38 protein-coding genes and 1 pseudogene are annotated in these 44985 nt (G+C 72.9%); 15 read left to right on the top strand and 24 right to left on the bottom strand.

The window, feature by feature from the left end; translation table 11 throughout:
- Positions 1–1256, bottom strand: a 1256-nt coding sequence (locus tag AXW62_RS46035; RefSeq protein ID WP_252368707.1) for a protein kinase domain-containing protein, incomplete at its 3' end; no start/stop codon positions are given.
- Positions 1257–1422: 166 nt separating this feature from the next.
- Positions 1423–3357: a serine/threonine-protein kinase gene (locus tag AXW62_RS24375; protein WP_060946384.1), complete on the bottom strand. Its 1935-nt coding sequence runs from the start codon at positions 3355–3357 to the stop codon at positions 1423–1425.
- Between the two features lie 200 nt (positions 3358–3557).
- Here AXW62_RS24375 and AXW62_RS24370 point away from each other — a divergent pair, with 200 nt between their 5' ends.
- Positions 3558–4730, top strand: coding sequence for a serine hydrolase domain-containing protein (locus AXW62_RS24370; RefSeq protein ID WP_252368706.1), 1173 nt, complete (start codon positions 3558–3560; stop codon positions 4728–4730).
- 318 nt (positions 4731–5048) lie between these two features.
- On the opposite strand, the gene AXW62_RS24365 is transcribed toward AXW62_RS24370, so the two are convergent.
- Positions 5049–6755, bottom strand: a complete 1707-nt coding sequence (locus AXW62_RS24365) for a glycerol-3-phosphate dehydrogenase/oxidase (RefSeq protein ID WP_060946382.1) — start codon at positions 6753–6755, stop codon at positions 5049–5051.
- 209 nt (positions 6756–6964) lie between these two features.
- On the opposite strand from AXW62_RS24365, the gene AXW62_RS24360 reads away from it, so the two are divergent.
- On the top strand, positions 6965–8236 hold the full coding sequence (locus AXW62_RS24360) for a nucleotide sugar dehydrogenase (RefSeq protein ID WP_060946381.1): 1272 nt from the start codon (positions 6965–6967) through the stop codon (positions 8234–8236).
- A 253-nt stretch (positions 8237–8489) separates the two neighbouring features.
- Here the strand turns inward: AXW62_RS24360 and AXW62_RS44090 are convergent, their stop codons facing one another.
- Both AXW62_RS44090 and AXW62_RS24350 read right to left on the bottom strand, forming a co-directional pair.
- Positions 8490–10907 carry a DUF6049 family protein gene (locus AXW62_RS44090; protein WP_060946380.1) on the bottom strand — a complete coding sequence of 806 codons (2418 nt, stop codon included), beginning with the start codon at positions 10905–10907 and terminating at the stop codon, positions 8490–8492.
- Between the two features lie 324 nt (positions 10908–11231).
- A complete protein-coding gene (locus tag AXW62_RS24350; RefSeq protein WP_060946379.1) occupies positions 11232–12389 on the bottom strand; it encodes a rod shape-determining protein in 1158 nt (385 codons plus the stop codon).
- Positions 12390–12895: 506 nt separating this feature from the next.
- Between AXW62_RS24350 and AXW62_RS24345 the strand changes: the two genes are divergently transcribed.
- Entirely contained in the window at positions 12896–13552 is a 657-nt protein-coding gene (locus AXW62_RS24345; protein WP_060946378.1) for a hypothetical protein, read from the top strand.
- A gap of 93 nt (positions 13553–13645) precedes the next feature.
- Here the strand turns inward: AXW62_RS24345 and AXW62_RS24340 are convergent, their stop codons facing one another.
- The 4 genes from AXW62_RS24340 to AXW62_RS24325 all read right to left on the bottom strand — a co-directional run bounded on the left by AXW62_RS24340 (position 13646) and on the right by AXW62_RS24325 (position 18029).
- Positions 13646–14773, bottom strand: coding sequence for a GuaB3 family IMP dehydrogenase-related protein (locus AXW62_RS24340; protein ID WP_030837426.1), 1128 nt, complete (start codon positions 14771–14773; stop codon positions 13646–13648).
- Between the two features lie 93 nt (positions 14774–14866).
- Positions 14867–16369: an IMP dehydrogenase gene (gene guaB, locus AXW62_RS24335; protein ID WP_030837420.1), complete on the bottom strand. Its 1503-nt coding sequence runs from the start codon at positions 16367–16369 to the stop codon at positions 14867–14869.
- A gap of 146 nt (positions 16370–16515) precedes the next feature.
- Positions 16516–17127: a sigma-70 family RNA polymerase sigma factor gene (locus AXW62_RS24330; RefSeq protein ID WP_030837418.1), complete on the bottom strand. Its 612-nt coding sequence runs from the start codon at positions 17125–17127 to the stop codon at positions 16516–16518.
- 290 nt (positions 17128–17417) lie between these two features.
- Positions 17418–18029 (bottom strand): response regulator transcription factor, encoded by a 612-nt coding sequence (locus tag AXW62_RS24325; RefSeq protein WP_003948568.1) that lies wholly within the window; start codon positions 18027–18029, stop codon positions 17418–17420.
- A 408-nt stretch (positions 18030–18437) separates the two neighbouring features.
- Here AXW62_RS24325 and AXW62_RS24320 point away from each other — a divergent pair, with 408 nt between their 5' ends.
- Positions 18438–18752, top strand: coding sequence for a WhiB family transcriptional regulator (locus AXW62_RS24320; protein ID WP_030837415.1), 315 nt, complete (start codon positions 18438–18440; stop codon positions 18750–18752).
- Between the two features lie 169 nt (positions 18753–18921).
- Here AXW62_RS24320 and AXW62_RS24315 read toward each other — a convergent pair whose 3' ends face one another.
- Entirely contained in the window at positions 18922–19839 is a 918-nt protein-coding gene (locus AXW62_RS24315; protein ID WP_060946377.1) for a LysR family transcriptional regulator, read from the bottom strand.
- 80 nt (positions 19840–19919) lie between these two features.
- Here AXW62_RS24315 and AXW62_RS24310 point away from each other — a divergent pair, with 80 nt between their 5' ends.
- Together AXW62_RS24310 and AXW62_RS24305 are read left to right on the top strand one after the other, a co-directional pair.
- A complete protein-coding gene (locus AXW62_RS24310; RefSeq protein WP_060946376.1) occupies positions 19920–20630 on the top strand; it encodes an MOSC domain-containing protein in 711 nt (236 codons plus the stop codon).
- Between the two features lie 345 nt (positions 20631–20975).
- The gene (locus AXW62_RS24305; protein ID WP_030837408.1) at positions 20976–21749 is read left to right on the top strand and encodes an SDR family NAD(P)-dependent oxidoreductase; all 774 of its coding nucleotides are present in this window, start codon (positions 20976–20978) and stop codon (positions 21747–21749) included.
- A 147-nt stretch (positions 21750–21896) separates the two neighbouring features.
- Here AXW62_RS24305 and groL read toward each other — a convergent pair whose 3' ends face one another.
- The 3 genes from groL to AXW62_RS24290 all read right to left on the bottom strand — a co-directional run bounded on the left by groL (position 21897) and on the right by AXW62_RS24290 (position 25340).
- Positions 21897–23522: a chaperonin GroEL gene (groL, locus tag AXW62_RS24300; RefSeq protein ID WP_060946375.1), complete on the bottom strand. Its 1626-nt coding sequence runs from the start codon at positions 23520–23522 to the stop codon at positions 21897–21899.
- A 98-nt stretch (positions 23523–23620) separates the two neighbouring features.
- Entirely contained in the window at positions 23621–23929 is a 309-nt protein-coding gene (gene groES, locus AXW62_RS24295; RefSeq protein WP_014054228.1) for a co-chaperone GroES, read from the bottom strand.
- Between the two features lie 517 nt (positions 23930–24446).
- Positions 24447–25340, bottom strand: a complete 894-nt coding sequence (locus AXW62_RS24290) for a polysaccharide deacetylase family protein (protein ID WP_242437938.1) — start codon at positions 25338–25340, stop codon at positions 24447–24449.
- Positions 25341–25457: 117 nt separating this feature from the next.
- Between AXW62_RS24290 and AXW62_RS24285 the strand changes: the two genes are divergently transcribed.
- Positions 25458–26639 carry a class I SAM-dependent methyltransferase gene (locus AXW62_RS24285; protein ID WP_060946387.1) on the top strand — a complete coding sequence of 394 codons (1182 nt, stop codon included), beginning with the start codon at positions 25458–25460 and terminating at the stop codon, positions 26637–26639.
- A 358-nt stretch (positions 26640–26997) separates the two neighbouring features.
- Here the strand turns inward: AXW62_RS24285 and AXW62_RS24280 are convergent, their stop codons facing one another.
- Entirely contained in the window at positions 26998–27468 is a 471-nt protein-coding gene (locus AXW62_RS24280; protein ID WP_060946374.1) for an ATP-binding protein, read from the bottom strand.
- Positions 27469–27626: 158 nt separating this feature from the next.
- Here AXW62_RS24280 and AXW62_RS24275 point away from each other — a divergent pair, with 158 nt between their 5' ends.
- From AXW62_RS24275 to AXW62_RS24265, 3 genes are all read left to right on the top strand, one after another.
- The gene (locus AXW62_RS24275; protein WP_030837396.1) at positions 27627–28478 is read left to right on the top strand and encodes a helix-turn-helix domain-containing protein; all 852 of its coding nucleotides are present in this window, start codon (positions 27627–27629) and stop codon (positions 28476–28478) included.
- Between the two features lie 10 nt (positions 28479–28488).
- Positions 28489–28701, top strand: coding sequence for a DUF397 domain-containing protein (locus AXW62_RS24270; protein WP_060946386.1), 213 nt, complete (start codon positions 28489–28491; stop codon positions 28699–28701).
- Positions 28702–28883: 182 nt separating this feature from the next.
- Entirely contained in the window at positions 28884–29201 is a 318-nt protein-coding gene (locus tag AXW62_RS24265) for a hypothetical protein (protein ID WP_060946385.1), read from the top strand.
- On the opposite strand, the gene AXW62_RS24260 is transcribed toward AXW62_RS24265, so the two are convergent.
- The gene (locus tag AXW62_RS24260; RefSeq protein WP_252368705.1) at positions 29174–29959 is read right to left on the bottom strand and encodes a hypothetical protein; all 786 of its coding nucleotides are present in this window, start codon (positions 29957–29959) and stop codon (positions 29174–29176) included. The two genes, AXW62_RS24265 and AXW62_RS24260, sit on opposite strands and share 28 nt — an antisense overlap.
- Positions 29960–30203: 244 nt before the next feature.
- Here AXW62_RS24260 and AXW62_RS24255 point away from each other — a divergent pair, with 244 nt between their 5' ends.
- Positions 30204–31073: a polysaccharide deacetylase family protein gene (locus AXW62_RS24255; protein WP_060946373.1), complete on the top strand. Its 870-nt coding sequence runs from the start codon at positions 30204–30206 to the stop codon at positions 31071–31073.
- Positions 31074–31165: 92 nt separating this feature from the next.
- On the opposite strand, the gene AXW62_RS24250 is transcribed toward AXW62_RS24255, so the two are convergent.
- The gene (locus AXW62_RS24250; protein WP_060946372.1) at positions 31166–32050 is read right to left on the bottom strand and encodes an alpha/beta fold hydrolase; all 885 of its coding nucleotides are present in this window, start codon (positions 32048–32050) and stop codon (positions 31166–31168) included.
- A 127-nt stretch (positions 32051–32177) separates the two neighbouring features.
- Between AXW62_RS24250 and AXW62_RS24245 the strand changes: the two genes are divergently transcribed.
- Positions 32178–34139 (top strand): AfsR/SARP family transcriptional regulator, encoded by a 1962-nt coding sequence (locus tag AXW62_RS24245; RefSeq protein ID WP_060946371.1) that lies wholly within the window; start codon positions 32178–32180, stop codon positions 34137–34139.
- Positions 34140–34478: 339 nt separating this feature from the next.
- Here AXW62_RS24245 and AXW62_RS24240 read toward each other — a convergent pair whose 3' ends face one another.
- The 4 genes and pseudogenes from AXW62_RS24240 to tsaB all read right to left on the bottom strand — a co-directional run bounded on the left by AXW62_RS24240 (position 34479) and on the right by tsaB (position 37312).
- The gene (locus AXW62_RS24240) at positions 34479–34742 is read right to left on the bottom strand and encodes a hypothetical protein (RefSeq protein ID WP_030837383.1); all 264 of its coding nucleotides are present in this window, start codon (positions 34740–34742) and stop codon (positions 34479–34481) included.
- Positions 34739–35875, bottom strand: a complete 1137-nt coding sequence (gene tsaD / locus AXW62_RS24235; RefSeq protein WP_060946370.1) for a tRNA (adenosine(37)-N6)-threonylcarbamoyltransferase complex transferase subunit TsaD — start codon at positions 35873–35875, stop codon at positions 34739–34741. Before tsaD ends, AXW62_RS24240 begins: the two co-directional genes overlap by 4 nt.
- A gap of 277 nt (positions 35876–36152) precedes the next feature.
- Positions 36153–36617, bottom strand: a pseudogene (rimI, locus tag AXW62_RS24230) (ribosomal protein S18-alanine N-acetyltransferase); the annotation flags it as partial.
- Between the two features lie 26 nt (positions 36618–36643).
- Entirely contained in the window at positions 36644–37312 is a 669-nt protein-coding gene (tsaB, locus tag AXW62_RS24225) for a tRNA (adenosine(37)-N6)-threonylcarbamoyltransferase complex dimerization subunit type 1 TsaB (RefSeq protein WP_060946369.1), read from the bottom strand.
- A gap of 193 nt (positions 37313–37505) precedes the next feature.
- On the opposite strand from tsaB, the gene AXW62_RS24220 reads away from it, so the two are divergent.
- A complete protein-coding gene (locus AXW62_RS24220) occupies positions 37506–38045 on the top strand; it encodes a hypothetical protein (RefSeq protein ID WP_244503191.1) in 540 nt (179 codons plus the stop codon).
- 417 nt (positions 38046–38462) lie between these two features.
- Here the strand turns inward: AXW62_RS24220 and AXW62_RS24215 are convergent, their stop codons facing one another.
- The 4 genes from AXW62_RS24215 to alr all read right to left on the bottom strand — a co-directional run bounded on the left by AXW62_RS24215 (position 38463) and on the right by alr (position 42310).
- Positions 38463–38648, bottom strand: a complete 186-nt coding sequence (locus AXW62_RS24215) for a hypothetical protein (protein ID WP_060946368.1) — start codon at positions 38646–38648, stop codon at positions 38463–38465.
- 397 nt (positions 38649–39045) lie between these two features.
- Positions 39046–39564: a tRNA (adenosine(37)-N6)-threonylcarbamoyltransferase complex ATPase subunit type 1 TsaE gene (gene tsaE / locus AXW62_RS24210; protein ID WP_060946367.1), complete on the bottom strand. Its 519-nt coding sequence runs from the start codon at positions 39562–39564 to the stop codon at positions 39046–39048.
- A gap of 374 nt (positions 39565–39938) precedes the next feature.
- A complete protein-coding gene (locus tag AXW62_RS24205; protein ID WP_060946366.1) occupies positions 39939–41153 on the bottom strand; it encodes an alpha/beta fold hydrolase in 1215 nt (404 codons plus the stop codon).
- A 2-nt stretch (positions 41154–41155) separates the two neighbouring features.
- Entirely contained in the window at positions 41156–42310 is a 1155-nt protein-coding gene (alr, locus tag AXW62_RS24200; RefSeq protein ID WP_060946365.1) for an alanine racemase, read from the bottom strand.
- A 112-nt stretch (positions 42311–42422) separates the two neighbouring features.
- Between alr and AXW62_RS24195 the strand changes: the two genes are divergently transcribed.
- Both AXW62_RS24195 and AXW62_RS24190 read left to right on the top strand, forming a co-directional pair.
- Positions 42423–43868: a bifunctional ADP-dependent NAD(P)H-hydrate dehydratase/NAD(P)H-hydrate epimerase gene (locus AXW62_RS24195; protein ID WP_060946364.1), complete on the top strand. Its 1446-nt coding sequence runs from the start codon at positions 42423–42425 to the stop codon at positions 43866–43868.
- A gap of 494 nt (positions 43869–44362) precedes the next feature.
- A complete protein-coding gene (locus AXW62_RS24190) occupies positions 44363–44728 on the top strand; it encodes a hypothetical protein (RefSeq protein WP_060946363.1) in 366 nt (121 codons plus the stop codon).
- Positions 44729–44985: the final 257 nt, after the last annotated feature.

The following is a 44985-nucleotide window of genomic DNA, read 5'->3' as shown; positions in this document are numbered from 1 at the left end:
GCCGCCCGCGAGGCCGCGGCCGGGACATCGGCACCGGCGCCGCCGCGCTCGCCCTCCCGGTCCCCGGGCAGCCCCGGCAGCCCCGCCCGTCGCGGTCCGGGCAGCCCGCCGACGGCCTCTTGGCCGCGGTACGGGGCCGCCTCTTGGCCGCGGTACGGGGCCGCATGCCCGCGGGCGCCCGCCCCGGACTCCGTCTGCTCCTGGTGGCCCGGACCGCCGGCGCCGGGCTCCGAACTCGCCTCCGCCGCGCCGTGGTCGCCGTAAGGCGCCCGCGGCTCCGGCAGGCCCCGCAACGTGCCCTGGTCGCGGTGGGCCCGGCCCTCGGCGTCGGGCCGGGCACCGGCCCCCGGTTCGTGGCCACCGGCCCCCGGTTCGTGGCCACCGTAAGGAGCGCCCGGCGGCCGGAAACCCCCCGCGGCGCCCTGGTCGCGGTAGCGCGGGCCGGTGTGCGGCAGCGCCTCGCCGCCCTCGCCCGCACGGGCCCCCGGGATGGCGGCCCCCGTCGGGCCGTGGGCCGGCTCCGGTTGATCGCCGGAATCCGCCGGGCCATGCGGCGCGGAGGCCGGGTCGTCAGCCGCCGGGAGTTCCCCGGCGTCCGGGACGGGCTCGTCGACGGCCGGGGCGGCGGCCGAGGGCGCCGGAACGGGGTCGTAGCCGCACAGCGCCTCCTCCGCCGCGCCCGCCGCCAGCCCCGTGAGCATCGCGCGGCCGTCGTCGCACAACAGCACCGTGCGGGTGGTGATGTTGCGGTGGACCCACCCATGGGCGTGCAGGGCGCCCAGCGCCGTGAGGATGTCGTTGGCGACCTCGGCGGCACGGTGCGGGGACAGTGTGCCCTCCGCGAGCAGCGCGGCGAGCGGACGGCCGGCGACCAGTTCGCTGACGATCCACAGGCTTCCGGCCTCCGCGAAGACGTGGAAGACCTGGCCGAGCCGAGGGTGGTCGGGGATCTGCGCGGCGGCCGTCGCCGCCACGATGGCGCGCTGGACGGCCGGATCACCGCCGCCGCCCCGGGCCGTACGCCCGGCTCCGGCGAACGTGCCGTTCCGTCCCGCCGGGCGGCCACCGCCGCCCCACCGCGCGTCCTCGTCGACGACCTCGGCCTCGACCACCTCCGGCAGCGGTATCTGCCGCAGATGGACTTCCTGCCCGCTGTAGGTGTCGAAGGCGCGGGTCTCGACGAATTCGTACTCGTCGGCGGGCGGCAGGGGCAGGCGATAGCGGTCGGCCAGCACCCGGCCCGCGTACTCCTCCACGACGCCTCCCCAAGCGCGCGATCAACGCCGCCCTTATCAGCGATCAGCGCAGCGCCAAACCGTCAAATGTGGTCGTTTTGGCGGGTTCCTGCGGCTGCGCACAGTCTAGGGCCTCTCACGATACGTGCCCGAACGACGCTTCGCCGACAGGAGCCGACAGGAGTGTTCAGTCCGTAATCTTGAAGGTCCTGAAGGCGGTCTGCCGGAGCGTGGTGCACTCCTTCTCGTCCCACTTGTCCGCCTCGCAGGTGATCAGGATGGCGAAGCCGTGGCTGTCGTCCGCCTTGAAACCGCGGTTGACCGCCCGCACCCGCTTGCCGTCCTGATCGCGCTCGAACCGCCAGTCCGCGACGGTCGGGTAGCCCTTCCAGTCGACCGACGTGATGCCCAGTCCCTTGTAGCCGGACATGGTCCGCCGGGCGTTCTCCTGGCCCTTCTTCCAGTCCGCCACGGCGTCCGACCTCGGCGAGTCGGTGAAGTCGACCTGAATACGCGGAATACGGGACCCGCCGTAGTACTTACGGCTGCCGGAATAGCTCCCGGGGTGGACCGACCAGCCCTCCGGCATGGCCATGCTGAAGGGGAAGTCGGAGCTCTTGACGGTCTTGTAGCCGTCCGGCAGACCGCCCTTACCGCCGCCGCCCTCGCCCTTGCCCTTGTCCTTGCCCTTGTCCGAGGCGTCGTCCGCACCGTCGGAGGTGCTCGCGCTCGTCTGCCGGCCGGAGCTCCCCGCCTTCGGCGACTCGCCCGCCGACTGGCCCGACGTGTCGGTGCCCTGGCCCTCCCGGGAACTGCCCGAGGCCCCGGCGGAGGCGGACGTGTCGCCCCCGGAGGCGCCCTTGGCGTTGTCGTCGCCGTCCCCGCCGCTGCTCAGCACGACGGCGAGCACGGTGCCCACGATGGCGAGCACCACGACCACCACGATGATGATCAGCGTGCGCCTGGGGATCACATCGGTGATCGGCGCACGCGGCGGCACGGGCGGCTGCGGGGCGGGCGCCGCCTCGGGGGTCGCGGCGGCCGGCCCGGCCTTCCGCGCCGCCCCGGACACCGCCGCCGGAGGCTTGTCCACGCCCTCCGCCGCGCTCCCGGTCTCCGTCTTCTTCGCGGCCGCCGCGGCGTTGCGCACGGACCTCAGCGCACCGCGCCTGCGCTCGGAGACGGCCGCCTCCTTGGCCTTGGCGGCGGTCTCGTCCTCCGGCGAGGGCGCGAGCGGCAGGCTCATCGTGCGGGTCGCGTCGGCGGGGGCCTTGGCCTCCTCGGGGGCGCTCAGCGCGTGTTCGAGCAGCGCCCGCGCCCCCGCGTCGTCGAGCCGCCGCTCCGGGTCCTTGGCCAGCAGACCGTAGATGACCTCCTCCAGCGGGCCCGCGTTCTTCGGCGGCTCCACCGGCTCGGTCATCACGGCGGTCAGTGTCGCTATGGCCGTGCTCTTGTCGTACGGCGGTACGCCCTCCACGGCCGCGTACAGCAGGCCGCCCAGCGACCACAGGTCGGACGGCGGGCCGGGCTTGTGGCCGCGGGCCCGCTCCGGGGAGATGTACGAGGGCGCGCCGACGAGCATGCCGGTGGAGGTCACCGACGGGTCGCCCTCGACCTGCGCGATGCCGAAGTCGGTGAGGACGACCCGGCCGTCGTCCGAGATCAGCACGTTGGAGGGCTTCACATCGCGGTGCAGGATGCCCGCCTGGTGGGCGGCGCGCAGCACGTCGAGGACGGCGAGCCCGACCTCGGCGGCGCGCTTGGGGGTCAGCGGGCCGTCGTCGCGGACGACGTCGGCGAGCGAGCGGCCCTCGATGAGCTCCATGACGATCCACGGGCGGTCGTCCTCGTCGACCACGTCGTAGACGGTGACGGCACCGTTGCTGCGGATCCGGGCGATCGCCTTCGCCTCGCGCAGCGTACGGGTGATGAGCCGTCTCTTCTCGTCCTCCTCCACGCTGGACGGGAAGCGCAGCTCCTTGACCGCGACCGTACGGCCGAGAGTCTGGTCCTTCGCACGCCAGACCGTGCCCATGCCACCCTGACCGAGAATCTCCCCGAGCCGGTATCGCCCGGCGAGGAGGCGCCCAGTCGAGCCCTGCGTCTTCTCAGCCTCCGACATGCGACCCCTCTGCGAATCTGCCCGCCCTGAACCCACCCTGGGAGAGCGTCCATTGTCTCTCATCCACGGACCCGGAACCGCCCCGGGTCCGGGGCGCGGCGTGGCGGCCACCGCGGTACCTGCGACCATCTGGCGGTACGCAGGAAACGGAGGTCCGTGTCATGCCCATCTCCGCCTTACGATGGCACAGGCGGACCCGGATGCCGACCGTTCTGGCGCTCACCGCCGCCCTCGGTCTCGCGTTCTGCGGCTGCGGTGCGACGGCGGAAACGGGACGGGGCGCGGACGCGCGGGCGAGTGCGCACGCGGACGCCGGAACGGGCGCCGAGAGCCGCCGGAACACCGCCGTGCGCGCCGCCTTACGCCGGTTGGCGGAGCGGGCCGACGCGCCGGGGGCCGCGGTGCTCGTCCGCCGGATGGACGGGGACACGCGGTTCATCGCCTCGGGGGTCGCCGACATCCGCACCGGGCGCCGCGTCCACCGCGACGACCATTTCCGGGCGGGCAGCCTGACCAAGACCGTCATCGCGGCGGTGACCCTGCGGCTGGCCGCCCAGGGGCGGCTCGGCCTCGACGACACGGTGGAGGAACACCTTCCGGGGCTGGTGCGCGGACAGGGCAACAATGGCCGAAACATCACTCTTCGTCAGCTTCTGAACCACACCAGCGGGCTGTTCGACTACACCGCCGACCCGGTACTGGCGCGTCAGCTGGCCGAAGCGGCCGACCGCACCCACACCCCCGCGTCCCTGGTGCGCACCGCCCTCGCCCACCGCCCGCACTCCGCGCCCGGGGCCGCCTGGCACTACTCCAACACCAACTACGTCCTGCTGGGCATGGTGATCGAACGGGCCACCGGCCGCTCCTACGCCGCCGAGGCCCGGCGCGAGGTACTGGCCCCCCTGGGGCTGCGCGGAACCTCCTTCCCGGGCGCCCGCACCGCCCTCCCGGCCCCGCACGGCCGCGGGTACACGCGGGACGGTGGGACGCGGTCCGGCGGCGCCCGACGCGACGTCACCGAGCTCAACCCCTCCTCGGCGGGGGCCGCGGGGGAGCTGATCTCCACCCTCGACGATCTGGCCCGCCTCGTCTCCGGGCTGCTGCGCGGCGAGGCCGCGCCCCGGGCCGAGCTGCGGCGGATGCGGGACACCTCCGCCTCCGGCGGCCACTACGGCATGGGGCTGTTCCCGGTGCGGCTGCCGTGCGGGGTGACGCTGTGGGGTCACAACGGCGAGATCAACGGCTCCTACGTGCTGGCCGTGGCCACCTCCGACGGCCGCCACACCCTCGTCTACCGGCTCAACAGCACGGCCGGTTCCGTTCCGGCCGACGAAACGACGCTCCTCGAGGCCGAGTTCTGCGCTCGACCGTAAGGACTCATGAGGCCCGTGGGGCCTCATGGGACCTCGCGGACTCCATGGGACCCCATGGGACGTCACGGGACCCCATGGGACGTCATGGGACGTCACGGGGCCACATGGGATCCCGTGGGGTCTTGAAGGACCTCACGATCACGGGGCCCCGCAGAGCCCCAAGGGGCCTCACGGTCATGGGACCCCGCGGGGCTCCGAGAGGTCTCACGGCATCCATGGCGGCCATGGATGCCATAGCCTCCATAGAGGCCATGGCGTCCATAGGGCACCACCGGACGCCCCCCCCGGCACCCACGGGCGCTCCCGGGCACGGGCCTCCTACAGCGGGACGATGTCCGGCGCGCCCAGCCGGGCCGCGTCCGCCGTCAGGTCGTCCAGCTGCCGCTGGGACTCGCGCTCCGCCTCCACCCGCTTCTCGTAGTGCTGGACCTCCCGGTCGATCTGGTCCTCGCCCCAGCCCAGGACGGCCGCCATCAGCCCGGCGGCCTCGCGGGCGCAGCGCGTACCGCGGTCGAAGGTCTCGATCGAGATGCGGGTGCGGCGGGTGAGGACGTCGTCCAGATGACGGGCCCCCTCGTGCGAGGCGCCGTAGACCACCTCGGCGCGCAGGTAGTCGTCCGCCCCGGCGAGCGGCTCCCCCAGCGACGAGTCGCCGGAGATCAGTTCCAGGACCTCCTGTGCCGCCGAGCCGTACCGGTTCAGCAGGTGCTCGACCCGCGCCACGTGCAGCCCGGCCCGCCGGCCGATCCGCGCCCGCGCGTTCCACAGGGCCTTGTAGCCCACGGCGCCGACGAGCGGGATCTCCTCGGTGACGCAAGGGCCGACCCGGCGGTCGAGGCCGTGCACCGCCTCGTCCACGGCGTCCTTGGCCATCACCCGGTACGTGGTGTACTTGCCGCCCGCGACCACCACCAGGCCCGGCACCGGATGGGCGACCGTGTGCTCGCGCGAGAGCTTGCTGGTGGCCTCCGACTCCCCGGCCAGCAGCGGGCGCAGCCCGGCGTAGACGCCCTCCACGTCGTCGCGGGTCAGCGGCACCGCGAGGACCTCGTTGACATGTTCCAGCAGATAGTCGATATCGGCGCTGGAGGCGGCCGGATGCGCCTTGTCCAGGTCCCAGTCGGTGTCCGTGGTGCCGACGATCCAGTGCCTGCCCCAGGGGATGACGAACAGCACGCTCTTCTCGGTGCGCAGGATCAGACCGGTCGTGGAGTGGATGCGGTCCTTGGGGACGACCAGGTGGATGCCCTTGGAGGCCCGGACGTGGAACTGGCCGCGCTCCCCGATCAGCGCCTGCGTATCGTCCGTCCACACCCCGCTGGCGTTCACCACCTGCCGGGCGCGGACCTCGAACTCGCCGCCCTGTTCCAGGTCCCGCACCCGGGCGCCGACCACGCGCTCGCCCTCCCGCAGGAAACCGACCACCCGCGCGCGGTTGGCGACGTGCGCGCCGTACTCAGCCGCCGTGCGCACCAGCGTGGTGACGTAGCGTGCGTCGTCCACCTGGGCGTCGTAGTACTGCAACGCGCCGACCAGCGCGTCCTTCCTCAGGCAGGGCGCGACCCGCAGCGCCCGCCCGCGGGTCAGATGGCGGTGGGCGGGCAGCCCCCGGCCGTGCCCGGAGGAGATCGACATGGCGTCGTAGAGCGCGACGCCCGACCCCGCGTAGAACCGCTCCCAGATCCGGTGCTTCAGCGGATAGAGGAACGGCACCGGCTTGACCAGGTGCGGCGCGATCCGTTCCAGCAGCAGCCCGCGCTCCTTCAGGGCCTCGCGCACCAGTGCGAAATCGAGCATCTCCAGATAGCGCAGTCCGCCGTGGATCAGCTTGCTGGACCGGCTCGAGGTGCCGGAGGCCCAGTCCCGCGCCTCCACCAGGCCGGTTTCCAGGCCCCGCGTCGCGGCGTCCAGCGCGGTGCCCGCGCCGACCACTCCGCCGCCCACGACCAGCACGTCCAGCTCCCGGTCCGCCATCCGGGCCAGCGCCTCGCCGCGCTCGTTCGGCCCCAGTGCCGGTGTTTTCACCGCTGCCTCCCGCTGTGATCGACGTCACGCCGCCCTGCCGATTTTCCTGGCTTTCTCCCCTCCGTGCCATGCCGCTGCCGTGCGCACCGGCGCGACACCACGTCAACACCCTCCGTCAATACTGAATACGAGTCATATTTCCGCTTAGTCTTCCTTTGGGGGGTTTGCGCCGCCATCCGACATCGTCCCGGGAAGGACGACACGACGTCATGCCCGCAGATCTCGCCGTCATCGGACTCGGTCATCTCGGTATTCCTCTCGCCCAGGCCGCCACCGCCGCCGGCGTCCGCACCGTCGGCTACGACCCCGATCCGGGTGCCGCCGACGACCTCCGGGCCGGACGGCTGCCCTCCGGATCGGGCGAGGGCCGGCTGTCCGCCGCCGAGCTGCGCCGGATGGCCTCCCAGGGCTTCCGGATCACCGCCGACCCCGCCGAGCTCGGCCGCGTCCGCACCGCCGTGATCTGCGCCCCGACCCCGCTCGGGGACGACCGCAGACTGGATCTGTCGGCGGTCGGCGAGGCGGCCCGTACGCTCGCGGCGCGGCTGCGTCCGCACACCACCGTTCTGCTGGAATCCACCGTGTACCCAGGCACCACCGAGGAATTCCTCCGTCCGCTTCTCGAGGAGGGATCCGGGCTGCGGGCCGGGCGCGACTTCCACCTCGCCTACTCCCCCTGCCGCCACGACCCCGGGAACCGCGCCCACGGCCCCGCCAACACCCCCAAGGTGATCGGCGGGCTCACCCCCGCCTGCACCGAGGCGGCCGCCGCCTTCTACGGCCGCTTCACCGAGAAGGTCGTCCGGGCGCGCGGCACCCGCGAGGCCGAGACCGTCAAGGTCCTGGAGACCAATTACCGGCACGTCAACATCGCCCTGGTCAACGAGCTGGCGGTGTACTGCCATGACCTCGGCGTCGATGTGTGGGACGTGGTCCGCTGCGCCGAGACCAAGCCGTTCGGCTTCCAGTCCTTCCGGCCCGGCCCCGGCGTCGGCGGCCACGGCGTACCGGTCGACCACGACCACATGGCGGACCAGCAGCTCGGCCTCGGCCTCCCCCTGCGCATGGTGGAGCTCGCGCAGCAGGTCAACGGGCGGATGCCGGGCTATGTCACCCGCCGCTGCACCGCCCTGCTCAACGAGTACGGCAAGTCGGCGCGCGGCGCCCGGGTCCTGCTGCTGGGCGTCGGCTACAAGCCCGACGTCGCCGACGCGGAGGGCTCGCCCGCGCGGGAGATCGCCTCCCGGCTGATGGAGCTGGGCGCCCGGATCGGCTACCACGATCCGTACGTCGCGTGCTGGCGGGTGCTGGGGCGCGAGGTGGAGCGCGCGGACTCGGTGTACGAGGCGGCGGCCGACGCCGACCTGACCGTGCTGCTCCAGCACCACCGCACCTACGACCTGCAGGGACTGGCGGTGAAGGCCCAGCTGCTGCTGGACACCCGGGGCGCCGGACCGGCGGGGGCCGCGCACCGGCTGTGAGACCCGCCGGTTGAGTCCTGCTGGCTCAGGCCCACTGACTGAGTCGCACCTGACTGAGTCACATTGGCCGAGGCCCACTGACTGAGTCGCACTGGCTGAGGTACTTGCTGAGGCCCACTGGCTGAGGCCCGTTTGGTTCAGCCCACCGGTTGAGTCCTGTCGGCTGAGTCCATCGGTCGAGCCCACCGCCCCCGCTCCGGCCCCGCCCCGCCGTCACCGGCCCCGCCGCCCCCGCTCCGGCCCGCGTCGCCCGTCACCGGCCCCGCGTACGCCGCAGCCGGAACGCGGCCGTCAGTACGATCAGCGCCGTCCCGCCCAGGACGAAGATCACCGCCCCCGAGGGCACCGACCGCACATCCGCCCGGAACGTCATCGGGGCGCCCCAGGGCCTTCCGTCGGCGGTGGTGTAGAGCTGGGCGGTCAGCCGGACCGGACCGTTGGCGTACGCCTTCACCCGCACCCGAACCGTACGGCTCACCGCCCGCGACGCCCGGACCGGCACCGCGCGTTCCCGGGCGTCCAGCCGCTCGGGACGGCTGGAGAGGACCCGGAGCTCCACCCCGGTGAGGTCCTGCTGAAGACCGTTGTCCACGGTGACCGGAATGGTCGCCGAGCCCCCGGCCACCACCACCGTGGACTTCGGCACCAGCCGCACCGACGTGATCGAGGCGGTCAGATAGCGGGACACCCCGCGCTGGTACGAGGCGGCCCCCGCCGGGTCACCGCGCCAGCCGGTCGCGACGGAGCGGGCCAGCGCGGCCCGTACGGACGCGGCGGTGACCCGCGCGTCCGACAGCACCTTGGTCAGGGCGCGCAGCCGCCGCCGGTCCCGGTCCACCGCCGCGAGCCGGGCGGGCGGCAGCTCGGAGGCGTGCCGCGCCGGCGGATGGCCGTCGGAGCCCCGCAGCCGCCCCGCCGTGGGCTTGCGCAGCGCCGCCGCGAACCGGGCCGGCTCCAGCCACCCCGCCTTCCGGCCCTCGGCCACCACCGTGAGCAACACCCGGGCGGTCCCGAGCGGCATCCGGCGCGGGGGCACCACCACCAGGTCACGGCGGGCGTTCGGCAGCTCCCGCGCGGCCGTCAGGGTCTCGGCGAGCAGCCGTTGCCGCAGCAGCAGCCGGGCGGGCGCACCGGCGGCGCCTTCGGCCGGATGGGCGGCGAGGAGCAGGGAGGCGATCGCCGCGTCATAGCGCAGCGCGGTCGTCCCGCCGTCGAGCGCGACGGCGCCGTCGTCGGTGGCTCCCTCACTGACCAGCTGACCGGACGAGGTCACCCCGGCGCCGGAGGCGAGCACCGTGCCCAGGCCGAGCAGCTTGGCGTACCGGGCGATCCCGTCGTCCAGCTCACCGCCCGCGGGCCAGCCCACACCGGCGCGGGTCCGGATGCCCAGCGCCCGGTCGACGACGCTCCTGCCCGCACGGGAGGCACTCCGCAGCAGACCGGCGAGCGGGACGCCGCCGCCCCGGGCGAGCGAGACCAGATCCGGGTCCGCGTACGGCAGCGCGATCACCTCCCGGCCCCGGACCGCCTTGCGGAGCGCGGCGAGCCACTCCGCCGCCGCCTCGCCGCCCGTCCCCTCGGTGGCCTCCCGCGGATGGCTCCCACCGGGCGTACGGGCCACCCGGTAGCCGGCGGCCATGGCCCGTGCGTGCACGATCAGATCCGGGTCGAGGACCCAGGTGACCGGCTGCTTCGTACCCATCTCGACCAGCCGCCGCAGCCGGCCGCCGGGCCCGAAGGCGGCGGTCAGCTCGTCATCGCGGAAGACCGGCAGCACGCTGTCCGGGGTGCGCAGGGTCAGCGCCTCCATCCGGGGGGTGTCGACAACCGGCCACAGCACGGTGGTGCGCAGCGGCTCCAGCCGGGTGGCGTCGGGAAACGCGGACAGCTGCGTACGGGTCAGCCCGAGCACGCCGCCGGTGCCGGTGCCAGTGCCGGTCCCGGCCCCAGTTCCGGTGCCGGTGCCGGTCCCAGCCCCAGCCCCAGTTCCGGTGCCGGTGCCGGTGCCGGTGCCGTCCGAGCGGATGACGCTCACGGTGAGCGCGTACGCCCCGGCGCCGTCCAGTTCGAGGTCGGGGACGGGCACGGTGAGCCGGAAGCCGCGCTCGGCGCCGGTCGGCAGCGCGGCGAGGCGGACCGGGCGGCCGGGCACCTCGGGGCCGTCGGACCGGGTCAGGGACGTGCGATGGGTCACGGCGGCGAGTCCGCCGCGGGTGTCGATCGCACCGGCGGCGCCGATCCGCACCCCGATGCGCGCGGGGCCCACGCGCCGTGCGGAGGTGTTGGTGACCCGCCCGCTGATCCTCAGCTCACCGCCCTGGCGGATTACCGCGGGGCTCAGGGAGGCCAGTTCGACGGACACCGGATATCGCTGCGCCGAGCCCGGCGCCGTGGCGGCGCCGGGGAGCCCATGGCTGTGCGCCGGGCTCCGCGCCGCAGTGCTGCCCCGGGGCCCGCCGCTGGCCGCCAGACCCCGCGCCACGGCACCACCACCGGCCCCGTGGCCATGCCCCAGACCCCGCGCCACGGCACCACCGCCGGACCCGTGGCGGTGCGCCGGGCTCGCGGTCGCGGCGGGCCCGGCCGGCGCCGACAGTACGGAAGTGATCGCGACCAGGATCGTGGTGACGGTCGCGACGACCGTCCGCCCGTACGTCCCGCCGCGCCCCACGACCACCACCTCGACGCCCGCGCCTGCCGTCCGCCCGCGCCGTACGGAGCCGACGCGGGGTCACCAGCCCAGCCCACCACGCCGCATGCGGTGCCGCACGCTCACGGCACCCGTCCGGGAACCGCGCTCACGGCACCCCGCCGCGGAAAGCGACGCCCACGACACCCCGCCCCGGAGAGCCACGCCCACGACACCGCCCCGAAGAACCTTACGCGGCACCCCGTCCGAGGAACTCCCCGCACGGCACCCCGCCCCCAAGAGCCACGCTCACGACACCCATGGCACCCCGCCCCGAAGAGTCCCCGCCGGGCCCGCCCCGGGGCGTCACACCCGTACGGCGTCCGGCCTGCGGGGCCGCGCGTCCATCGCGGTGCGCAACGAGGCGAAGTCCTCCACGCAGCGGCCGGTGCCGATGGCCACGCAGTCCAGCGGGTCGTCGGCCACCAGCACCGGGATGTCCAGCTCGCGCGCCAGCCGTGTGTCCAGGCCGCGCAGCAGGGCTCCGCCGCCGGTCAGCACGATGCCGCGGTCCATGATGTCGCCCGCCAGCTCCGGCGGGGTCTCGTCGAGCGTGGACCGCACCGCCGCGACGATGGCGTCCACCGGCTCCGTGAGCGCGTGCCGCACCTCGTCCGCGGTCAGTTCGAGCACCTTGGGCAGCCCGGTCGCCTGGTCCCGGCCGCGGATGGTGCAGCGGTCCGGCGGCAGCAGCGCCTGGGTATCCTCGGGGTCGTCGCTCTGCCCCGGGATGAACACCTCGACATTCCGCTCGGGCCGCCGGACGGACTCCGACACTCGCGGTACGGGCAGCGGCCCGGAGGGCGCGGCGGATCCGATGGACACCTTGATCTCCTCGGCGGTCCGCTCACCGATCGCCAGCGCGTACTGCTTCTTCACGTACGAGCTGATCGCCACGTCCATGGCGTCGCCCGCCGTCCGCACCGACTGGGCGGCGACGATGCCGCCCAGTGAGACCACGGCGACCTCCGTCGTACCGCCGCCGATGTCGACGACCATGCAGCCGGTCGGCTCGCTCACCGGCAGCCCCGCGCCGATCGCCGCCGCGATGGGCTCCTCGACCAGATGCACCTGACGCGCCCCGGCGCGGGTGGCGGCCTCCGTCACCGCACGCCGCTCAACACCGGTGATCCCGGAGGGCACACAGACGACGACGCGGGGGCGGCCGAGCCGACGGCTGCCCATGACCTTCTTGATGAAGTACCGCAGCATCCGCTCGGCGATCTCGAAATCGGCGATCACACCATCGCGCAGCGGCCGCACGGCGACGATGTTGGTCGGTGTCCGCCCCATGGTCTCCTTGGCCGCCGCGCCCACCGACAGCACACTGCCGTCGACTGTGTTGACCGCCACAACCGACGGCTCGTTGAGCACGATTCCCCTGCCCCGGACGTACACCAGTGTGTTGGCGGTGCCGAGGTCGATACCCATGTCACGCCCATTGAACGACTTGTTCTGCGCCATAAGTTGACATTATTGCTTATGCCGGATTCAGTCCGGACACTGATACCATTCGCACCACCGTGCGGGCCCACCACTGCCGCCTTTGCCACCGCGCGACCATGATCGCGTCCACCCCCTCCGCGACTCAGGCCCCTCACCCCGCCCGTGGCCTCACGGCGGGCACCGCGGCGGCCCTGCACCAGGCATTTCAGCCAGGTGACGGACTACGGGCGCGACCACATCCCGGGACGCGACGACCTCACCTTCCACACCGTGGCGGGAGCGGAAAGCCATCCGGCGGCGAAGCGGATCGCCGAATAGACACCGATGTCCCTATATGCCCGGGGCAGCGTGTCTCCGTCCGGTCCCAGCCATGTCACGGACGTCAGACACGACTTGTCTGATTGTCATGCCCGCCTGTTACTTTTATGGCTCGAAACATACCTCCGCGTTCCCAGCCGCAGCCGCTCATCAGCACGGCTGTCCCCGGAACGCGGTTTCCACACCTTCATCCCCGGGGGAATTCCATGAGCCAGAACTGGCAGCAGCCACAGCAGCCTGGCGGTTATCCGCAGCAACCCGCCCAGCCCCAGCAGGCCGGAGGGTACGGCTCCCCGCAGCCCGGCTACGGCTATCCGCAGGGCCAGCCGCAGCCGCCCCAGCCGCAGTTCGGCGGCGGCTTCCCGCCGCCCGCTCCGCAGGTCGGGCGTCCGGGCAACCCGCTGCTGGCAGTCGGCGCCGCCATCGTGGCCACGGTCGTCGGCGCGTTCCTCTACGCGTTCCTGCTGAGCGCGATGGCGGACACGGACAAGACCCCGCCGGAGGTCACGCAGTTCGCCTACGCCGGTGTGGTCGTCGGTGCGCTCATCGGTCTGGTGGTCGCCAAGCTCGGCGGCCGTAACCCGGGGCTGTGGGTGGTCGGCGCGGTTCTGGCCCTGGCCGCGGTATTCCTCGGTGAGCTCTACGGCTACGCCATGATCCTCCACGATGTGATGAGCAACTACGCCGACAAGATCGGTGGCGGCGCCAGCAGCCAGGTGCTCTCCTCGAACGAGATCTTCTTCGACCACTTCAGCGACCTGTGGAAGTCGTGGAAGGAAGACTCCGACGCGCTGACCTACGTCTTCATGGCGCTCGCGCCGGTCGCCGCGGTCAGCACCGCCTACCGGATCGGCAACCGCTGACCCGGACGGCACGCACGGCGACACCAGGGGAAGGCCCCGACGGGGAAGGCCCCGACCGCGATGCGGTCGGGGCCTTCCCCTTGTACTGAACGCTCAGCTCTTGTCGCGGGCCGACGGGGCGACCGTGACCTCCACCCGCTGGAACTCCTTCAGCTCCGAGTAGCCGGTCGTGGCCATGGCGCGGCGCAGCGCACCGAAGAAGTTCATCGAACCGTCGGGGGTGTGCGAGGGGCCGAGGAGGATCTCCTCGGTGGTGCCCACCGTGCCCAGGTTCATCCGCTTGCCGCGCGGCACCTCGTCGTGCACCGCCTCCATGCCCCAGTGGTGACCGCGGCCCGGCGCGTCCGTGGCCCGCGCCAGCGGGGAGCCCATCATCACCGCGTCCGCGCCGCAGGCGACGGCCTTCGGCAGATCGCCGCTCCAGCCGACGCCGCCATCGGCGATCACATGCACATAGCGGCCGCCGGACTCGTCCAGGTAGTCCCGCCGGGCGGCGGCGACATCGGCGACCGCCGTCGCCATCGGCACCTGGATGCCCAGCACATTGCGGGTGGTGTGCGCGGCACCGCCGCCGAAGCCCACCAGCACACCGGCCGCGCCGGTGCGCATCAGGTGCAGCGCGGCGGTGTAGGTGGCGCAGCCGCCCACGATCACCGGAACGTCCAGCTCGTAGATGAACTGCTTGAGGTTGAGCGGCTCGGCGGCGCTGGAGACGTGCTCGGCGGAGACCGTGGTCCCGCGGATCACGAAGATGTCGACCCCCGCGTCCACCACGGCCTTGGAGAACTGCGCCGTGCGCTGCGGGGACAGGGCGGCGGCGGTCACCACGCCGGCGTCCCGCACCTCCTTCAGGCGCTGGCCGATCAGCTCCTCCTTGATCGGCTCGGCGTAGATCTCCTGCATCCGGGTGGTCGCGGTGCGCTCGTCCAGCTCGGCGATCTCCGCCAGCAGCGGCTCCGGGTCCTCGTAACGGGTCCACAGCCCCTCGAGGTTGAGCACCCCGAGGCCGCCGAGCTCACCGATGCGGATCGCGGTCCGCGGCGAGACCACCGAGTCCATCGGGGCGGCCAGGAACGGCAGCTCGAAGCGGTAGGCATCGATCTGCCAGGCGATCGAGACCTCCTTCGGGTCCCGGGTACGACGACTCGGCACGACGGCGATGTCGTCGAACGCGTACGCCCTGCGGCCGCGCTTGCCGCGCCCGATCTCGATCTCAGTCACGTGGGTGCCTTTCCCTGTTCACGAACAGCCGTCCCAGTATCCCTGTATCCCTGCCCGCGCCCGCGCAGGGCCGCCCGGGTGACCCGGCGTGGGTCAGCGGCCGGAGTAGTTCGGCGCCTCGGTGGTCATCTGGATGTCGTGCGGGTGGCTCTCCTTGAGGCCCGCCGCGGTGATCCGGACGAAGCGGCCCTTCTCCTTCAGCTCCGCCACGTTGGCCGAGCCGACGTAGCCCATCGACGCCCGCAGGCCGCCCACCAGCTGGTGTGCGACCGAGGCCAGCGGGCCGCGGTAGGGCACCTGGCCCTCGATGCCCTCGGGGACCAGCTTGTCCTCGGAGAGCACGTTGTCCTGGAAGTAGCGGTCCTTGGAGTACGAACGGGCCTGGCCCCGCGTCTGCATCGCGCCCAGCGAGCCCATGCCCCGGTAGGACTTGAACTGCTTGCCGTTGATGAAGACCATCTCGCCCGGCGACTCCTCGCAGCCGGCCAGCAGACTGCCCAGCATCACCGTGTCCGCACCGGCCGCGATCGCCTTGGCGATGTCGCCCGAGTACTGCAGCCCGCCGTCGCCGATCAGCGGCACCCCGGCCGCGTGGCATGCCTGCGCGGCCTCGTAGATCGCCGTGACCTGCGGTACGCCGATGCCCGCGACCACACGGGTGGTGCAGATGGAGCCCGGACCGACGCCGACCTTCACGCCGTCCACACCCGCGTCGATCAGCGCCTGGGCGCCGTCCCGGGTGGCGACATTGCCGCCCACCACATCGACCGCGATATTGGACTTGACCTTGGCGATCATGTCGAGGATGCCCCGGCTGTGGCCGTGCGCGCTGTCCACCACCAGGAAGTCGGCCCCGGCCTCGACCAGCGCCTGCGCCCGCTCGTACGCCTCGTCACCGACGCCGACGGCCGCGCCGACGACCAGCCGGCCGCCCGCGTCCTTCGCCGCGTTCGGATACTGCTCGGCCTTCACGAAGTCCTTGACCGTGATCAGGCCCTTGAGCACCCCGGCGTCATCGACCAGCGGCAGCTTCTCGATCTTGTGGCGGCGCAGCAGCTGCATCGCGTCGTCACCGGAGATCCCCACCTTGCCGGTGACCAGCGGCATCGGGGTCATGACCTCGCGGACCTGACGGCCCCGGTCCACCTCGAAGGCCATGTCACGGTTGGTGACGATGCCGAGCAGCTTGCCCGCCGCGTCCGTGACCGGCACACCGCTGATGCGGAACTTCGCGCACAGCGCGTCCGCCTCGTGCAGGGTGGCGTCCGGCCGGACCGTGATCGGGTCGGTGACCATCCCGGACTCGGAGCGCTTGACCAGGTCGACCTGGTTGACCTGGTCCTCGATGGACAGATTGCGGTGCAGCACGCCCGCGCCGCCCTGCCGGGCCATGGCGATGGCCATCCGGGACTCGGTGACCTTGTCCATGGCGGCGGACAGCAGGGGCACGTTCACCCGGACGTTCCGGGAGACCCTGGACGAGGTGTCGACCGCGTTCGGCAGCACCTCGGAGGCGCCCGGCAGCAGCAGCACATCGTCGTACGTCAACCCGAGCATGGCGAATTTCTCAGGCACTCCGTAGACGTTGTCAGTCATGACACCCTTCCAATGGTCTTGCCCAGCGCGGACTCCCATGCTAACGGGCTCCCGGAGTGCCCCCATTCCGCCTGTGGACAACTGCGCGGCGGGCCGCGGACAAGGGAAGGGCGAGGGCGCCGATCAAGGCCCCCAATCGCCCCGGCCTACTGCTCGGCGAGTGCCCGCAGCCGGCTCAGGGCCCGGTGCTGGGCGACCCGCACCGCTCCGGGGGACATCCCGAGCATCTGCCCGGTCTCCTCCGCCGTCAGCCCGACCGCGACCCTCAGCAGCACCAGCTCGCGCTGGTTCTCCGGGAGGTTGGCCAGGAGCTTCTTGGCCCACTCCGCGTCGCTGCTGAGCAGCGCCCGCTCCTCGGGCCCCAGCGAATCGTCCGGCTGCTCCGGCATCTCGTCCGAGGGGACGGCCGTGGAGCCCGGGTGGCGCATGGCGGCCCGCTGGAGATCGGCGACCTTGTGGGAGGCGATGGCCACGACGAACGCCTCGAAGGGCTTTCCGGTGTCGCGGTAGCGCGGCAGCGCGCACAGCACCGCGAGACAGACCTCCTGCGCCAGGTCGTCCACAAAATGACGGGCGTCACCGGGAAGTCGGGACAGCCTCGTCCGGCAGTAGCGCAGGGCGAGCGGATGGACCAGGGCCAGCAGGTCGTGAGTGGCCTGTTCGTCCCCCTGGACGGCGCGCCCGACGAGGGCGCCGATCGCCCCGGTGCCCCCGGGGGCTCCCTTCGGGGCCCCTGGACTCTCCTCGTCGCGCGGCATCCGTCCATGGTGCCTTGGGCCCGCGGGCTCCGTGCCACCGCGTCCGTAGTTGTGCGCTGAAGCGTTATGAGCAGGTGCGCCGGCTCTCGTCACGTCCTGCGCTCTCCCCTCACGCCCGACCGACTCGTCCCCGAGGAACTCCACACCTTCAAGGATGCGGCATAGCGCGGGGAACTGACACAGGCCACCGCCACAACGCCCGCCGCGCACGCTCTCGCCCCGCCCGCCACCCGGCGGGCGGGGACCGTCGCGCCCCCGCTGCGCAGCACGTCAGAACGGTCTCGGCCGGGTCAGCGGACCAGACCCCAGCGGAACCCGAGGGCCACCGCATGGGCCCGGTCGGAGGCGCCGAGCTTCTTGAACAGCCGGCGTGCGTGCGTCTTGACCGTGTCCTCGGAGAGGAACAGCTCACGGCCGATCTCCGCGTTGGACCGGCCGTGGCTCATGCCCTCGAGCACCTGGATCTCCCGCGCGGTGAGCGTGGGCGCGGCGCCCATCTCCGCCGAGCGCAGCCGGCGCGGGGCCAGCCGCCAAGTGGGGTCGGCGAGCGCCTGCGTCACCGTGGCGCGCAGCTCGGCGCGCGAGGCGTCCTTGTGCAGATAGCCGCGGGCGCCGGCGGCCACGGCCAGCGCGACCCCGTCGAGGTCCTCGGCGACCGTGAGCATGATGATCCGGGCGCCGGGGTCGGCGGAGAGCAGCCGCCGCACGGTCTCGACCCCGCCGAGACCGGGCATCCGTACGTCCATCAGAATCAGGTCCGAGCGGTCGGCGCCCCAGCGGCGGAGGACTTCCTCGCCGTTGGCCGCCGTCGTCACACGCTCGACGCCGGGCACGGTCGCCACCGCGCGGCGCAGCGCCTCTCGCGCAAGCGGGGAGTCGTCGCAGACGAGGACGGATGTCATGGCCGTCCTCCGCAGCTGATGCGCGTCACCTTGAGCCTCCAGGCTGGTACATATCGTCACCTGTGCGATTGACAGCCCCGGATATCTGTCCGAGAGCTTTACCCATCAACCGCCTCCGCACTCTCAACGACGGTCACCCGAAAGAGTTACGGGGTTTGGCGGCCGCCTTCGACACTCTACGTGAGGGGTCGGATACGGAGCAGCTTCGTCACGCAGGCCGCGTCCCCCGCGCCTCCCCCATAGGGCAGCCCCCGAGGCAGTCCCTTCGGTGGCATTTGGCGACCTTGCTTCCAATTTGCGGGTCTATGTGGCTAGATTCGCAATGAGTCATATTTACATCTACTTAGCCCGTAGGTGTACGACCCAGGACACAGCGTCCGCAGCCGATCGCTTCGAGGAGATAAGGCAATGGCAGATTTCTCCCGTCTTCCCGGTCCGAATGCCGACCTGTGGGACTGGCAGCTCCTCGCCGCGTGCCGCGGGGTCGACAGCTCGCTCTTCTTCCACCCGGAGGGGGAGCGCGGCGCCGCTCGCAGCGCCCGCGAGATGTCGGCGAAAGAGGTGTGCATGCGCTGTCCGGTACGGGCGCAGTGCGCGGCTCACGCCCTGGCGGTGCGCGAGCCGTACGGGGTGTGGGGCGGACTCACCGAGGACGAGCGCGAGGAGCTCATGGGGCGGGCGCGCCATCGCGCGGTCGCCGGTACGGGGGCCTCGGGATCCTGACCGGATCCTGGCCCCGGCCAATTGAAGAAACGTTCCTTTCCCTTCACCCGCCGGGCGTGCGGACGGCCGGCGGGCGTACCCGCGAGCGCGCGCCGGTCACCTGGCCGGTCACCCGGGAGGAGGGCCGCCACGAGTTCACGGTGGTGCCGTGCGCGCGAGCGCGCGCCGGTCACCTGCGGGCGGCCCGCTCCAGCCGGTCCAGCGTCGCCGCCACCGCCGGGACGCGGGCGAGGTCGGGCAGGGTCAGCGCCACCACTTCCCGGCGCACCGCCGGCTCCACCTCCAGCGTCGTGGCGCCCTTGGCCCGTACGGACTCCAGCGCCAGCTCGGGCAGCACCGCCACCCCCAGCCCGGCCCCGACCAGGCCGATGACCGCCGGATAGTCGTCCGTCGCGAAGTCGATCCGCGGGGTGAAGCCCACGGACTCGCACACCTCCACCAGATGCCCCCGGCAGCGCGGGCAGCCCGCGATCCACGGCTCCCCGGCCAGTTCGGCGATCCCCACCGCCCCGGCGCCCGCCAGCCTGTGCCCCTCCGGCACCACGCCCACCAGCCGGTCGCTGAGCAGCGGACGCAGGACCAGGTCGTCCCACTCGGCACCGCTCCCCGAAGCCTCCACGTCCGCACCCACCCGCGGATACCGGAAGGCCAGCGCGATCTCGCAGTCGCCCGCCCGCAGCATCTCCACCGAGCCCGGCGGCTCGGCCTCCACCAGCGAGACCCGCGTCCCGGGGTGGTCCGCGCGCATCTCGGCGAGCGCCATGGGCACCAGGGTCGAACTGCCGCTGGGGAACGACACCAGCCGCACCCGGCCCGCGCGCAGCCCGGCGATCGCCGCGACCTCCTCCTCGGCGGCGGTCAGCCCGGCGAGGATCCCGGTGGCGTGCCGCAGCAGCGCCCGGCCCGCCTCGGTCAGCCGCGTCTCCCGGCCGGTACGGATCAGCAGAGGGGTGCCCGCGGCGCCCTCCAGGGCCTTCATCTGCTGACTGACGGCGGGCTGGGTGCAGCCCAGCTCACGGGCGGCGGCGGAGAAGGAACCGGTGGCGGCCACCGCGCGCAGCACCCTGAGATGGCGTGCCTCGATCATGCCTTGAGCATAAGGGACCCTTGGACACCGGCCGGCATATTGCGTCGACGCTTTGACCGTGCTGTTCTACCGTGCCGTTCATGGTGTATTCCCCGGCTTCCCCCGCGCATCCAGCCGCCCGGCCCACCGTGCTCACCGTGAATCTGGGCCGGGCGATGAAGACCGACCACACCGACTGTCCGGCCGGCACCGGCATCGACAAGCGCCCGGTCGACGGCCCGGTGCGGGTCGCGCCCCCGGGGCCGAAGGGCCAGGGCGCGAGCGGCCTGGCCGGTGACACGGTCTGCGACACCCGCCACCACGGCGGCGACGACCAGGCGGTCTACGCCTACGCCCGGGAGGACCTCGACACCTGGGAGCGGGAGCTGGGCCGCGAGCTGTCCAACGGCGTCTTCGGCGAGAACCTCACCACCAGCGGCATCGACGTCAGCGGCGCGCGCATCGGCGAGCGCTGGCGGGTGGGGAGCGGGCTGCTGCTGGAGGTGACCTCACCGCGCATACCGTGCCGCACGTTCGCGGGCTGGCTGGGCGAGCGGGGGTGGGTGAAGCGGTTCACCCAGGCCGCCGTCCCGGGGGCGTACCTGCGGGTGCTCGAACCCGGTGAGGTCCGCTCCGGCGACCCCGTCGAGATCGTGCACCGGCCCGACCACGAGGTGACGGTCGCCTTCCTCTTCCGCGCCGAGACCCTGGAGCGGGAGCTGCTGCCGAGGGTGCTGGCGGCGGGTGACGCACTGCATCCGGAGGCGCGGAAGGCCGCCCTGAAGTACCGGTCAGCTGGCGAGGGGCACTGACGGGACGCCGAACCAGGCGCTCCCCGGCGGCTTCCGGCCCGCTTTACGACCGCTTCACGCCCGCTTCAGTCCCGCTTCGCAGCGACGTCCCGCCCGCTTTCCGCCCGCTTTCCGCCCGCTTAACGGAGGCGTGCCGCCCGCTTCCCGGTGAGCCCGCGTCCGCTTCCCGGTGAGCCCGCGTCCGCTTCCCGGTGAGCCCGCGTCCGCTTTCCGGCACGGGCTACCTTCCGGTTTCCCCGGGGAGGCGTCCGGTCCGACAGACGGAAGTGTTCATTCCGGCTCAGATCGCTCCGCGGCCCCGCTCGGCGGTCCGACGGGGCCCGCCGTGGCCGATAACGTGCGCGTATGACGACTGCATTGATTACCGGAACCACGGCGGGCATCGGCGCCGCCTTCGCGGGCCGGCTCGCCGCCGACGGGCACAACCTGGTGCTCGTCGCACGCGACGAGAAGCGGCTGCGGGAACAGGCGACGGATCTGCACGACCGGCACGGCGTGGAGGCGGACGTGCTGGTGGCGGACCTGTCCGAGGAGGACGGGATCGCTGCGGTCGAGGCCCGGCTGGGGGACCGCACCCACCCGGTCGACCTGCTCGTCAACAACGCCGGATTCGGCAATCGCGACCGCTATCTGGAGGTGCCGATCGCCGATGAGCTGCGGATGCTGAAGCTGCACTGCGAGGCGGTGCTGCGGCTGACCAGCGCGGCGGCCGAGACCATGCGCAGCCGGGGGCGCGGCGGAGTGATCAATGTGGCGTCGATCGCGGCCTTCTTCCCGCGCGGGACGTACGGGGCGAGCAAGGCGTGGGTCGTGCAGTTCACCCAGGGCGCGGCGAAGGACCTGGCGCGCTCGGGGGTGCGGCTGATGGCGCTGTGCCCGGGGTTCGTCCGTACCGAGTTCCACGCGCGGGCCGGGATCAAGCCGGACAACGTGCCGAGCTGGATGTGGCTGGACGCGGACCGGCTGGTCGCGGTGGCCCTGAAGGACTTCGCCCGGGGCAAGTCGCTGTCCATCCCGGACCCCCGCTACAAGGCGATGACGGGCCTGGCCAAGCTGGCCCCGCGCTCGGCCATCTCCTCCATCTCCGCCAAGGTCGGCCGTCCCCCGGCGAAGGCATAGCGCCCGGGGGCGCCGGGACGCAGCCCTTCCGGGAGGAACGGTCCGGGGACCCGGACCGGCATACGCGAGACCGGGGACCCGGACCGGCATACGCGAAGGCGCGGCCGCCTGTGGGCGGCCGCGCCTTCGGCTTGCGTGGGCCGGACGTCAGTGCGCGTGACCGTGGCCGTGGCCGGCGGCCTCGGCCTCTTCCTCGGCCGGCTTCTCGACCACCAGGGTCTCGGTGGTGAGCAGCAGCGAGGCGATCGACGCCGCGTTCTCCAGCGCGGAGCGGGTGACCTTGACCGGGTCGATGACGCCGGCCTTCACCAGGTCGCCGTACTCCTCGGTCGCGGCGTTGTAGCCGTGGCCCTTGTCCAGCTCGGCGACCTTCGAGGTGATGACGTAGCCCTCGAGGCCGGCGTTCTCGGCGATCCAGCGCAGCGGCTCGACCGCGGCGCGGCGGACCACCGCGACACCGGTGGCCTCGTCGCCCGTCAGGTCCAGGCTGTTCTCCAGCACCTTGGCGGCGTGGACCAGCGCGGAGCCACCACCGGAGACGATGCCCTCCTCGACCGCGGCGCGGGTCGCGGAGATGGCGTCCTCCAGGCGGTGCTTCTTCTCCTTGAGCTCGACCTCGGTGGCCGCGCCCACGCGGATCACGCACACGCCGCCGGCCAGCTTCGCGAGCCGCTCCTGGAGCTTCTCGCGGTCCCAGTCGGAGTCCGTGGCCTCGATCTCGGCCTTGATCTGGGCGACGCGGCCGGTGACCTCGTCCGCCTTGCCGCCACCGTCGACGATCGTGGTGTCGTCCTTGGTGACCGTCACGCGGCGGGCGGTGCCCAGCACGTCCAGGCCGACCTGGTCGAGCTTGAGGCCGACCTCCTCGGCGATGACGGTGCCGCCCGTAAGGGTGGCGATGTCGCCGAGCATGGCCTTACGGCGGTCGCCGAAGCCCGGGGCCTTCACCGCGACGGCGTTGAAGGTGCCGCGGATCTTGTTGACGACGAGGGTGGACAGGGCCTCGCCCTCCACGTCCTCGGCGATGATCAGCAGCGGCTTGCTGGCGTTGGCCTGGATGACCTTCTCCAGGAGCGGCAGCAGGTCCTGGATGGAGGAGATCTTGCCCTGGTGGATCAGGATGTACGGGTCCTCGAGGACGGCCTCCATCCGCTCCTGGTCGGTGACCATGTACGGCGAGAGGTAACCCTTGTCGAAGGCCATGCCCTCGGTGAAGTCGAGCTCCAGGCCGAAGGTGTTGGACTCCTCGACGGTGATGACGCCGTCCTTGCCGACCTTGTCCATCGCCTCGGCGATCAGCTCGCCGACCTGCTTGTCCTGCGCGGACAGCGCGGCCACGGCGGCGATGTCGGACTTGGAGTCGATCGGGCGGGCGGTGGCCAGCAGGTCGTCCGAGACGGCCTTGACGGCCGCGTCGATGCCCTTCTTGAGGGCGGCCGGGGAGGCGCCCGCGGCCACGTTCTTCAGACCCTCGCGGACCAGCGCCTGGGCCAGCACGGTCGCGGTGGTGGTGCCGTCACCCGCGATGTCGTTGGTCTTGGTCGCCACCTCCTTGACGAGCTGGGCGCCCAGGTTCTCGTACGGGTCCTCGACCTCGACCTCACGGGCGATCGTGACACCGTCGTTGGTGATGGTCGGAGCACCGAACTTCTTGTCGATGACGACATTGCGGCCACGGGGACCGATCGTCACCTTGACGGTGTCCGCAAGCTTGTTGACGCCGCGCTCGAGGGCGCGACGGGCGTCCTCGTCGAACTTCAGGATCTTCGCCATGAGTTGCGTATGTCCTCTCAAACGAACCGCGCCCCGACCCCGGTTTCAGATGACACGGGCACCGGGGCACGGCTCACAGGCAAAACTTCGGTGATTAATTACTTCTCGACGATCGCGAGGACGTCGCGAGCCGAGAGGACGAGGTACTCCTCGCCGCTGTACTTCACCTCGGTGCCGCCGTACTTGCTGTAGAGCACGACGTCACCGACGGAGACGTCGAGCGGAAGGCGCTTGCCGTCCTCGAAGCGGCCCGGGCCCACGGCCAGGACGACGCCCTCCTGGGGCTTCTCCTTGGCGGTGTCCGGAATGACCAGGCCCGAAGCCGTGGTCTGCTCGGCGTCGAGCGGCTGGACCACGATGCGGTCCTCGAGCGGCTTGATGGCAACCTTGGAGCTGGTGGTCGTCACGATCCGACCTCCCCCTTCGGAGATCTCACGGGGTCAACTGTCTGAGGTGGCGACCAGGTGGATCCGTCGTCGCGGGTGCCGGACCTGCCCGTCGCTGTATCCCTGGCACTCATCGGTCCCGAGTGCCAGCCTCGACATTATGACGCGGTTAGCACTCAGTCAACTAGAGTGCCAAGCCACGTGGTGGCGGCCCCCGATCGGCACCTCGCCGCCGCCTCATGGCGGCCTTACGGCCGTCTCGTTCGCATGTTCGGTACGTGCCCCGTCCCGGGGGTCACGGGCCGCCCCGGGCCGGGGTCGCGGGCTGCCCCGGTCCGGGGGCGCGGGCCGCCCGAGGTCCAGCGCCACGGGCTGCCCCGTTCCGGCGCCACGAGCCGCCCCGGTCCGGGGGTCACGGGCCGCCCCGGTCCAGGACCACGGGCCGCCCGACGTCCGGCGCCACGGGCCGCCCCGGTCCAGGGGCGCGGGCCCCGGTTCCGGCGCCGCGAGCCGTTCCGGTCCGGGGTCGCGGTGGCCCTCAGATGTAGTCCTCCAACCGGGCGACGGTGAACCCCTGCTCCTGGATCTCCCGCAGCATCGAAGTGATCATGTCGGTCATCGTCGCGCCGTCCAGCAGCTCCGGGCCACGGAAGTGGGCGAGGATGATGTCCCCCGGCTGGAGCCCGTCTCCCGAGCGGTACACCAGCCCCTTGGGCTCCATCTCGGCCCGCCAGAGCACGACCTTCCGCAGTCCGCACTCCGCCGCCGCCTCCAGCGTGGTCCTGTCGTACTCCCCGTAGGGCGGGCGGAAGAGGCTGGGCTCCAGGCCGAGGCGGTCGTGGAGGACTTCCTGCTGGCCGCAGATCTCGTGGAACTGGGTCTCGAAGTCCTTGCCCGCGAGGTTGGGGTGGGTGAGCGTGTGGTTGCCGATCCGGTTGCCGAGCTCCCGCAGCCGGCGGAAGTAGTCGTAGTGGTCGCCGATCACCTCGTCCTCCAGGAACTGTGTGAACGGCAGACCGAGGTCCCGGACCTGGTCCACGAAGGCCGGATCCTTCTCGATCCCGTCGTCGAGCGTCAGGAAAACCACCCGATCGGTGGTGGCGACCCGCCGGATGACCGTCGGCAGCCCGGACACCGGCGGCCACACCGCCGCGAGCGGCGGCTTGACCGCGGGCGGGGCCGGCGGCGCGGCCAGCGGCCGGTCGAGCCCCCAGCGGAGGTACGCACCCTGGAACGCCCCCGCCGCCGAGTCCGTCGCCGACGGGGCCGAGGGCGGTGAGCCGTCCTCGCGCCCGCTGCCGGACGGCGGCGCCCCGGAGGTTTCGGACACGGCGTGCGGGGTGGTGGAGGCCGCACGCGGGAGATCGGCGCCCTTGCCGTGCGGCCCGGAAGAGCCCTGGCCACCACAGCCGGCGAGAACGGCCGCGGCCACGGGGAGAACCAGATACCTCGAGACACCAGATTTGATCATCATAAAAGCGATCTTCAGCTCCCCGGCACGAATGCGCGCGCCGGAGAAGGGACGAATGCCTCCCTGGGAGCGGGGAGAATAGGCCATGTGGACGTTGACGCCTTCGACTCACTGCTCGGCGACGAGGGGCAGGCGCTGCTCTCCGTGCTCCGCGACTACGACCCGGCGCGGGAGCTCGCCACCGCGACCCGGCTGCGCCGCGACCATCCCCCGGCGCTGGTCTCGGCGGCCCTGACCCAGGCCGAGCTGCGGCAGCGGGCGGTGGCCAAATTCGGTCCCGAGGACGCGTACCGCATGTACTTCACGCCGAACGGCGTCGAGCAGTCCACCCGCACCTCCGTCGCCGCGTACCGCGCCTCCCGCTTCGCCGACTTCGGCGTCCGCCACGTGGCCGATCTGTGCTGCGGGATCGGCGGCGACGCGCTCGCCCTCGCCCGCGCCGGGATCTCCGTACTCGCCGTCGACCGCGATCCGCTGACCTGCGCCGTCGCCCGCGCCAACGCCGAGGCGCTCGGCCTGGCCGACCTCATCGAGGTCCGCTGCGCAGATGTCACCGACATCGACACCCGGCCCTTCGACGCGGTCTTCGTCGACCCGGCCCGGCGCGGCGGCCGGGGCCGCGTCTTCGACCCCGAGGCGTACTCCCCGCCCCTCTCCTGGGCCGTCGAGGCCGCCCGCACCACCCCACGCGCCGCCCTCAAGATCGCCCCCGGCGTTCCGCACGAGGCGATCCCCGAGGACGCGGAGGCCGAGTGGATCTCGGACCACGGCCATGTGAAGGAGGCCGTCCTGTGGTTCGGCACCGCCCGCCCGGGGCTGCGCCGCGCCACCCTGCTGCCGGCCGGCCACACCCTCATCGGCACCCCGCACCTCCCGGGCCCCGGCCCCGGCCCGGTCGGCCGCTGGCTCTACGAACCGGACGGCGCGGTCATCCGCGCCCATCTGGTCGCCGATGTCGCGGCCCGCGTCGGGGGCCGTCTGATCGACCCGACGATCGCCTACATCACGACGGACGAGCTGCGCCCGACGCCGTTCGCCACCGCGTACGAGATCACGGACGTGCTGCCCTTCAACCTCAAGAGGCTCAAGGCGCTGCTGCGGGAGCGGGAAGTCGGCATCGCGACCATCAAGAAGCGCGGTTCGGCGGTCGAGCCGGAGCAGCTCCGCAAGAAGCTCCGCCTCGAAGGGGGGAACGCCTGCACCATCGTGCTGACGCGGTCGGAGGGCTCCCCCACGATGCTTCTGGGCCACCCCGCCTGAGCCCCGCTCGGGCGGAGTGACGGGCCCGTCCGGTGGGGATCGCGGTCGGCTCCGCTCCGGCTGCGCTCCGGCCCCGCCCTGGCGGAGGTTCGCGGCTCGCCCCGGCGGTTCGCCGCGACCTCGCGCCGGTGCACCGCCCCGGGCCCCGTCCCGGCGGAACGCCGCAGCCCCGCACCGGCGGGGCGTCGCGGGCCCCACACCGGCAAACGTCGCGGCTCGCACCGGCGGACCGCCCCGAGCCACGCACCGGCAGGACGTACAGGCCCCGCCCCGGCAGGACGTACAGCGCCCGCACCAGCGGGCTCGTGCAGCGCCCGCCCCGGCGGGGCGTCGCGGGCCCGCGACGCCTCGCCGGGGCCTAGTTGTGGCCGTCCTCCTCCTTGACCGCCAGCTCGAACCAGACCCCCTTGGCGTACCGCCCCGCCACGTCCCCCTCCGCCGTTCCCCATGCGTCCGCCAGGGCTGCCACCAGTCCGAGACCGCGACCGTACAGGCGGTCGCCCACGGGGAGGCGGGCGGCGGTGGGGAGTTCGGCCGAGGCGTCGTAGACCAGGACCCGGCAGCGGGGCGGCTCGATCACCACGCGCAGCGTCACGGAGTCGCCCTCGGCGTGCAGAAAGGCGTTGGTGGCCAGTTCCGAGGTGCACAGCGTCGCCACATCGGCCAGTTCCTCCTGCCCCACGGAGTTCAGGACACAGGCGACGAAGTCCCGGCAGACCTTGGCGGAGGTCGCCTGGCGGCCGCTCTGGAGGGTGTAGACGTACGGGTCCTGGGAGGGAACGGACGGCTGGGGAGGGGGACGGTCGTCGGACTCGTGATCGGAATCCATGGGGCAACTCCCTGTGAAGGGGCCGACAGCGCGCGTACCGTTACGGCGATCAACGCGCGGTAGCGGCAACGAAGTCCACGGTAGGGCAGCGATGCAAACAACTGCTACGGTCCCGTTGAATTTCCTCGACATTTACCCCGTGGGGGTTACGGAGGGCCATGCCACCCAGAAGCGTCCCGACCGCGCGTCAAGTCCGGCTCGGAACAGAATTGAGAAGAATGCGCGAGGACGCGGGCCTCAGCATCCAGGAGGCCGCCGACCGGCTGGGTATCAACCGCACCCACATCACCAACCTGGAGCTCGCCCGGTTCGGGGTGAGCGAGGAGCGGGTCCGCGCCCTCGCCGCCATCTACGCCTGCCCGGACAGCGCGTACGTCGACGCGCTCGTCGCCATGGCCCGGGAGCGCAAGGGCGGCTGGTGGGAGGAGTACCGAGGCCATATCGCCACCGGCGGGCTCGACCTTGCCGAGCTGGAGTACTACGCCACGAGCCTGCGGGTGCTGGAAATCATGCATATGCCCGGCCTGTTGCAGACGGAGGAGTACGCGCGGGCGGTGCTCAGCTACACCGTCCCGCAGTGGTCCGCCACGGATCTGCGGCGCAGGCTCTCCCACCGCATGAAGCGCCGCGACATCCTGGACCGGGACGATCCGCCGCCGTGCACCTTCATCATCCACGAGGCGGCGCTGCGCATGCGGTTCGGCACGGCCCACGTCCTGCGCGCCCAGCTGGAGAGCCTGCTGGAGTCCTCCGAGCGCGAGAACGTCACCGTGCGGGTACTGACCTTCGAGGCCGGAGGGTTCCATGTGCCCGGACTCTCGGTCACCTACGCCCATGGCGCGGTCCCCCAGCTCGACACCGCCCAGCTCGACGCCGCGCACGGACCGGTCTTCCTCGACGCGCAGTCCCAGCTCGCCAACCACCGTGGCGTCCTGGACCGCACGACCGAGGCGGCCCTCTCCGTGGAGGAGTCACGTGATTTCATTCGTGACATCGCTCAGCGGACGTGAAGGCGTGGAGATGACCGAGGTCAACTGGCAGAAATCTACCTATTCCAGCGCGGGGGACGGCAACTCCTGTATAGAACTCGCCTTCATGGGCCGGACCGTCGCCCTCCGCGAGAGCGACGACCCCCGCACCGTCGTGACCACGACCCCCGCGAAGCTGGGAGCCATGCTCCGCTCCATCAAGGCGGGGCACCTCGACCACCTCGCGGCGATACCGGAGACGTGAACTCCGGGCGGACTCGAGGACATCGACGTCCCCGCCCGGACCGGGGACACTCGGTGCGATGACCCACCACGCCGGGCCGATCGACCGAGGAGAAACTCCGGGTGGCTCTCCACACCGGCCCCGGTCATGGCACGATCATCCCGCTAATGGGCCGATCGGAGGGTGGCAGGGACGGATGGGACATGAGTAAAGACAAACTGTCCGTATCGGATCAGGAACTGTCGGATCTCATCAAAGACCTTGAGGGGATGCTCAGTTATCTCGAGGAGCAGATCGAGCGTCTCGGCCATCTGAGGCAGTCGGTCGACCCGGACGACCACAAGGGGCCCGCCGCCGCCGCGTACAAGAAGCTGGAGCGCGACGCCTATATGGATGCCGTGCGGATCAGGCAGCTGCTGACCCGCATCGAGGAGTCCGCCAAGCAGCGCGGGGAGAGCCCGAGTGAGCGGTACGAGGAGCTGCGGAACCGCTTTCAGTCACTGCAGAAGTCGTCGCCGTAGCCGGTGGTGCCCGGACCGCGGGTGTCCGAACCGCGGGTGCCGCGACCGCCGGTGCCGCGACCACCGACACCAGCACCGCCGACACCCGCACCGCCGCTGTCCGCACCGCCGAAACACGCACCGCCACCGCCCGCACCGCCGGTTTCCGGACCGCCGGTGCCTGGGCCGAGTTCACGGCTGACCAGGCGGTAGTAGTCGATCGCCTTGGCCATGCCGAGCCCTCCGGCTGCCGTGAAGACGATGCCGATACCGGCCTCGGTGCCGAAGCCGTCGCCGCCGTCCGTGAAGACGGCGGCGCCGCCCAGCACCAGCCCGAGGCAGGTCAGCACGATGGACGGGCCCAGCCAGAGGAGCGCGCCGCCGGAGACGCGCCAGTGCGGCAGGGTCTGGGGATCGCGTTCCAGCTCCGCCCAGTCACGCAGGCACGCACCCACGAAGACGTCGCGCCGGATGCCCGACACCACCCCGAGGCTGGAGGGGACCGTGGCGCCCAGCGCGAGGCCCAGGAAGATGACGCCCAGGATGTGCTCGATGATCTCGCCCTTCACCAGGAACTGGAATCCCGACACCGCGAGGGTCCAGCCCAGCGCGAAGACGATCGTGGACAGCCACAACAGCAGCGCCCGGTGCGGCGCCAGGTACCAGCGCGCCAGCGCCCCCATCGCCCGCGCCCGCGCGTCGAGCAGCCCGGCGCGGTCGTTCCACGGCCGCTCGTCCGGGGCGGGCGGCGGTGGCGGAAGCTCGTTGGGCGACGTCATGGCGTCCTTCCTCCAGGCACTCATGGCGCACTGATGGCGCACTCGTGGCGCTCGCGGGCGCGCTGATGACGCTCGCGGCGCTCGTGGCACAGCGGTACACGGCCGACGCAGTCTTTCAGCTCGCGCGTACGGAGGTTCCGCCCATGGCCTTCCGTGCCCGAATACCCTCCCTTGACCTTCTCACTTATGTGAGGGTTTCACGATGCCCATCGAGCGAACTCCACCGCGCACGAGGTGATCCCTGATGGACAACCAGCTCTTCGACTACAGCCCGATCGTCGAACGCGAGCCGATCCACTGGCCAGGCGGCGCCCGGGTGGCCTTCTACGTGGGGCTGAACGTCGAGCACTACGAGATCGACCGCCCCTCGACCAGTATCTTCCCCGACACCAAGGCGCTGGCGCCCGACCCGCTGAACTACGGGTGGCGGGACTACGGGCCCCGAGTGGGGATCTGGCGGCTGATCGAGAGCCTGGACCGGCACCGGGTGCGGGCGAGCGTGATGCTCAACTCCGACGTCGCCGAGCGCTACCCGCAGATCGTCCGGGCCGGCCGGGAGCGCGACTGGGCGTGGGCAGCACATGGCAAGAACAACTCCATCCTCCAGGCCGGTATGTCCCTGGAGGAGGAGCGCGCCTATCTCACCGAGGTGGTCGACACCATCGAGAAGGCCACCGGCCGCAGGCCGCGCGGCTGGCTGGGGCCGGCGCTGACCGAGACCTTCCGGACGCCGGAGCTGCTGGCCGAGCTGGGGCTGCGGTACGTACTGGACTGGGCCAACGACGACCAGCCGTACCGCCTGAACGTGCCCGGCATGCTGAGCGTGCCGTATTCGATCGAGGTCAACGACATCCAGCTGTTCGTCGGGAAGAGCCTCAGCGGGCCGGACTTCGTCCGGATCGTCAAGGACCAGCTGGACCAGCTCTACGCCGACGCGGCCACCAGCGGGCGGGTGATGTCACTGGTCCTGCATCCGTTCGTGATCAACCAGCCGTTCCGGCACAGGTACGTGGACCAGGCGCTGGAGTACGTCGTGAACCACCCCGGAGTGTGGGTGACGACGAGCGACGAGATCGCCGATCACTACGCCCGGACGGCCGAGGGCGCGGCGTAACGGCGTCCCGCCGCGACGACGCGACGGCGCAACAGCGCAAGGACCCAACAGAGCAATCGCGCGACCGCGCGACCGCGCAACGACGTGATCGTCTAGCGGGCGAGCAGCGCCCGCAGGGCCTTGGCGACGTCGGCGGGTGCCTCCTCCGCCATGAAGTGGCCGTAGCCGACGGTGGAGTGCTCCAGGTCCGAGGCCCAGGCACGCCACACTGCCGCCGCGTCATAGCCGAGGGCGGCGCCCCAGTCCTGCTGGAGCACGGTGACCGGCATCGTCAGCCGGCGGCCCTCGGCCCGGTCGGCCCGGTCGTGATCGACGTCGATACCGGCGGAGGCGCGGTAGTCGGCCACGATCGACGGCACCGCGGCGCGGCAGGCGTCCAGATAGGCGGCGCGGACCTCGGCGGGGATGGCCGTCGGGTCGCCCGTCCACAGGTCGAGGAAGTGGCCGAAGAAGTCGTCCGGGCAGGCGGAGATCATCCGCTCGGGCAGCCCCGGGGGCTGGGCCATCAGATACAGGTGGAAGCCGACGGCGGCCGTGGTGCCGCGCATCACGTCCCACATGTCGAGGGTCGGCAGCACGTCCAGACAGGCCAGATGGGTGATCACCGAAGGGTGGTCGAGACCGGCCCGGAAGGCGACCAGGGCACCGCGGTCGTGGCCGGCCAGGGCGAAGCGGTCATGGCCGAGGGCGCGGGCGAGGGCGACGACGTCGGCGGCCATGGTGCGCTTGGCGTAACCGGCGCCGTCGGCAGCGTCGGCGGCCGGTTTGTCGCTGGCGCCGTAGCCGCGCAGGTCGGGGCAGATCACGGTGTGGTCGGCCGCGAGATCAGTGGCGACGTGCCGCCACATCAGGTGGGTCTGCGGGAAGCCGTGCAGCAGCACGACGGGGCTGCCCGAGCCCGCGACGGCGACGTTCAGGGACACGCCGTCGGCGACGGGGACGCGCCGGTAGTCGAAGCCGGGGATGACAGGGGCCATGGTCGTTGCCTTTCATGAGGTGGATGACGCGGGTGGCGTCGTCGGCCGGGGCCGGCCGGAGTGGTCCGGATGCCTGTCAGCCTGCCGGGCGCGGATGAGCATCCGGTCAGCGCGCTACCGTGGCCCCATGCGGGTCTGGTTCGGGGTGCTGGGGCCGGTGGTGGCCCGGGACGCCGAAGGGAACGCCATCGCGCTCAAGGGGCCACGGCACCGGGCGGTGCTGGCCCGGCTGATCGTCGCCCGCCGCCGTGTCGTCCCCGTCTCCCGGCTGGTCGAGGACCTGTGGGTCGAGCCACCGCCGGGGGCGGTGGGTGCGGTGCGTACGTTCGTGGCCGCGTTGCGCCGCGCGCTGGAGCCGCAGCGTCCGCCCCGCGCCCCGTCCCGGCTGCTGGTCACCGAGGGGCCCGGGTACGCGCTGCGCGCCGGGACGGACACGGTGGACGCCTGGCGCTTCGAACAGGACGTGGCCGCCGCCGCGACCCTGCCGCCGGACGAGGCGTCGGCGCGGCTGGCGGAGGCGCTGGGCCGGTGGCGCGGACCGGCGTACGCGGAGTTCGCCGACGAGGACTGGGCCCGGGGCGAACGCTCCCGGCTGGCGGAGCTGCGGCTGCACGCCGTCGAGCGGCAGGCGGAGGCCCGGCTGGCGCTGGGCCTGGCCGCCGAGGCGGTACCGGACCTGGAGGCACATCTGGCCGAGCACCCCTGGCGCGAGGGCGCCTGGCGGGTGCTGGCCCTCGCGCTGTACCGCACCGGCCGCCAGGGCGACGCGCTGGCGGTGCTGCGCCGGGCCCGGACGCTGCTGGTCGAAGAGCTGGGCCTGGACCCGGGCCCGGAACTGCGCCGACTGGAGACGGACATCCTCGGCCAGGCGCCCCACCTGGACCCCGGCACGGCGCCGGGCGGGGCGGCGGCCCGGGTGTGGGCGGAAGCGACCGCCGCCTACGACCGCACCGTGGCCTCCGGCGCGCGGACCCGGCTGGAGTCGACGGTCGGCCTGCTGCGCGATCTCTCGATGACCGGGGGCGGCGGACTGCGGACGGCCCGGCAGCAGCGCGTGGCGGCCGTCGCGGCGGCGGAGGAACTGGGCGATCCGGAACTGACCGCCCGGGTGATCGGCGCCTATGACGTACCGGCCATCTGGACCCGCCTGGACGACCCGGAGCAGGCAGCGCGCGTCGTGGCAGCGGCGGAACGCACCGTGGCCGCGCTTCCGCCCGGCCGCCACGACGCCGTACGCGCCCGGCTCCTGGCCACGATCGCCGTCGAGTCGCGTGGCGGCCGGTCGCCGCGAGGTGGGCAGGCGGCGCGGGAGGCCGAGGAGATCGCGCGTCGGCTGGACGATCCCGCGCTGCTGGCGTTCGCCCTCAACGGCGTCTTCATCCAGACCTTCGACCGGGCGGGGCTGGCGCCGCGCCGGGACGCCACCGGGGCCGAGCTGATCGCCCTGTCCGCACGGCACGGCCTGGTCACCTTCGAGGTGCTCGGCCATCTCATCCGGCTCCAGGCGCGCAGCGCGCTCGCGGACTTCGCGTCGGCCGACCGGCACGCGGCCTCCGCCGACCGCTTGGGCGAACGCCATGAGCGGCCGCTGGTGGAGGTGTTCACCGCGTGGTACCGGGCGCTGCGGCTCGCCGCGACGGGCCGGACGGCCGAGGCCGAGGCCGCCTACCGGGACGCGGCCACGCGGCTGGACGGCGCCGGGATGCCCGGTCTGGAACACGGTCTGCTGCCGCTCGCGCTGCTCTGTCTGCGCGTGGAGCAGGGGCGGCCCGCCCCGACCGGCGCGGACCTCGACTGGGGGCCGTACGCGCCCTGGGCCCGCCCGCTGGTGCTGCTGGCCCAGGGCCGCCGCGCCGAGGCCGGGGCGGCGCTGCGCACGGTCCCCGACCCGCCCCGCGATCTGCTGCTGGAGGCCCTGTGGTGCCTCACCGGACAGGCGGCCATCGCCCTCGGGGACCGGGAAGCGATGGCGCGTGCCCGCACCGCGCTGGCCCCGGCGGCGGGGGAGCTGGCCGGGGCGGGCAGCGGGCTGCTCACCCTGGGCCCGGTCTCCCGGCACCTCGCCGATCTCACCGAGGCCCTCCGCTGACGGCCAACGGACGGGCGCAGCCGACGCGACACGGCACGGCGCGGCGTCTGGCCCGACCCGGCACGGCACGGCACACGTGGTGCGCCCCTGCCCGACGCGGCACGCGTGGTACGACCCGCCCAACCCGGCGCGGCGCGCGTACTACGGCACACCCGCCCCAGCCGACACCCCACGTCCAGCCCGGCGCCGCACGGCACGAACCCGGACCGCACCGCACGACCCGGGCGCCGCATGGCACGAGCCCGCGCCCGGCCCCGGAGCCGCACAGCACGACACCACCCGGCCCGGCCGATGCCCTGCCCCGTGCCGCCCAGCGCCGCGCGGCGCGGGACCGCCGGATCAGCCCTCGTCCGGGAGCGCCTCGAAGCGCCATCGGTGCACCGCGCGCCGTACCAAGTCCTCCCCGGGCTCGGGGAGTTCCGGCAGTCCCGGGGTGTCGTACGCCCCGTCCCACCAGGTGATGACGAGCACGCGGTCTTCGGGCGCGCGGAAGGTCTCACGGCGTAGCGGGGCCGGGTCGAGGGGCTGGCGGGTGGCCCAGGCCAGCAGTTCCTCGCCCTTCCCCCGCACCGCTCGGGCTTCCCACATCAACGCGACCGTCATGCGTACAGGTTCTTCCGGCTCAGCTCGTGCACATGGTCGTGGGAGTGGGTGTGGGAGTGGGGATGCCCGTCGGCGTCACCGTCGGCGTCCGGGTCCGGCACATGGGGATCGGTCACCGGAAGGGAGGAGTCGGCCGACAGGTCCCAGGCCGAGGCGGACCGCCCGCGCGCCACCATCTCCGCGCCGAGCGCCGCGACCATCGCCCCGTTGTCCGTGCACAGCTTCGGCCGTGGCACCCGCAGGGTGATGCCCGCGTCCTCGCAGCGGCGCTCGGCCATGGCGCGCAGCCGGGAGTTGGCGGCGACGCCACCGCCGATCATCAGGTGCTCCACGCCCTCGTCCTTGCAGGCGCGGACGGCCTTGCGGGTCAGCACGTCCACGACCGCCTCCTGGAAGGAGGCCGAGACATCGGCGACCGGGACCTCCTCCCCCGCCGCCCGCTTCGCCTCGATCCAGCGGGCGACGGCGGTTTTCAGCCCGGAGAAGGAGAAGTCGTACGCGGCGTCGCGCGGACCGGTCAGCCCGCGCGGGAAGGCGATCGCGTCCGGGTTGCCCTCACGGGCGATGCGGTCGATGACGGGGCCGCCGGGGAAGCCCAGGTTCAGCACCCGGGCGATCTTGTCGAACGCCTCCCCCGCCGCGTCGTCGATGGTCGAGCCGAGCGGGCGGACGTCGGCGGTGATGTCCGGTGCCAGGAGCAGCGAGGAGTGGCCACCGCTCACCAGCAGCGCCATCGTCGGCTCCGGCAACGGACCGTGCTCCAGCTGGTCGACGCAGATGTGGGAGGCGAGGTGGTTGACGCCGTAGAGCGGCTTGCCGAGGGCGTAGGCGTACGCCTTCGCCGCCGATACGCCGACCAGCAGCGCACCCGCGAGCCCGGGGCCCGCGGTGACGGCGATGCCGTCGAGGTCGGAGGCGGCGACCCCGGCCTCCTTGAGGGCGCGCTGGATGGTGGGGACCATCGCCTCCAGATGGGCGCGGCTGGCGACCTCGGGGACGACGCCGCCGAAGCGCGCGTGTTCGTCGACGCTGGAGGCGACGGCGTCGGCGAGGAGGGTGTGGCCCCGGACGATGCCGACGCCGGTCTCGTCGCAGGAGGTCTCGATGCCAAGGACGAGGGGTTCGTCAGCCATGGGTCTCGGTTCCTTGTACTGAGGTCGCGGTGGATGCGGCGGGGTTTTCGGGGTTTGCCGTGGACTCGGGGTGCGCGGTGGATGCGGGGTGCGCGGGAGTCGCGGGATGCGCGGGAGTCGCGGGAGTCGCGGGATGCGCGGGGGTCGCGGCGGACGCGGGGTCCTCTGTGCTCGCGGTGGACGCGCTGGTTCCTGCTGAGATTTCCGCGGACGCGCCACCCTCGACGGGCACGTCGCCCTCGACGGACGCGCCGCCCTCCCCCGTGGCCGTTCTCACGCGCATCGCGCCCGCGCCGGTCGTCGCCGGGTCGGACAGCCGCATGACCAGGGCGTCCACATTGCCCGGCTGGTAGTAGCCCCTGCGTATGCCGATGGGCTCGAAGCCGAAGCGCTCGTACAGCCGCTGGGCACGGGCGTTGTCGACCCGCACCTCGAGCAGCACCTCACGGCATTCGAAGGCGGTGGCGGCCGTCAGGAGGTCGGTGAGGAGGCGGGCGCCGAGGCCGGTGCCCCAGTGGTCGCGGGCGGCGGCGATGGTCTGGACGTCGCCGGTCCGGTCGAAGACGGCGAGCCCGGCGTACCCGACCAGCCGGGACCCGCTCTCCGCCACCACATAGTGACGGGTGGCGTCCCGGCCCCGGGCGTGGGCCAGCTCGGACCAGAACATCCCCCGCGACCAGGCGTCCTCGGGGAACAGCTCCTCCTCGAGCTCCATCACCCGGTCCAGATCCCACCAGCGCATCTCGCGCAGCGTCACGGTCGTACCGGTCACTTCGGGGTGACCACCTTGTAGTTCGCGGGCACCTTGGCGTCGGGGCGGCGCAGGTACAGGGGCCGGGGCGGCGGCAGTTCCTCCCCACGGACCAGTTTCCCGGCGGCGAGCGAGGCGAGCGCCCCGGCCGACTGGTACTCCGGCATCCCGGGCGGTACGTCGGCGAAGACGGCCGGGTAGAGCAGCGCGCCCGCGCCCACCGCGGGCAGCCCGGCGACCCGCTCGGCGAGATCGGCGGGATGGTCGACGGCGGGCTCGGTGACACGGGTGCGGGCGTCGTCGTAGCGCGCCCAGTAGACCTCCTTGCGGCGCGCGTCGGTGGCCACGACGAAGGGCCCCTCGAGCCCGGCCTCCCCCGCGGCGTAGGCGATCCCGTCCAGGGTGCACAGCCCGTGGACCGGAACGCCGAGGGCCGCCCCGAAGGTGGCCGCGGTCACCAGACCCACGCGCAGTCCGGTGTACGGGCCGGGGCCCGTCCCGACGACGATCTCCGTCACCGCGCCCAGCTCGGTGCCCGCCTCTTTCAGCGTTCGGTGGACGGCGGGCAGCAGCAGCTCGCCATGGCGCCGGGCGTCCACCTCGGAGGACTCGGCGATCACGGCGGAGCCGTCGTGCAGGGCGACGGTCACGGCGGGGGTGGCGGTATCAAGAGCGAGCAACAGCACGAGGACAGCCTACGGCGCCCCGGAAGGTCGTTCTTTCGCACCGACGGTGGAACAGCTCGGCCCCGGGGCGCCCGGAGCGCGGCGGGGCGGTGGGCGCCGGTGCTACCGTCGCCGTAAGTGTGTACGGACCGTCAGCGCGTTCTGACCGCAGGAGAGGTTTGCCGCCGTGCCAAGGAGCAGTACCGGGCCAGCCGTGGCCGGACTCACCGTCGCCGCGCTGGGCGTCGTCGGCTTCCTCGGCTACCAGGCCGCCGCGACCGCGCCCGACCATCCGACCCAGGCCCGGCCCGGGTCGCACGCCTCCCAGTCCAAGGAGAAGGACAAGGACAGGGCGAGGCAGAAGAAGAAGTCCACCGCCCTCCCGGCCGCCTCCGGCACGGGTGAGCGGGTCGTCTACGCACTGGACGACAAGCGGGTCTGGCTGGTCGGCGCCGACGGTAAGGCCACCCGCACCTTCGAGGTGGGCCCCAGCCCGGCCAGCCCCGACCCGGGCACCTATGCGGTGACGTCCCGCAACGAGGGCGGGGTCGGCTCGGACGGGGTGCAGGTCGAGCACGTCGTCGTCTTCCACTCGGAAGGGGGAGTCGTGTTCGGTTTCAGCGCGGCGGTGGACGGGTCGATGCCGGACCCGAACGCACGCAAGCGGACCGGGGCCGTCCGGGAGAGCCGGGCGGACGGCTCGGCGCTGTGGGAGTTCGCCCAGGTGGGCACGAAGGTCGTCGTCATCCCCTAGTGGGCGGTCAGCGGGCCGTCGACGCGACCCCTCGATTCCCCGGCAGCGGACGCCCCCGATCCCCCGGCAGGGACACCCCCGATCCCCGGGCAGCGGGCGCCCCGATCCCCCCGGCAGGGCACATCCCGGGACGCCCGCGCGAAGAACTCTCGTGCCGAAGCCCCGATCCCCCCGGCAGGGGACGTCCCCCGGCCCCCGGGCACCACGCGCCCCGATTCGCCGGTAGCCGCCGCGCCCCGATTCCCCGGGCAACCGACCCACCCCCGATTCCCCCTGGCGGGCTGACGCACTGCCCCCGGCGGGCCGAAGCACTGGCGCACTGATCCCCTGGCCGACGGACGCATCCGACTGACGCGCCGACTCCCCCGGTCAGCCAGAGCTGACGCGGCTGAGCCGCGTCGCGCGCCTGACGTGGGGCTAGGCCGCGTCCCGCTCTTCGTCGTCCGCCTTGGGCCCGGCGGACGCCGGGGTCTCCTCCTCGGCCGGCCGCGGGGGCGTCGAGACCGCGCTCGCCGCCGCACACGCCGCCAGGAGCTCCGACATCGACGGTGACCGGTCGTCGTCGCGTGCGCCGGTCCCGGCCACGGGGTCGTGGGCCGACATGATGCCTCCTGAGGGTCCTGGGGCAGTCGAGCGGAGTTAGGTAGACCTAACCACGCTCCCTCCCCACCATGTGACCACGGGCGATGCCCGGAATGCAACATCATGCCGACGGCTTGTCGGAAAACTGCCCGGCATCTGCACGGGAGCTCTACGGCGGCGCCTCTCAGCGGGGCGCTGCCCGGCACTGCCGCCCCGGCCCGCCCGGGGCAGTACAGCCCTCCCGCGCACCGACAACGCACCCGACAATGCGCCCCTCACCCCACCCGACGGCAGATCCGCCCGGCGGCACTTCCCCGGCGAGCCACCCCTGTCACGCGCCCAGCGGACCCACCCAGCGGACGCGCCACCCGGCAACGCGACCCCTCACCCCCGCCCGGCGGCAGAGCCCCCCGCACCGCTACCCAGCGAGGGACGCCAGGTCCTCCCCGGCCCAGCGGGGGCCCACGCCCGTCACCACCACGTCCCGTGCGTCGTCCACATCGGCGGCCATCGCGTCCGTGACCGTCGGCTCGCCGCCCACCGTCCGCTGGATCACCACGTGCAGCCGGTCCTCCGACAGCCCCTCGACCTTGCCCTCACCCCACTCCACGGCCACCACCGAATCCGGCAGGGAGACGTCGAGGTCCAGGTCCTCCATCTCGTCGAGGCCGCCGTTCAGCCGGTAGGCGTCGACGTGGACCAGCGGCGGGCCGTCGCCCAGCGAGGGGTGGACCCGGGCGATCACGAAGGTGGGGGAGGTGACGGCGCCACGGACGCCGAGCCCCTCGCCCAGCCCCCGGGTCAGGGTCGTCTTGCCCGCGCCGAGTTCACCGGTGAGCAGCACCAGATCGCCGGGGCGCAGCAGTTTGGCGAGTCTGCGGCCCAGGTCCCGCATCTGGTCGGGAGAGGTGACGGTGATGCGCGTACCTGCGTCCATCTGTCTCCTAGCGCGAGGGCCACCGGCTTCCACCGGCGGCCGTATTGCTTCTCCGGCCCATGGTATTTTCCTTCTGCCCCGGTAAGGACCAGTAAGGACCGGCGAAGACCCGGACCAGTGAAGGCCCGGACCGGTAAAGACCCGGACCGGTAAGGGCCGGTTCGGACCGGGCCGCGACCTTCGGGCAGGAAGCCCCCGCCTTCAGGCGAGGAAGCGGAGTCACCCCCGCCGATGGTCGGACCACGGCGGCGGGGCGCCTCGCACCAGGGGCCTATGCGGCGGCGCGTCGCAGCCGTACGAACGCCGTCAGGCGCGTCGCAGCCGTACGAACGCCGTCAGACAGAGCCTAGCCCCGGGCCGACTCCCGACTCCGCTCAGCCCGATACGCCCCGCTTCGTCCGGTCGCCGGTGCCGTCAACGGCCCGGGAGAGCAGCTCGGTGAGATGGCCGTTGACCACCTCGGGGTGCTCGAGGATCACCAGATGCCCGGCCTCCTCCAGGATCACCAGCTCCGCGCCCGGCAGCAGCTCCGCGATCGCCTCGCTGTGCTCCATCGGGGTGATGAGGTCCTTGTCGCCCGCGAGCACCAGCACCGGCAGCCCGTCGAAGTACGGCAGCGCCGCCGCCTTGTCGTGGGCGATGAACGCCGGATAGAACTCCGCCACCACATCGATCGGCGTCGCCTCGATCAGCCGCTCGGCGAACCGCGCGACCCCCGGGTCCACGTCCTTCGAGCCGAACGAATAGCGCTTGATCAGCCCGGCGAAGAGATCGGCGGTCGCCCGCCGCCCCCGTTCGACCAGGTCGGCCTGCCAGCCCAGCGCCTTGAGCAGGCCGGGCAGCACCCGCCGCACCGCGTTCACCCCGACCACCGGGAGGCCGAAGCTGACCTCGCCCAGCCGGCCCGCCGAGGTGCCGATGAAGGCCGCGCCGATCACCCGCTCGCGCACCAGTTCGGGGTACTGCGCGGCCAGCGCCATCATCGTCATCCCGCCCATGGAGTGGCCGACCAGCACCAGCGGCCCCTCGGGCGCTGCCGCGTCGATCACCGCCTTCAGATCGCGGCCGAGCTGGTCGATGCTGATCGGGTCGCGGGCGCAGCCGCGCGCCGAGCGGCCGTGGCAGCGCTGGTCCCAGTAGACGGTGCGGACCATCTCGCGCAGCGCGGAGCGCTGGAAGTGCCAGGAGTCCTGGCCGAGGCAGTAGCCATGGCTGAAGACGATGGTGACGGGGGCGGGGGCGCGGCGCCCGAACCGCCGCTTGCGCAGCGGCGAGGGCGCGGCGGCGTTCTCCCGCACCTCTTCGACCTCGTAGTACAGCTCGGTGCCGTCGTCGGCGATCGCCGTCCCCGGAGTGCCGCGCAGCGTGCCGTACGGGCCCTCGGCGTCCAGCGCGAGCCGCGCCTTGCGCCGTACGCCGCGGCCGACCGTCAGCCGCTCGAGCGCGACGCCCGCGGCCGCCCCCGCCGCGAGGACGCCGATCGCGGCTCCCGCGAATCCGGCGCCCCGGCGCCAGCTCACGGCTGTGGCCCCCGCCGCGACTCGTGTCGCCATCTCCGCCGTGTTGCCGGCCGTACTCTCGTCGCCCATGGTCAGTTCCCTGTGCCCCCCTGCTCACCCACATAAACGCGGGGGACCCGGGGCGAGATCCGGGTGACGATCTCATAGCCGATCGAGCCCACGGCCCGCGCCCAGTCCTCGACGGTCGGTTCGCCCCGGTCACCCGGGCCGAACAGCACCACCTCGTCGCCCGGCGCGGCGGTGTCGCCGCCCAGGTCCACCACGAACTGGTCCATGGCGACCGTGCCCGCCACGGTCCGCCACTTGCCCGCGAGCAGCACCGGGCCGGTGCCCGAGGCGTGGCGCGGGATGCCGTCCCCGTAACCGACGGGCACCAGCGCCAGGGTCGTCTCACCGGGGGTCACGTAGCGGTGCCCGTAGGACACGCCGTGTCCGCCCGGCACCCGCTTGACGGAGGCGAGCGCGGCGGAGAGCGTCATCACCGGCCGCAGCCCGAAGTCGGCGGGCACGCCGACCTCGGGGCTCGGGGAGATGCCGTAGCTGGCGATGCCGGTCCGGACCAGGTCGAAGTGGGACTCGGGCAGGGTCAGGGTCGCCGGGGAGTTGGCGATGTGCCGCACCTCCGGCCGCAGCCCCGCCCGCTCCGCGTACGCCACCATCTCGCGGAAGACCGACAGCTGGACGGCGATGGACGGGTGGCCCGGCTCGTCCGCGCAGGCGAAGTGGGACCACAGTCCCGTCACCCGAATGGCCCCTTCCGCCTCGGCCGCGCGGGCCTCGGCGACCAGCTCCGGCCAGTCCGCGGGCTGGCAGCCGTTGCGGCCGAGCCCGGTGTCCGCCTTCAGCTGGAGCCGGGCGGTACGGCCACAGGCGCGGGCCGCCGCGACGGCCTCGCGCACCGCCCACAGGCCGCTGGCCGAGACGTCGATGTCCGCCTCGATCGCCTGCCGCCAGGGGCCGCCGGGCGTCCACAGCCAGCACATCAGCCGGCCCATGTCCCCCGCCGCGCGCAGGGCGAACGCCTCCTCGGGCGTGGCCGTGCCCAGCCAGCCCGCGCCCGCCTCACGGGCGGCGCGGGCACAGCGGATCATGCCGTGCCCATAGGCGTCCGACTTGACCACGGTCATCAGCTCGGCGGTGGGCGCCGCGTCGCGCAGCGCCCTTACGTTGGCCCGTAGGGCGGCCAGGTCGACCACGGCACGGGCGCGCATCGGTGTCTCGTCCATCTCCGTCAGTCTCTCAGGCCGCCGGGCCGGACCTTCGGCCGGAATGTGTGCTTCCGAGCAAGGAGTGCCGCTTCCCAGCAAGGAGTGCCCTTCGTTCGGGAGACTATGGGGCATGAGGATTGCCTACAGCGTCGAGACGGTACGGGCCGCCGAGCGCGAACTGATGGCGCGGCTGCCCGCAGGAGCGCTCATGCAGCGCGCGGCGGCGGGGCTCGCGGCCGCCTGCGCCGGCCTGCTGGGCCGGGTGTACGGATCCCGGGTGGCCCTGCTGGTCGGCAGCGGCGACAACGGCGGCGACGCGCTCTACGCGGGCGCCCGGCTGGCCCGGCGCGGCGCCGGGGTCACGGCGGTGCTGCTCACCCCCGACCGGGCCCACCACGGCGGCCTCGCCGCCCTGCGGGCGGCCGGCGGGCGCACGGTGACGGCCGACGCCGGCGAACCGGCCGTCGCCCGCGCCGATCTCGTGATCGACGGGATCGTCGGCATCGGCGGCAAGGGCGGGCTGCGGCCCGACGCGGAACGGCTGGTCCGAGCGGTGCGCGGCACCGTCGTCGCCGTGGACCTGCCCAGCGGGATCGACGCCGACACCGGCGAGGTGCGGGGCTCCTCGGTGCGCGCGGACGCCACGCTCACCTTCGGCGCGTACAAACCGGGGCTGCTCATCGACCCGGGCCACGAGCGGGCGGGCGCCCTGCGCCTGGTCGACATCGGCCTGGCGGAACACCTGCCCGCCGCCCCCGACCTGGAGGCGCTCCAGCACCAGGACGTGGCGGCGCTGCTGCCCCGGCCCACGCCGGAGAGCGACAAGTACCGGCGGGGCGTGGTGGGCGTCGTCGCGGGCTCCGCCCGCTACCCGGGCGCGGCCGTACTGGCGGTCTCGGGCGCGCTGCGCGGCGGCGCGGGGGCGGTGCGCTACGTCGGGCCCGCGGCCGACACGGTCATCGCGCGCTTCCCCGAGACCCTCGTCCACTCCGGCCCCCCGGCCAAGGCGGGCCGGGTCCAGTCGTGGGTCGTCGGCCCCGGCCTCGGCGACGGCGCCGCGGCCAAGCACTCCCTGGACGACGTCCTCGCCTCCGACGTCCCGGTCCTGGTCGACGCCGATGGGCTCCACCTCCTCCCCAGCGGGAGCGACCTGCGCACCCGCGACGCGGCGACGGTCCTCACCCCGCATGCGGGCGAGGCGGCGGCGCTGCTCGGGGTCAGCCGCGAAGAGGTGGAGGCGGGCCGGCTGGCCGCCGTCCGCGCGCTGGCCGAACGTTACGGCGCGACCGTGCTGCTGAAGGGGTCCACCACGCTGATCGCCGCCGAGGGCCAGCCGGTGCGCGTCAACCCCACCGGCACCGGCTGGCTGGCCACGGCGGGCAGCGGCGACGTGCTCTCCGGGCTGATCGGCTCCCTGCTCGCCACGGGCCTCACCGCCCGCGACGCGGCCTCGGCCGGCGCCTACCTGCACGGCCTCGCCGCCCGCCGCACCACGGCCCCGCAGGGGGCGCCCATCGCGGCGTACGACGTGGCGACGGCGCTGACGGAGACGTGGCGGGACGTGCTGGTGGGATGAGGCCGCGGTATGCGGTCGCGGTCCACGATCCGCGATCCGTTGTCCGTGGTTGCAGATGCGAGCGCGGGTGCGGGCATGTGGTGGTTGCTGGCGTGCGCCTGCTGTTTCGTGGTGGTGCCCGGGGCGGGGTGCGGGGGCGCGGCAGGTCCGTGGGTGGGTGCCGGGGGCGGGGCCTCCGGTGCGGCGCCCTGGACCGCATATTTACGGCGCCGGTGCCCGGAACCGTGGGGCGGGCCGGAGATCGGCGCCACACATATGCGTAAGCGTCCAGGACACCACCCCTCCGACCCCACCCCCTCCCGCCGCGTCGGCGACCACCCACCAGCGGCCCCGAAACCCCCGCCCGGCGGTGCGCGCCCCGGTGGCCCGGGTGCCGGGGCTCGTAGACTCCAGACCCTGCGTACGGACTTCGGATGTCTCGCTCGCGATATGCGGGTTGCCGAGTTGGATACCGAGATCAAGTCATTGAGCGCAAACTGACGAAAGGGACAGGGATGTCGCGGACCGAGGGTGCCCGGCTGTTCCGGGAGACGTGGATCGCGGGGGTGCGGCGGCACTTTCCCGGGGAGCCCAAGCCGGGTTATGTGACCCCCTGGGAGGAGACCCCGGAGTGGGAGCGGGCTGCTGCCGGGGCGGTGTACGAGCAGGTGCGGCAGTTCCTGGAGGTGAGCGAGGGGCACGCGGGGCGGCTTACGCGGGAGCAGAAGGGGCGCTTCGTCGCGACGTGCTGGACCGCGCAGATGTACCGGCACTTCGAGGACCCGAAGCCCGGGTACGTCGCCGACTGGCCGGATCTTCCCGGCTGGCAGCAGGAGACGGACGCGAACATCTTCGAGGCGATCGAGAAGGACGTCAGCTGACGCGCGTCCTCGCCTCGGCTTGCCCTTGTCGTACAGCCATCCTGTGAAGAGCTTGCCCGGGGCGGGGTGCGGGGGCGCGGCAGGTCCGTGGGTGGGTGCCGGGGGCGGGGCCTCCGGTGCGGCGCCCTGGACCGCATATTTACGGCGCCGGTGCCCGGAACCGTGGGGCGGGCCGGAGATCGGCGCCACAAATATGCGTAAGCGTCCAGGACACCACCCCTCCGACCCCACCCCCTCCCGCCGTCCCGCGACCACCC

Origin of the sequence: Streptomyces hygroscopicus subsp. hygroscopicus (genome assembly GCF_001553455.1) — a bacterium.
Lineage (GTDB): Bacteria > Actinomycetota > Actinomycetes > Streptomycetales > Streptomycetaceae > Streptomyces > Streptomyces hygroscopicus.
Note: the sequence above shows the minus strand (reverse complement) of the source record. Positions and strands in the feature narration are given on the sequence as shown.

What these genes read in the sequence shown, in the direction of transcription:
- AXW62_RS24310 (WP_060946376.1), top strand. Translation starts at nt 19,920, where the DNA reads ATGGTGTATTCCCCGGCTTCCCCCGCGCATCCAGCCGCCCGGCCCACC.
- groL (WP_060946375.1), bottom strand. Translation starts at nt 23,522, where the DNA reads ATGGCGAAGATCCTGAAGTTCGACGAGGACGCCCGTCGCGCCCTCGAG.
- AXW62_RS24215 (WP_060946368.1), bottom strand. Translation starts at nt 38,648, where the DNA reads ATGTCGGCCCACGACCCCGTGGCCGGGACCGGCGCACGCGACGACGAC.
- tsaD (WP_060946370.1), bottom strand. Translation starts at nt 35,875, where the DNA reads ATGGCTGACGAACCCCTCGTCCTTGGCATCGAGACCTCCTGCGACGAG.
- AXW62_RS24260 (WP_252368705.1), bottom strand. Translation starts at nt 29,959, where the DNA reads ATGACGTCGCCCAACGAGCTTCCGCCACCGCCGCCCGCCCCGGACGAG.
- guaB (WP_030837420.1), bottom strand. Translation starts at nt 16,369, where the DNA reads ATGACTGACAACGTCTACGGAGTGCCTGAGAAATTCGCCATGCTCGGG.
- AXW62_RS24270 (WP_060946386.1), top strand. Translation starts at nt 28,489, where the DNA reads ATGACCGAGGTCAACTGGCAGAAATCTACCTATTCCAGCGCGGGGGAC.
- AXW62_RS24350 (WP_060946379.1), bottom strand. Translation starts at nt 12,389, where the DNA reads ATGGCGCAGAACAAGTCGTTCAATGGGCGTGACATGGGTATCGACCTC.
- AXW62_RS24190 (WP_060946363.1), top strand. Translation starts at nt 44,363, where the DNA reads ATGTCGCGGACCGAGGGTGCCCGGCTGTTCCGGGAGACGTGGATCGCG.
- AXW62_RS24255 (WP_060946373.1), top strand. Translation starts at nt 30,204, where the DNA reads ATGGACAACCAGCTCTTCGACTACAGCCCGATCGTCGAACGCGAGCCG.
- AXW62_RS24265 (WP_060946385.1), top strand. Translation starts at nt 28,884, where the DNA reads ATGAGTAAAGACAAACTGTCCGTATCGGATCAGGAACTGTCGGATCTC.
- AXW62_RS24250 (WP_060946372.1), bottom strand. Translation starts at nt 32,050, where the DNA reads ATGGCCCCTGTCATCCCCGGCTTCGACTACCGGCGCGTCCCCGTCGCC.
- AXW62_RS24205 (WP_060946366.1), bottom strand. Translation starts at nt 41,153, where the DNA reads ATGGGCGACGAGAGTACGGCCGGCAACACGGCGGAGATGGCGACACGA.
- AXW62_RS24325 (WP_003948568.1), bottom strand. Translation starts at nt 18,029, where the DNA reads ATGACATCCGTCCTCGTCTGCGACGACTCCCCGCTTGCGCGAGAGGCG.
- AXW62_RS24280 (WP_060946374.1), bottom strand. Translation starts at nt 27,468, where the DNA reads ATGGATTCCGATCACGAGTCCGACGACCGTCCCCCTCCCCAGCCGTCC.
- AXW62_RS24330 (WP_030837418.1), bottom strand. Translation starts at nt 17,127, where the DNA reads ATGCCGCGCGACGAGGAGAGTCCAGGGGCCCCGAAGGGAGCCCCCGGG.
- AXW62_RS24370 (WP_252368706.1), top strand. Translation starts at nt 3,558, where the DNA reads ATGCCGACCGTTCTGGCGCTCACCGCCGCCCTCGGTCTCGCGTTCTGC.
- AXW62_RS24375 (WP_060946384.1), bottom strand. Translation starts at nt 3,357, where the DNA reads ATGTCGGAGGCTGAGAAGACGCAGGGCTCGACTGGGCGCCTCCTCGCC.
- AXW62_RS24305 (WP_030837408.1), top strand. Translation starts at nt 20,976, where the DNA reads ATGACGACTGCATTGATTACCGGAACCACGGCGGGCATCGGCGCCGCC.
- AXW62_RS24195 (WP_060946364.1), top strand. Translation starts at nt 42,423, where the DNA reads ATGAGGATTGCCTACAGCGTCGAGACGGTACGGGCCGCCGAGCGCGAA.
- AXW62_RS24360 (WP_060946381.1), top strand. Translation starts at nt 6,965, where the DNA reads ATGCCCGCAGATCTCGCCGTCATCGGACTCGGTCATCTCGGTATTCCT.
- AXW62_RS24345 (WP_060946378.1), top strand. Translation starts at nt 12,896, where the DNA reads ATGAGCCAGAACTGGCAGCAGCCACAGCAGCCTGGCGGTTATCCGCAG.
- AXW62_RS24315 (WP_060946377.1), bottom strand. Translation starts at nt 19,839, where the DNA reads ATGATCGAGGCACGCCATCTCAGGGTGCTGCGCGCGGTGGCCGCCACC.
- tsaE (WP_060946367.1), bottom strand. Translation starts at nt 39,564, where the DNA reads ATGGACGCAGGTACGCGCATCACCGTCACCTCTCCCGACCAGATGCGG.
- AXW62_RS24320 (WP_030837415.1), top strand. Translation starts at nt 18,438, where the DNA reads ATGGCAGATTTCTCCCGTCTTCCCGGTCCGAATGCCGACCTGTGGGAC.
- AXW62_RS24275 (WP_030837396.1), top strand. Translation starts at nt 27,627, where the DNA reads ATGCCACCCAGAAGCGTCCCGACCGCGCGTCAAGTCCGGCTCGGAACA.
- AXW62_RS24245 (WP_060946371.1), top strand. Translation starts at nt 32,178, where the DNA reads ATGCGGGTCTGGTTCGGGGTGCTGGGGCCGGTGGTGGCCCGGGACGCC.
- AXW62_RS24240 (WP_030837383.1), bottom strand. Translation starts at nt 34,742, where the DNA reads ATGACGGTCGCGTTGATGTGGGAAGCCCGAGCGGTGCGGGGGAAGGGC.
- alr (WP_060946365.1), bottom strand. Translation starts at nt 42,310, where the DNA reads ATGGACGAGACACCGATGCGCGCCCGTGCCGTGGTCGACCTGGCCGCC.